Annotated in this window: 52 protein-coding genes (1 of these 52 cut by a window edge); 18 read left to right on the plus strand and 34 right to left on the minus strand. The window is 34.0% G+C overall.

What is annotated here, in order from left to right; all coding sequences use genetic code 11:
* The 3 genes from AVL50_RS04470 to AVL50_RS04480 form a co-directional block, all read right to left on the minus strand.
* Positions 1–152, minus strand: the 5' end (the start) of a protein-coding gene (locus AVL50_RS04470) for a DsbA family protein (RefSeq protein WP_082795658.1). 472 nt of this gene lie to the left of the window's left edge; 152 of the gene's 624 nt are visible here — the first part of the coding sequence; its start codon is at positions 150–152; the stop codon falls past the left edge of the window.
* 249 nt (positions 153–401) lie between these two features.
* Positions 402–1,298, minus strand: coding sequence for an LD-carboxypeptidase (locus AVL50_RS04475; RefSeq protein ID WP_062615281.1), 897 nt, complete (start codon positions 1,296–1,298; stop codon positions 402–404).
* A gap of 240 nt (positions 1,299–1,538) precedes the next feature.
* Positions 1,539–2,147 (minus strand): DUF3244 domain-containing protein, encoded by a 609-nt coding sequence (locus AVL50_RS04480; RefSeq protein WP_062615282.1) that lies wholly within the window; start codon positions 2,145–2,147, stop codon positions 1,539–1,541.
* A 350-nt stretch (positions 2,148–2,497) separates the two neighbouring features.
* On the opposite strand from AVL50_RS04480, the gene AVL50_RS04485 reads away from it, so the two are divergent.
* Both AVL50_RS04485 and AVL50_RS04490 read left to right on the plus strand, forming a co-directional pair.
* A complete protein-coding gene (locus tag AVL50_RS04485) occupies positions 2,498–3,547 on the plus strand; it encodes a toxin-antitoxin system YwqK family antitoxin (protein WP_157491141.1) in 1,050 nt (349 codons plus the stop codon).
* 100 nt (positions 3,548–3,647) lie between these two features.
* Positions 3,648–4,697: a hypothetical protein gene (locus tag AVL50_RS04490; protein WP_062615284.1), complete on the plus strand. Its 1,050-nt coding sequence runs from the start codon at positions 3,648–3,650 to the stop codon at positions 4,695–4,697.
* 55 nt (positions 4,698–4,752) lie between these two features.
* On the opposite strand, the gene argH is transcribed toward AVL50_RS04490, so the two are convergent.
* From argH to AVL50_RS04545, 11 genes are all read right to left on the minus strand, one after another.
* Complete coding sequence (argH, locus tag AVL50_RS04495) at positions 4,753–6,039, minus strand: argininosuccinate lyase (protein WP_062615285.1); 1,287 nt, start codon at positions 6,037–6,039, stop codon at positions 4,753–4,755.
* An 81-nt stretch (positions 6,040–6,120) separates the two neighbouring features.
* Positions 6,121–7,194 carry a M20 family metallo-hydrolase gene (locus AVL50_RS04500; RefSeq protein ID WP_062615286.1) on the minus strand — a complete coding sequence of 358 codons (1,074 nt, stop codon included), beginning with the start codon at positions 7,192–7,194 and terminating at the stop codon, positions 6,121–6,123.
* 121 nt (positions 7,195–7,315) lie between these two features.
* Entirely contained in the window at positions 7,316–8,095 is a 780-nt protein-coding gene (gene argB / locus AVL50_RS04505) for an acetylglutamate kinase (RefSeq protein WP_062615287.1), read from the minus strand.
* A gap of 103 nt (positions 8,096–8,198) precedes the next feature.
* Positions 8,199–9,149 carry an N-acetylornithine carbamoyltransferase gene (locus AVL50_RS04510; RefSeq protein ID WP_062615288.1) on the minus strand — a complete coding sequence of 317 codons (951 nt, stop codon included), beginning with the start codon at positions 9,147–9,149 and terminating at the stop codon, positions 8,199–8,201.
* Between the two features lie 223 nt (positions 9,150–9,372).
* Complete coding sequence (locus AVL50_RS04515; RefSeq protein WP_062615289.1) at positions 9,373–10,512, minus strand: aspartate aminotransferase family protein; 1,140 nt, start codon at positions 10,510–10,512, stop codon at positions 9,373–9,375.
* Positions 10,513–10,542: 30 nt separating this feature from the next.
* Complete coding sequence (gene argC / locus AVL50_RS04520) at positions 10,543–11,532, minus strand: N-acetyl-gamma-glutamyl-phosphate reductase (protein ID WP_062615290.1); 990 nt, start codon at positions 11,530–11,532, stop codon at positions 10,543–10,545.
* A gap of 146 nt (positions 11,533–11,678) precedes the next feature.
* Entirely contained in the window at positions 11,679–12,890 is a 1,212-nt protein-coding gene (gene argG / locus AVL50_RS04525; RefSeq protein ID WP_062615291.1) for an argininosuccinate synthase, read from the minus strand.
* 41 nt (positions 12,891–12,931) lie between these two features.
* Positions 12,932–13,531, minus strand: a complete 600-nt coding sequence (locus tag AVL50_RS04530) for a GNAT family N-acetyltransferase (protein ID WP_371258986.1) — start codon at positions 13,529–13,531, stop codon at positions 12,932–12,934.
* 606 nt (positions 13,532–14,137) lie between these two features.
* Positions 14,138–15,850 (minus strand): hypothetical protein, encoded by a 1,713-nt coding sequence (locus tag AVL50_RS04535; protein WP_062615292.1) that lies wholly within the window; start codon positions 15,848–15,850, stop codon positions 14,138–14,140.
* Between the two features lie 14 nt (positions 15,851–15,864).
* Positions 15,865–16,539 (minus strand): hypothetical protein, encoded by a 675-nt coding sequence (locus AVL50_RS04540; protein WP_062615293.1) that lies wholly within the window; start codon positions 16,537–16,539, stop codon positions 15,865–15,867.
* 48 nt (positions 16,540–16,587) lie between these two features.
* A complete protein-coding gene (locus tag AVL50_RS04545; RefSeq protein ID WP_062615294.1) occupies positions 16,588–19,374 on the minus strand; it encodes a hypothetical protein in 2,787 nt (928 codons plus the stop codon).
* A gap of 394 nt (positions 19,375–19,768) precedes the next feature.
* On the opposite strand from AVL50_RS04545, the gene pulA reads away from it, so the two are divergent.
* Positions 19,769–21,793, plus strand: coding sequence for a type I pullulanase (gene pulA / locus AVL50_RS04550; RefSeq protein WP_062615295.1), 2,025 nt, complete (start codon positions 19,769–19,771; stop codon positions 21,791–21,793).
* Positions 21,794–21,849: 56 nt separating this feature from the next.
* On the opposite strand, the gene AVL50_RS04555 is transcribed toward pulA, so the two are convergent.
* The 7 genes from AVL50_RS04555 to AVL50_RS04585 form a co-directional block, all read right to left on the minus strand.
* Positions 21,850–22,317 carry a hypothetical protein gene (locus AVL50_RS04555; RefSeq protein ID WP_062615296.1) on the minus strand — a complete coding sequence of 156 codons (468 nt, stop codon included), beginning with the start codon at positions 22,315–22,317 and terminating at the stop codon, positions 21,850–21,852.
* A gap of 167 nt (positions 22,318–22,484) precedes the next feature.
* The gene (locus tag AVL50_RS04560) at positions 22,485–22,946 is read right to left on the minus strand and encodes a biopolymer transporter ExbD (RefSeq protein WP_062615297.1); all 462 of its coding nucleotides are present in this window, start codon (positions 22,944–22,946) and stop codon (positions 22,485–22,487) included.
* Between the two features lie 55 nt (positions 22,947–23,001).
* A complete protein-coding gene (locus AVL50_RS04565) occupies positions 23,002–23,550 on the minus strand; it encodes a biopolymer transporter ExbD (protein ID WP_062615298.1) in 549 nt (182 codons plus the stop codon).
* A 2-nt stretch (positions 23,551–23,552) separates the two neighbouring features.
* Positions 23,553–23,900: a hypothetical protein gene (locus tag AVL50_RS04570; protein ID WP_062615299.1), complete on the minus strand. Its 348-nt coding sequence runs from the start codon at positions 23,898–23,900 to the stop codon at positions 23,553–23,555.
* A gap of 59 nt (positions 23,901–23,959) precedes the next feature.
* A complete protein-coding gene (locus AVL50_RS04575; protein WP_062615300.1) occupies positions 23,960–24,790 on the minus strand; it encodes a MotA/TolQ/ExbB proton channel family protein in 831 nt (276 codons plus the stop codon).
* Positions 24,791–25,048: 258 nt separating this feature from the next.
* A complete protein-coding gene (locus AVL50_RS04580; RefSeq protein ID WP_062615301.1) occupies positions 25,049–26,128 on the minus strand; it encodes an asparaginase in 1,080 nt (359 codons plus the stop codon).
* A 5-nt stretch (positions 26,129–26,133) separates the two neighbouring features.
* Entirely contained in the window at positions 26,134–26,913 is a 780-nt protein-coding gene (locus AVL50_RS04585) for a TatD family hydrolase (protein ID WP_062615302.1), read from the minus strand.
* 148 nt (positions 26,914–27,061) lie between these two features.
* Between AVL50_RS04585 and AVL50_RS04590 the strand changes: the two genes are divergently transcribed.
* The gene (locus AVL50_RS04590; protein WP_062615303.1) at positions 27,062–27,892 is read left to right on the plus strand and encodes a DUF3108 domain-containing protein; all 831 of its coding nucleotides are present in this window, start codon (positions 27,062–27,064) and stop codon (positions 27,890–27,892) included.
* A gap of 64 nt (positions 27,893–27,956) precedes the next feature.
* Here the strand turns inward: AVL50_RS04590 and AVL50_RS04595 are convergent, their stop codons facing one another.
* From AVL50_RS04595 to AVL50_RS04610, 4 genes are read right to left on the minus strand one after another with little or no spacing between them, the layout of a single operon-like run.
* A complete protein-coding gene (locus AVL50_RS04595) occupies positions 27,957–28,466 on the minus strand; it encodes a shikimate kinase (RefSeq protein ID WP_062615304.1) in 510 nt (169 codons plus the stop codon).
* 6 nt (positions 28,467–28,472) lie between these two features.
* Positions 28,473–29,528 carry an ABC transporter permease gene (locus AVL50_RS04600; RefSeq protein ID WP_062615305.1) on the minus strand — a complete coding sequence of 352 codons (1,056 nt, stop codon included), beginning with the start codon at positions 29,526–29,528 and terminating at the stop codon, positions 28,473–28,475.
* A gap of 9 nt (positions 29,529–29,537) precedes the next feature.
* A complete protein-coding gene (locus AVL50_RS04605) occupies positions 29,538–30,692 on the minus strand; it encodes a BT_3928 family protein (RefSeq protein ID WP_062615306.1) in 1,155 nt (384 codons plus the stop codon).
* A gap of 54 nt (positions 30,693–30,746) precedes the next feature.
* Complete coding sequence (locus AVL50_RS04610; RefSeq protein ID WP_062615307.1) at positions 30,747–31,301, minus strand: DUF1599 domain-containing protein; 555 nt, start codon at positions 31,299–31,301, stop codon at positions 30,747–30,749.
* Positions 31,302–31,381: 80 nt separating this feature from the next.
* Here AVL50_RS04610 and folP point away from each other — a divergent pair, with 80 nt between their 5' ends.
* The 3 genes from folP (at position 31,382) to AVL50_RS04625 (ending at position 34,415) form a co-directional block, all read left to right on the plus strand.
* Complete coding sequence (gene folP / locus AVL50_RS04615; protein ID WP_062615308.1) at positions 31,382–32,230, plus strand: dihydropteroate synthase; 849 nt, start codon at positions 31,382–31,384, stop codon at positions 32,228–32,230.
* Between the two features lie 217 nt (positions 32,231–32,447).
* Positions 32,448–33,269 carry a diadenylate cyclase CdaA gene (gene cdaA, locus AVL50_RS04620; RefSeq protein WP_062615309.1) on the plus strand — a complete coding sequence of 274 codons (822 nt, stop codon included), beginning with the start codon at positions 32,448–32,450 and terminating at the stop codon, positions 33,267–33,269.
* A gap of 264 nt (positions 33,270–33,533) precedes the next feature.
* Positions 33,534–34,415 carry a leucine-rich repeat domain-containing protein gene (locus AVL50_RS04625; RefSeq protein WP_062615310.1) on the plus strand — a complete coding sequence of 294 codons (882 nt, stop codon included), beginning with the start codon at positions 33,534–33,536 and terminating at the stop codon, positions 34,413–34,415.
* 50 nt (positions 34,416–34,465) lie between these two features.
* On the opposite strand, the gene rodA is transcribed toward AVL50_RS04625, so the two are convergent.
* Positions 34,466–35,746, minus strand: coding sequence for a rod shape-determining protein RodA (rodA, locus tag AVL50_RS04630; protein WP_062615311.1), 1,281 nt, complete (start codon positions 35,744–35,746; stop codon positions 34,466–34,468).
* Positions 35,747–35,883: 137 nt separating this feature from the next.
* Positions 35,884–36,726 (minus strand): acetyl-CoA carboxylase, carboxyltransferase subunit beta, encoded by an 843-nt coding sequence (accD, locus tag AVL50_RS04635; protein ID WP_062615312.1) that lies wholly within the window; start codon positions 36,724–36,726, stop codon positions 35,884–35,886.
* Positions 36,727–37,114: 388 nt separating this feature from the next.
* Between accD and fbaA the strand changes: the two genes are divergently transcribed.
* Both fbaA and AVL50_RS04645 read left to right on the plus strand, forming a co-directional pair.
* Complete coding sequence (gene fbaA, locus AVL50_RS04640; RefSeq protein ID WP_062615313.1) at positions 37,115–38,200, plus strand: class II fructose-bisphosphate aldolase; 1,086 nt, start codon at positions 37,115–37,117, stop codon at positions 38,198–38,200.
* A gap of 331 nt (positions 38,201–38,531) precedes the next feature.
* Positions 38,532–39,704 carry a PQQ-binding-like beta-propeller repeat protein gene (locus AVL50_RS04645; RefSeq protein ID WP_062615314.1) on the plus strand — a complete coding sequence of 391 codons (1,173 nt, stop codon included), beginning with the start codon at positions 38,532–38,534 and terminating at the stop codon, positions 39,702–39,704.
* A gap of 163 nt (positions 39,705–39,867) precedes the next feature.
* Here AVL50_RS04645 and aroC read toward each other — a convergent pair whose 3' ends face one another.
* Entirely contained in the window at positions 39,868–40,956 is a 1,089-nt protein-coding gene (aroC, locus tag AVL50_RS04650) for a chorismate synthase (RefSeq protein ID WP_062615315.1), read from the minus strand.
* Between the two features lie 167 nt (positions 40,957–41,123).
* Here aroC and AVL50_RS04655 point away from each other — a divergent pair, with 167 nt between their 5' ends.
* The 3 genes from AVL50_RS04655 (at position 41,124) to AVL50_RS04665 (ending at position 43,366) form a co-directional block, all read left to right on the plus strand.
* Positions 41,124–41,474 carry an STAS domain-containing protein gene (locus AVL50_RS04655; protein ID WP_062615316.1) on the plus strand — a complete coding sequence of 117 codons (351 nt, stop codon included), beginning with the start codon at positions 41,124–41,126 and terminating at the stop codon, positions 41,472–41,474.
* 50 nt (positions 41,475–41,524) lie between these two features.
* A complete protein-coding gene (locus AVL50_RS04660) occupies positions 41,525–42,793 on the plus strand; it encodes an adenylosuccinate synthase (RefSeq protein ID WP_062615317.1) in 1,269 nt (422 codons plus the stop codon).
* A 363-nt stretch (positions 42,794–43,156) separates the two neighbouring features.
* Positions 43,157–43,366: a hypothetical protein gene (locus AVL50_RS04665; protein ID WP_044213177.1), complete on the plus strand. Its 210-nt coding sequence runs from the start codon at positions 43,157–43,159 to the stop codon at positions 43,364–43,366.
* A gap of 39 nt (positions 43,367–43,405) precedes the next feature.
* Here AVL50_RS04665 and AVL50_RS04670 read toward each other — a convergent pair whose 3' ends face one another.
* Entirely contained in the window at positions 43,406–44,854 is a 1,449-nt protein-coding gene (locus AVL50_RS04670; RefSeq protein ID WP_062615318.1) for a PP2C family protein-serine/threonine phosphatase, read from the minus strand.
* A 262-nt stretch (positions 44,855–45,116) separates the two neighbouring features.
* Between AVL50_RS04670 and AVL50_RS04675 the strand changes: the two genes are divergently transcribed.
* From AVL50_RS04675 to AVL50_RS04685, 3 genes are read left to right on the plus strand one after another with little or no spacing between them, the layout of a single operon-like run.
* Positions 45,117–45,605 carry a hypothetical protein gene (locus tag AVL50_RS04675; RefSeq protein WP_157491142.1) on the plus strand — a complete coding sequence of 163 codons (489 nt, stop codon included), beginning with the start codon at positions 45,117–45,119 and terminating at the stop codon, positions 45,603–45,605.
* Positions 45,606–45,607: 2 nt separating this feature from the next.
* The gene (locus tag AVL50_RS04680) at positions 45,608–46,156 is read left to right on the plus strand and encodes a YceI family protein (RefSeq protein WP_062615320.1); all 549 of its coding nucleotides are present in this window, start codon (positions 45,608–45,610) and stop codon (positions 46,154–46,156) included.
* Entirely contained in the window at positions 46,153–47,037 is an 885-nt protein-coding gene (locus tag AVL50_RS04685) for a DUF5777 family beta-barrel protein (RefSeq protein WP_062615321.1), read from the plus strand. The genes AVL50_RS04680 and AVL50_RS04685 overlap by 4 nt, the downstream gene beginning before the upstream one ends.
* Positions 47,038–47,221: 184 nt before the next feature.
* On the opposite strand, the gene xerD is transcribed toward AVL50_RS04685, so the two are convergent.
* The 4 genes from xerD to AVL50_RS04705 form a co-directional block, all read right to left on the minus strand.
* On the minus strand, positions 47,222–48,127 hold the full coding sequence (gene xerD, locus AVL50_RS04690; protein ID WP_062615322.1) for a site-specific tyrosine recombinase XerD: 906 nt from the start codon (positions 48,125–48,127) through the stop codon (positions 47,222–47,224).
* Between the two features lie 5 nt (positions 48,128–48,132).
* Positions 48,133–48,426, minus strand: coding sequence for a hypothetical protein (locus tag AVL50_RS04695; RefSeq protein WP_062615323.1), 294 nt, complete (start codon positions 48,424–48,426; stop codon positions 48,133–48,135).
* Positions 48,427–48,572: 146 nt separating this feature from the next.
* Positions 48,573–49,688 carry a hypothetical protein gene (locus AVL50_RS04700; protein WP_062615324.1) on the minus strand — a complete coding sequence of 372 codons (1,116 nt, stop codon included), beginning with the start codon at positions 49,686–49,688 and terminating at the stop codon, positions 48,573–48,575.
* A 464-nt stretch (positions 49,689–50,152) separates the two neighbouring features.
* Positions 50,153–50,983: a helix-turn-helix domain-containing protein gene (locus AVL50_RS04705; RefSeq protein WP_062615325.1), complete on the minus strand. Its 831-nt coding sequence runs from the start codon at positions 50,981–50,983 to the stop codon at positions 50,153–50,155.
* 216 nt (positions 50,984–51,199) lie between these two features.
* Between AVL50_RS04705 and AVL50_RS04710 the strand changes: the two genes are divergently transcribed.
* The 3 genes from AVL50_RS04710 (at position 51,200) to AVL50_RS04720 (ending at position 56,684) form a co-directional block, all read left to right on the plus strand.
* The gene (locus tag AVL50_RS04710) at positions 51,200–52,939 is read left to right on the plus strand and encodes a hypothetical protein (RefSeq protein ID WP_062615326.1); all 1,740 of its coding nucleotides are present in this window, start codon (positions 51,200–51,202) and stop codon (positions 52,937–52,939) included.
* A 159-nt stretch (positions 52,940–53,098) separates the two neighbouring features.
* Complete coding sequence (locus AVL50_RS04715) at positions 53,099–54,805, plus strand: hypothetical protein (RefSeq protein ID WP_062615327.1); 1,707 nt, start codon at positions 53,099–53,101, stop codon at positions 54,803–54,805.
* A 166-nt stretch (positions 54,806–54,971) separates the two neighbouring features.
* The gene (locus AVL50_RS04720) at positions 54,972–56,684 is read left to right on the plus strand and encodes an Ig-like domain-containing protein (RefSeq protein ID WP_062615328.1); all 1,713 of its coding nucleotides are present in this window, start codon (positions 54,972–54,974) and stop codon (positions 56,682–56,684) included.
* Between the two features lie 83 nt (positions 56,685–56,767).
* Here the strand turns inward: AVL50_RS04720 and AVL50_RS04725 are convergent, their stop codons facing one another.
* The gene (locus tag AVL50_RS04725) at positions 56,768–57,379 is read right to left on the minus strand and encodes a hypothetical protein (RefSeq protein ID WP_062615329.1); all 612 of its coding nucleotides are present in this window, start codon (positions 57,377–57,379) and stop codon (positions 56,768–56,770) included.
* Positions 57,380–57,671: the final 292 nt, after the last annotated feature.

Raw genomic sequence — 57,671 nt, forward strand, 5'->3', positions numbered from 1 at the left:
CCTCCTTTTGGAGCTTGTTCACCGATCCACATTCCTCCTACAAGAAATTCAAATTGAATTTCATCTTTATATGCATCGTAAACTTTCTGAATATTCTTGCTATTACCATAGCACCACCCACATTGTGGATCCATTATGTATATAATTTTCATCCTATTTTTATTGTTTGAACAAATATTGATTATTTTTTAGTATAAAAAAATAGTTCACCTTATTCAAAAAGTGAACTACTAAAAAATATGGGCTAATTACCTTTATATTTTTTTGATGTTTAATTTCTTCTGGTAATGATTCTAGTTTATCAAACACAAGATAACATTATATACTTTATTATTTCACTCTCAATTATCGTATTAGTTTAAAAACTTCATTTAATCCAAATGAATACCATTAATTGAAAACTATTTTTGAGCTACAATTTCAATAAGTGCTCTATCACCTATACACTTTATCCTGTATTGTTGTCCAAACATCATTGGCGTATTAGGAGTGTCATGTCCTGCTGCAACATCAGTAATAACAGGTACATCCACTTTTTCCTTAACCATTCTATTAATACTTAATGGAAAAAAGGGTTCTTCTTCGTCTGGTATATTAGAAAACTGTCCTAAGATAATTGCTTTAACTCCCTTCAAAGCACCACTTCTTTTAAGATGAGTTAAATAACGGTCTATCTGATAGGGCTTTTCTCCAATCTCTTCCAGAAATAGAATTTTATTTTCAGTATTCAATTCAGTATAAGTAGCAATCTGATCTGCCAAAAGACATAAATTTCCTCCCACAATTTCTCCCTCAATAATCTGATCACTGAATTTCTCATTGACTTCTCCCTTAATACAAGGAAATTCATCATAAAAAAGAATACCTTTTAATTGACTTATACTAACCTCTAGTTCCTTATTAGAAAACTGTCCAACCATGGGAGCATGCAATGATGGAAAACCAAGATTGTTGATACAGGTATGAAGTGCTGTAACATCCGAAAAACCAATGATGAGTTTAGGATGATCAATAAATTTTGCCCAATCAATTCTATCAATAATTCGAGTAAGTCCATATCCTCCTCTTGCCATAAATATTGCCTTGACTTCAGGATCATCCAATGCCATCTGTAGCTTTCCAATTCTTCTACTATCAGCTCCGGCAAGACTACCCCATTCAGCAGCCCATTCTTGATCATTAGGCACTATCAATCCCCACTCTCTTAATATCTCTATACCTTGAAGTGTTGCTTCCACATCCACTTTTCCAGAACTTGCCACCACAGCCACTTTATCTCCTCGCTTTAAAGTCATCATATATTACTACCTGTTAATAGTTTAAGCCAAAGTGAATGTTAGAAACCCAATTGAGAATAATGGAGACCTCAAACGTACCCTTTGCACTTTCTTTGATTCTACTAAAAATAACAATTACTGACTATATTCATTATTATTCAAGGTCAAACTTCTCTTTCCGTCTTATTTTATCTTTTAAAAAAACAAAGGCTGACTCCAAAAATGGAATCAGCCTTTAACGTAACAAACAAGGGTATTACACTAAAACATTGTAATTGTCTCAGTATAAGTCACATCATTTTCAACAACATTCAAAATAAATTGACTGACACCCAAAGTTCTTAAATCTATATTTGTAATGGCATTTTCTCCTGACAGAAAAGATGTTTCATACAACAACTCGTCATCTCCGTTTGGAGATTTAAATACTAAGTTTACATTTTCTGATAAAACGTTTGTTGTTTCTACTTTCATCATTTGTCCATTCATTCTTACAACAATTCCTCTGTTTCTTGTTTGAATTGAATAATCTCTTAATGAAATTCTTTTAGATTTAGAAAGTTTAAACTCTCTTCTTACAACTTTATCTTCAAAAGACATTTTGAAAGTATATGTTCCTTTTTCTAAAATTGCTAAATCAATATTTTCAATTTTATCTGCATTTACAACGAAATTCTCTTCCATGTATTCGTTACCTTCATCATCAATAATTTCGATTTTAACATCTTTATTATCTTGAATTTGAGAAGAAAAATTAATGGATACAATCGACTTTTTTACAGAGATTGAATACGAAAGGTCATTAGCAATAGCTGTAAAAGAAAGAACATTTAGTATTAGCGTTGTGATTAATATTGTTAATTTTTTCATGTCTAGCAAAAAGTTTAAATAATATTTAGTTCAAAAGTTTGTACCGTAAAGATAGCAATAGTAGTCAATGTAAAACATGCTAAATAACATATTTTGCAAAATATTCTACTGAAAAATCAATTAAACGTAAAACAAACAATTATTAATTGTACTTTAAAAAGGAGAAAAAGTATTATTTAATGATGTATTTTGAACACTTTTTAAAGATCATTTTGGAGCTACAAATCAATATTTTACGATTTATCAAAAGTAAAATCGAGAAAAAAGCATTTACTGTTGCTTTGGAAAAAACATTATATATATTACAACAGTACTAGATCAAATCATAAACCATCCAACTTTTCAATCTAATGAAATTTGTATGTCTAATTCTTCTCTTATTCACATCCTCTTTGTCAGTGACTGCCCAAAAAAGAGTTTATTATAATAACGATTTACAGGAAGTACCCTCTTCCTCACCCGAGAAAAAATATTATAGTGAATATGAGTTTATGGAGGTGAACCAAGATGGATATTATCAACATAGTTTGTATGACCTTAACGGTCAATTGGCAAAACAATTTCTCACTGAAGGGTCATCAATATTAAGCAAGCAATTTGGGGTATTTACATCTTACTATACAAACGGGCAAATAGAGTCTAAAGGGAATTTTATTGTCGGAAAAAAAGCTGGAACTTGGAAGCTCTTTTATAATAATGGTAGCTTAAAAGAGGTCGGGCAATATGAAAATGATATTAAAGTTGGCACTTGGAAAAGATTTTACAAAAATGGACAACTACAATACACTTATACAGATAGTTACACTTCTGAAAGTCAATATGTAAAGAGAGTTTATGAAAATGCATGGAACACTTCTGGACAGCAGACACTTTCTGATCAAACTGGAACCATCAAATATTACAATGAAAAGAGGAAATGTACTGAAGAAGGAGAATTGAAAGGAGGAAAAAAAGAAGGAAACTGGATTGGGATATATGAAAATGGCCAAAAATATTATGAGGAAAAGTATGAGGCTGATTCTTTAATCAATGGAATAAGCTGGGATAAGAATAATCAAAAATATGAATATAACACTTTAATGATTGAAGCTTATCCAGAAATTGGTTATAGAAAGTTTGATAAGAAGTTTTACAATAAATTTCAAGCCAAGTATCTTACAAAAAATATTTTCAATAATAGCTATACTTATGCAGAAAAGCTTTTCCTTGTTTTTGATATTAATCTAGATGGATCTATTACTAACATTCACTTTTTAAACCCTCAACTTCCAAGTGTGAATAACGCCGCCAAGAATACTTTATTAGAATTAAAAAAATGGGTTCCTGCAGTTGAAAGAGGACAAAAAGTTCCATCTACATTTGTTCTCCCAATTGAATTATTTTCGAGCGACGAATATTAACCCGCAGTTGCATTTCTGTATAACATAGTCTTGGATTGGTCTAAATATTACTTTACTTTTAGCGTTTACAAAAGTATTTTTTTTATAAGCAAACCACCTAATGCGTCATTTTTTTATTTTTCAAATTCTCTTACATCTCTCATTTACATCCTACAGTCAAGACCGTATTTTTCTTAATGCTGATTTGGAAGTTGTTGAGCAAGAAGATAAAAAAGCACTCTATTATACTAAAAGCAATCCTATTGGGATGAGTGAAAGAGGATATTATTTACAACAAGTCTATCATCTAAATAATACAATTGCTAAACAGTTTGAAACAGAGGGCGAAGTTGTCAACAGTGCTAAAATAGGTTCTTACATCTCTTATTTTGAAGATGGAACAATTCATTCCAAGGGATCTTTCAAGAAAAATTTCAAAACTGGTTTTTGGAAAGAATATTATCAAAATGGTCACTTAAAAGACAATGGAAAATATATAGAAGGACTAAAAGAAGGTGTTTGGATTAAAAACTTTAATAATGGGAAAATCAACTATAAATACATAGTGAAATATGATGAAAATGGCTTCAACTATATAAGAACCGATTTCATAAATGCCTGGGATTCTACTGGTATTCAAACTATGATTGACCGAAATGGATCTATATCGTATTGGAATGAAATAGAACAATGTTTTGAGAGCGGAAGTTTTATTAATGGCAAAAAAGAAGGAACATGGAAAGGTTTTTACGCTGATTCATCTGCTTATTACATTGAGACATATGAAAATGGAGACTTGATCAGCGGAAAAAGCTGGAACAAATTCAATGATGAATATTCATATACTACCTTAAAAACGTTTGCTCATCCTCAAAAAGAGTATAAAAAATTCTACCGTGAATTCAATAGACAATTTGAAACCAGGCTTTTAGGGAATAACTTCTTTAAAATTCCAGAATATTTTTACTTCGGGACAGTTTTTCTAAAATTTGAGGTCAAGGTTGATGGTTCTTTAACGGGGTTTGAGTTCTTAGTTCATCAAAGAGATGAAGTCAATGGAGCTGCTCAAAAAACACTGATGAGTTTTGGTAGATGGGTTCCTGAAAGAAAAAGAGGGCAATTAGTACATTCTAGTTATTTCATCCCTATAAATTTCTCTACCACTTTCTAAAGAAAAGCCTCTTTAATTTCGAGAATTAAAGAGGCTTTTTCTAAAAGAAGTTTACTTAAAAATATGTTTCTTCCATTCTCTTCTTAATAATATCATTACCCAAGTTGCCAATACTACCTTCATGGCTATGATTGACTGTTCTTTCTGGATTGTACTCTCCTTTTTCGATTCCCTCACCAACGATCACATACGCTTCTCTGAAAGGAATACCTTGAAGCACTAGTTTGTTTACTTCCTCTACAGAGAATAAGTAATCATAAATAGGTGCTTCTAAAAGGTCTTTAGTTGGCTCCATTTTTTCAAACATCAACTTCGTCATCTCCAAGCAGTCATTCAACATCTCAATTGCTGGAAGTAAGATCTCCTTGATTTGCTGTAAATCTCTATGATAACCTACTGGAAGGTTACTTAAGATTGACATGATTTGTGTAGGTAATGATGTAATTTGGTTACACTTCGCTCTTGTCAATTCCAAAACGTCAGGGTTTTTCTTATGAGGCATAATACTCGAACCTGTTGTGAACTCGTTAGGGAATTTGATGAAACCAAAGTTACCACCTGCATACATACAACCGTCCATTGATAGCTTTGCCACTGTTGCTGCTACAGAAGCCATCGCATTCGCTACATGGTATTCTGTTTTTCCTCTACCCATTTGAGCATAAACTACATTGACAGCCATCGATTGGAATTCCATCAACTCTGTCGTTTTTGTTCTGTTCAATGGGAAAGAAGAACCATACCCTGCCGCTGAACCTAGTGGGTTTCTATCTGTGATATCATAAGCTGCTTTCAGCATCACCATATCATCTACTAATGACTCAGCATAAGCGCCTAACCAAAGACCAAAAGAAGAAGGCATTGCCACTTGCATGTGCGTATAACCTGGCATTAAGTAATCCTTGAACTCTTCTGATTTCTCAATCAAAGTATCAAATAATGCTTTCGTATTGTTGGCTACTTCCTTCAATGCATCTCTTAGATACAATTTAAGGTCTAATAAAACTTGGTCATTTCTCGATCTACCTGAGTGTAATCTTTTACCAACATCACCATATCGTTGTGTCAGTAACATTTCCACTTGAGAGTGAACATCTTCTACGCCATCCTCAATCACAAAATTACCTTTCTCAATTTCTTCGTAGATTTCCTGAAGTCCTTTTAATAAGATGTCTCTATCTTCTTCTGTCAGTAATCCTACCTCTGCCAACATTGTAGCATGAGCCATCGATCCTTTTACATCATAAGGAGCCAGTAAAATATCCAATTCTCTATCTTTACCTACTGTAAATTTATCCACTTTTTCATTTACAGTATAGGTAGACTTCTGCCAAAGTTTCATCTCTATCTATTTTTATTTTTTTATTTCTAATCAATTAAAGGGAACATACCAATGATTGCGGGTAGACACATAGGTCTACCCCTACGGGGTCATGATAAATGCACCTTCTAGGATGCGAATATAATCATTAATTCCGTCTGCTATTTCGTCCAACAAAATATACTCATTAGCAGTATGTGACCTTGCTGAATCACCAGGTCCTAATTTTAAACTAGGAATCGGCATCAAAGCTTGATCTGATAACGTAGGAGAACCATACGTTTCTTTCTGATATTGCATTCCTGCTTTTACTACAGGATGATTTAATGGTGCTCCAGAAGGATTTAATCTTGTTGAACGAGGAGTCACTTTACAACTCACATGCTCTCGGATATGCTCCAACGTTTCCACATTAGAATAAGCATCTGTGGTACGTACATCCACCACAAATTTACACTCTGATGGAACCACGTTATGCTGTGTCCCTGCCTCAATGCAAGTCACCGACATTTTGATTGGGCCTAGTGTTTTAGATTCTTTAGGGAAATGATAGTTTCTAAACCACTCAATATCCTTCATCGCATTGTAGATGGCATTTACTCCTTCATTTCTTGCTGCGTGCCCTGACTCTCCTTCAGCCACACAATCCAACACCATCAATCCTTTTTCGGCAACAGCCAATTGCATTTGTGTAGGCTCACCTACAATTGCAAAATCAATTTTCGGCAATTGATCCCATACATCTGCAATACCTTCTCTTCCCGAAATTTCTTCTTCAGCAGAAGCACAAATCACTAGGTTGTAAGGAAGGTTTTCTTTTTCATAAAAATAAAGAAATGTGGCAATCAAACTCACTAAAGGACCTCCTGCATCATTACTTCCCAAACCATACAACACTCCATCTTCTACGGTAGGAGCAAAAGGATCTCTTGTCCAATCCTTATTTGGTTTTACAGTATCTATATGAGAATTTAAAAGAATAGTCTCTTTTGAGGGATCAAAATGAACATTTTTAGCCCATAGATTATTTTTATATTGATGAATCTCAATGTTGTTTTCAATAAAAAAACGAGCCACTATTTCCGCTACGTCATCTTCCTCTCTACTTAAAGATTCTGTGGCTATCATTTGCTTTAAAAGCTCAATGGCTTTCTCGACTAATTCCTGATGTTTCATCTTTATTTATTTTTCAGCTAAAAACGTAAATATGGAATTCAGATTTCTTGTTTTATACAAAATCTGATTGCTTATAATGTAAATTATGAAAACAATCAGATTAAAAGTAATCTACATTAAATTACTCTCCAATAATCTTCGTCCCTTTTGGAGTATTGGCTAATAAACCTTCAACTTTTCCTAGCCATACTTCTTTTACAGAAGCTTCAATTGCATCAAAAGCATTTTTAAGTTTTGGCAACATACCATCTGCTACTACCCCTTCCGCTTTGAACTGCTCAAATTTTTGAGGATCCAACTCTTCTACTAATGAATTATCATCATTGATATCCAACAATACACCCGCCTTCTCAAAGCAATATCTTAAAGACACTTCATGACCTGCCTGACCTAAAGCCACTGCCACTGCTTGTGCCATAGTATCGGCATTAGTATTTAATAATTGTCCTTTCTTATCATGTGTCAAAGGTGCAATTACTGGCGTGATACCCTCTTTTGCTAAATTGGCAATTGGCCCTGCATTTGCTTTTCGAACATCACCCACAAAACCAAAGTCAATTTCCCATCCCGTTCTTTTGTCCGCTTCAATGATATTAGCATCAGCACCTGTCAATCCAATGGCATTAGTACCTTTTGCTTGAAGTTGAGCTACAATTCTCTTGTTGACTAAACCTCCATATACCATTGTCACCACTTCTAAAGTATCAGCATCTGTAATACGTCTTCCATCCACCATTTTAGGTTCAATGCCTAAACGCTGTGCCATAGCTGTCGCTAATTTACCTCCACCATGCACTAATACTTTTGCTCCTTCTAGCTGAGAAAATTGTTCTAAAAAAGAGGATAATGCCACCTCATCGTTGATCACATTTCCTCCTACTTTGATTACTGATATTTTCATTTTTGTATTTTCAAAACAGGGACATAGCATTGCTACGTCCCTTGTTATTTATATATGTGGGATGTGAGACATTTATTTTACCTTGTCTCAAAAGTAATACTAGTTATTCTGTTTCAAGAATAGCTTTTAAAACTGCTGCTGCCGCAAAAGTTCTGTTGTTTGCTTCTTCTATGATCAAAGAGTTGTCACTATCCAATACACCATCTGAAGCCACTACATTTCTTCTGATTGGAAGACAGTGCATAAACTTACCATTGTTGGTCAATGCCATTTTTTCTTCCGTCACTTGCCAAGAATTGTCTTTACAAACTACCTTACCATACTCAGTTGTAGAAGACCAGTTTTTAGCATAAACAAAATCAGCATCTTTTAATGCTTCATCTTGATCTGTTGTAAAAGTAGCTTCACCTACAAATTCAGGATCTAATTCATATCCTTCAGGAGCAGTGATGACCAATTCAACATCATCAGCAGCATTCATCCACTCTGCAAAAGAGTTTGGAACTGCTTGAGGTAATGCTCTTGGGTGAGGTGCCCAAGTCAATACTACTTTCTTCTTTGGCTTATCTGAATTCTCACGAATTGTCACCAAATCAGCTAAAGATTGAAGTGGGTGTCTTGTTGCAGATTCTAAACTTACAATTGGCACATGAGCGTACTTTACAAAGTCTTTCATGATACCATCTGCATTATCCTCTTCTTTATCTTGAAGGTTTGGAAACGAACGAACACCAATAATATCACAATACTGACTGATAACCGCTGCAGCATCTTTCAAATGCTCTGCTTTATCACCATCCATGATCACACCGTCTTCTGTTTCGATTTTCCAACCGTCTTTATCTATATTCATTACCATCACGTCCATTCCTAAGTGGCGTGCGGCACGTTGAGTACTAAGTCTTGTTCTTAAACTAGGATTGAAAAAAAGTAATCCTAACATTTTATTTTTTCCTACATCACCATAAGCTTCAGGATTGGCTTTAATTGACAATGCACTTTTTACGATTTCATTTAAGTCCTGAACATCGTTTACTGATAAAAACTTTTCCATTTCTAATTCTATGTCTTTGATTGTTTATGTACTAAGCCAAAAATAGATATTGACTAATTCTTAATTCTTTTTTGTGAGTACGACGCAGAAAAACGTACCAATAGTGATTCTATTTAAAGTTTTTTAAAGGAAGTAATCGAAAACAATAAACAGAATTAGTATTATATAATTTTGTCTTAGTACTTAAGTAAGGACATTGTAATACAACATCCTTACACTTTATTTATGCTATTTCTTTTGTTACATCATTAAAAGCATCAACAAATAACTGTGCTTGCTCTTTTGTCAATGTCAATGGAGGTAACAATCTGATTGTATTTTTATTGGATGACGCACCAGTGAAAATCTTATGCTTCATCAAAATTTCCTTTCTTAAAGGTGCTACAGCATCATTCAGCTCAATACCCAACATCAAACCTTTTCCTCTGATTTCTTTAACGGCTGGGTTCTGCTTCAATTGCTCTACAATCCACTCTCCTACTTCAACTGATTTCTCAATCAAATTCTCTCCTTCCAACACATCTAATACAGCAATACCTGCCGCACATGCTAAGTGGTTTCCTCCGAAAGTTGTTCCCAACATTCCGAATGAAGCTTCAAATTTTGGAGCAATGAAAACGCCGCCGATTGGGAAACCATTCCCCATACCCTTTGCCATTGTCACAACATCTGGAACTACATCATACCATTGGTGAGCAAAGAAACGACCGCTTCTACCGTAACCCGACTGAATTTCATCTGCAATAAATACAGCATCCTGATCATCACACAATGTTCTGATCGCTTGCATAAATTCCTCAGTTGGCTCATAGATACCACCAATTCCTTGAATACCTTCGACGATTACTGCACAGATTTCATTTTCTGCAAATGCTTTTTTCAAAGCGTCTACATCATTAAAAGGTAAAATCAAAGTATCGTGCACTGCATTTACAGGAGCTACAATATTCTTATTGTCAGTTGTAGCTACGGCTAATGAAGTTCTCCCATGAAAACCTTTTGAGAAGGAGATGATCTTTGTTTTCTTATTGTAGAAAGATGCTAATTTGAAAGCATTTTCATTCGCCTCAGCTCCAGAGTTACATAAGAAAAGGTTCCAATCGTGATAACATGAAGCTTCACCTAGTTTAGACGCCAATTCTTTTTGTAATGGATTCTGAATACTGTTCGAGTAAAAAACTAAATTTTCTAATTGAGTGCTTAGTTTTTCTTTATAGTAAGGGTGAGTATGACCGATAGAAATTACCGCATGACCACCATATAAATCTAAATATTTCTGTCCCTCTTTATCATAGATCCAAACATCTTCACCTTTAACAGGCTCAATGTCAAAAAGAGGATATACATCAAATAAATTTGCCATTTTTCGAAACGTTGAATGTGAAAAGTGAGATTAAAATGCCATTGGCTTAAGGTTCAAACCAAGCTTCTCGTCTAACCCGAAGATTAAGTTCATGTTTTGAACTGCTTGTCCTACTGCACCTTTTAATAAGTTATCAATTGCTGAAGTGACTAATAATGTATCGTCATGCTTTTCAACACTGATAAATCCGCGGTTAGTATTGACTACTTGCTTCAAATCCAACGGACCGTCAATGACATGTGTAAATGCCGCATCAGCATAATAATCTTTGAATAACTTCACTGCCTCTTCTTGAGAAAGGTCAGATTTCAAATAGCATGACGCTAAAATTCCTCTTGTGAAATTACCTCTATAAGGGATGAAATTGATTTTGTGATTAAATCCATCTTGTAACTGATTTAATGACTGACCAATTTCTAATAAGTGTTGGTGATTAAATGCTTTGTAATGCGAAATATTACTCGTTCTCCAAGTAAAAGCAGTACTTGCCATTAACTTCACACCTGCACCCGTAGAACCTGTAATTGCACTGATATGCACCTCATCATTCAGTTTTTGAGCTGAAGCCAATGGTAATAATGCAATTTGAATAGCAGTAGCAAAACAACCAGGGTTTGCAATATTCTTTGCAGATTGGATCGCTTCTTTATTTAATTCAGGTAAACCATAGATAAACTCACGGTCACCTAATTGCATTGATCTATTTTCAACGATTCCTTCACCTAATCTAAAATCTTGACTTAAGTCGATAATGATAGTTTCAGGAGCAAATGTATTTTCTTCTAAAAACTTAACAGACTCACCGTGCCCTAAACATAAGAAGATCACTTCCGAATCTTTTACCTCACCTGTAAACTCTAATTCTGTCTCTCCAAATAAATCTTTGTGTTGAGCATACAAAGGTTTTCCTACTTGACTACGGCTATGTACATAATCAATTTCTACTTCCGGATGATTAATTAATACTCTTAGTAATTCGCCGCCAGTCATTCCGGCTCCACCTATAATTCCAACTTTCATCTTCTTATGTTTTTAATATTTGTGAGTTTGTATTGTTGTCTAATTTCTGTTGCCCTGATAAACTAAATTGATTTAAAAAAGGATGCAGAATTATTTCCGCACCCTTAGTTTTTTTACCAATTCAAGTTATCAGGTTTAAAAAAACTTTATTCAGAAACACTTTCTTCAGCAGCTTCTTTCACTTTACCAAAGATCATGTTTTGATTTGCTAAAATAGTTGCAAAACCACGAGCGTCTTCACCTGTCCATGCATTGTTCATTTCACCGTAAGCTCCGAATGTGCTGTTCATCAAGTCATATTTCGACTCAATGCCTTCTAATTCGAATCTGTAAGGGTACAATGTCACGAATACTTCACCTGATACGTGATCTTGTGTATCTTGAAGGAACTTCTCGATGTTACGCATTACCGGATCAATCCATTGTCCTTCGTGCGTCAACATACCATAGTAGTTACCTAATTGTTCTTTCCAATATAATTGCCACTTTGTAAGTGTGTGCTTCTCTAATAAGTGGTGAGCTTTAATAGTTACCACTGGAGCAGCTGCTTCAAAACCAACACGTCCTTTAATACCGATGATTGTATCACCTACGTGAATATCTCTACCGATACCAAATGGAGAAGCGATTTTATTTAATTCTTGAATAGCTTGTACTGGCTTGTCAAAAATATGACCGTCAATACCAACTAATTCACCTTTCTCAAAAGTCAATGCTACTTTCTTAGGAATAGTTTCCGTCACTTGCGTAGGGAAAGCCTCCTCAGGTAAAGTATTTCTTGAACCTAAAGTCTCTTTACCACCTACTGAAGTACCCCATAAACCTTGGTTGATAGAGTAAAGTGATTTTTCCCAGTTTCCTTCTACACCTTTTGAGATCAAGTAATCGATTTCGTCTTGTCTTGATAATTGATTATCTCTGATTGGTGTAATGATTTCAGCTTCAGGACAGATAATTTTGAAAGCCATATCAAAACGGATTTGGTCATTACCAGCACCAGTAGATCCATGAGCAATACTATCTGCACCAATTTTCTTAGCATACTCAGCAATTGCCAACGCTTGGAATACACGCTCTGCACTTACTGACAATGGATAAGTATTATATCTTAAAGCATTACCAAATACTAAGTACTTTACACATTGATCATAAAACGTTTCCGTTTGATCTAAAGTAATGTGAGACTTAACACCTAAAGTATATGCTTTCTCTTCAATTTCTTTTAACTCTTCGTCAGAGAAACCTCCCGTCTGAACGATAGCGGTATGCACTTCTAACCCTCTTTCTTCTGAAAGATACTTTACACAATATGTTGTATCTAAACCACCACTAAAGGCTAAAACCACTTTTTGACTCATTGTATATATTTCTTTTTTGTTTGTTAAATCTTTTTTGATGTCTACTCTACAGTTGATTTATATCTTGGATCGTTCGGATCGAAGATCATACCTGTACATAAACAATGTTTTCTTTCAGTTCTCTGCAAGATATCATAGTTTACACAACTTTGACAACCTTTCCAGAACTGCTCATCATCTGTCAACTCAGAAAATGTAACCGGACGGTACCCCAACTCGCTGTTGATTCTCATCACAGGTAAACTTGTCGTCAATCCGAAAAGCTTTGCATCAGGATATTTCTTTCTTGATAATTGGAAAGCCTTTTTCTTAATCGCTTTTGCCAAGCCTGTCCCTCTAAACTTTGGATTTACAATCAAACCCGAGTTCGCCACATACTTGTTGTGTCCCCATGATTCAATGTAACAAAAGCCCGCAAAGGTGCCATCATCAGCAATGGCAATTACACCTTTCCCTTCCTCGAATTTCTTTTCGATATAGTCCACACTTCTTTTAGCAATACCAGTACCTCTAGCTTTTGCTGATTCCTCAATCTGATGACAGATATCTTTTGCATAGCTTTTATGCTCACTGATACTTGCCTCAATAATTGAAAAACTTGATATATGTTGCATCTCTTGAATTAGATTCTTAACTGTCATTTCCTTAAAAACTTTATAGAGCAAGCTGTAAGTTAGTTTTTAGACTTCCTCTCGTAAAACTTTGTTTGAAACACTATAATCGCGAGCCGGCTAATCAAAATAGTCATTGTATTTTAGCCGTCAATCAATAGGACTATCGTCGAAAAAAGCGTCCCTTGATGGGGAACTTTTTCATAATTTTTAAACCTGTTATATGTCCTATTTTCTTTGTCATTATTCCTTATTTGATAATCAAAATTAGGAAATTAAATATGATATATTCAAGTAAACCAGTGAATTATTAATACTTTTTTAAAATATAATTTTCATGGATGAAATATTTTCAAGACACCATGTTAAATTTTGAACACAGCTATTTAGTGTGTTAAATTTTGAACATTATGTGAAAAATATTTTTATTGAATTAATAATTTCAGAACATAAAAAAGCTCCTAAAAATTTAATATTCTTAAGAGCTTTTTACGATTTAGAACATGTTTTGAATATATATTTTAGAAGTGAAAGTGTTCCATTTTAGGTTGCGTGGAAATTAATAAACTCACGTTCTGAAAAGGTGAATTTTCACTAAAAGAGATATTCCGAACATGCTCTTAATTGAGGTGATTATTAAAAGTCTTTCAGCACTGTTTCACAAAACTCATCAAGGTTGATATCCGTATCCAACATTTCTGTAGAATCTATATATAATGAGTCTTCGTAAAACTCGGTTCCCCAATAAAAACCGAAGTAATAAGTAGAATCAATTTTAGGTAATGATAAAGTAACTCGGCCTTTGTTTACATATCCTGCGTACTCATAAATTTCAGAGGCATTTTTTCTGTAAAGCCCGACAGATGGTGCTATTTCCCTATTACCACAACGCCCCACATACTCAATGGTGACATCTATTTGAGGATTAATTCCTACACTTTGGATAATATCATAAATAGGAACACTTATATCTCCATCACAACCATTAAAAGCTTCAGAGCGATAAACTTCTACAAACTCTCCAACATTGGCATCTTCAATCTCAAATGAGTATTGGGTATCATCATCAGGTAAGTTGGGCAATGGAATTGAGGTTTTCCCAGGTTTTTGAATATAAATTAGTAATTGCATTGATACATTCGGTGCATTTCTAAGTGTCAAATCTGTAGATTTATTATTGATCTTCCAACCTTTAGTTGCAAAACTACTTACTGGTTGTTTAGAGTTCTCTTGAACAAAAGATAATTTCATATTATAGTTTACATTTGCCGGCAAATTATCTACACCTTCTAGTCTGACAATTGACCTTGTTGAAGAACACTTACCTGCAGACTTAAAATCTAAATTATAGGAAGATAAATGGGTTGTAGTATATTCTACTTTAAAACCTCCTGTATTTGAAAGTGCTACTGGACCATCACCATGATACACCCACTGTCCATCATCATTACTATAAGACCAGATTGGGATAATGTCTCCAACTTTCAAGTTTTCTCTCGTTTCTGGATTAAAAGTCCCTTTATTAATATTCATTACAATATTAATGGGCTTCGAAAACTTCTTTACCTCTTCGCCACTTAAAAACATATCAATTGAAGTAAACCCAGCTGTAATAAAAGTTGCATCTGTAATTTCTAATCCATTCTCATCAATAATAGAATTCGGTGAAAACCCACCAGGGAAAGCTTCTAGACTTTCTGTTTCATTATTATCAAAATTGATCACCTGAACTTCCAATTCTCCACCAGTAATTAATTCTCCCGCTGTATTAAAAAATTGAATGCCTGCTGGTATAGCTATTTCTGTGGATACTTCTAGATTATTTTGAGTATCAGCATTGGCAGTACTTACCACAATTTCTTCACCTGTTGAACCATCTGAATTAATAGTGAAGAACTCTCTTTTTATATCAACACCTGTTGGTGGGTTTGAAAGGTTCACGATATTGGCATTAATTTCAAGAAACTTTTCTTCACCTGTAACCTCAACAGGGATAGTCGTTGTCAAATAATCTTCACCTGAAACCTTCACTGTAAATCTGATTGGTTCTGTGATATCAGAATATTTTTTATTCACAGCAAGATTAATAATACCGTTTTGAGCCACAAATTCACGACGGCCTGAATTATTCAATATTTTATCCGCATCTGGACCTAATAGCTCCACTGTTAAAGCTTCAGGGTCAGATAAATTAGAAGGGTTTTCCAAATCATAAACTTGAATGGAAACCTCATAAGATGATAATTCTGGAGAAATTGGTATAAAAACGTTTTCTAAAGGATCCTGACAAGCATAAAATATTACTATTGCCGATATTAAAGAGGTTATTATATAATAGAACTTTTTCATAGCAGTAAATTTGTTTAATTAATTCGGTAAGAGAGTCTAAACTTTAAAATTGGCAACCAAGAGTAACCTTCCAGATTTTTCTGCAATTGCTCTTCTTGAGAATTCAAATCAGAAAACATGTTAGTACCTGTAAAAGTAACCTCAGGATTTCCCATATAATAGACTCCCATATCGAATGCCACACCAATTCTTCTTTTGGGAACCGCTCGTCCAAAACCTAAACCAAAATAAGGGGCAAAGTTGGCCCAATCTCCTTTAAAATAGATCTCACCAATTTCTTCTTGTGTAAAAACTAATTCACCTACCTGAACCTGATTAGCATACATCCCTTTCACCTCAACATTACTTTGAGGTAAATAGGCTATTCCTGCAAAAAGCTTAAAGCTACTTTTCTTGAAAGGAAGATATTCTGCTTTCAAATCAATATTAAAAGCACTCGTGGATAATTTTGTATCCATCAACTCTCCTTGGATCGTCATTGTTCTTTTCAGATCTTTAACCTCCAAGTAATTAAAACCTAATGCTATATTAAAATGTGAAAAATTTCTTGCTACATCAATACCTCCACCTGATGTTCCTAATGATAAACCAACTGCAAATTTATTTTCATAAGCTGCTTCATCACTTTGTGAATATCCTATTAATGTACTACCTAAAAGAAGGTAAAATAATATAAGTGATATTTTCATAATGTCTTTTATTAAAATTGAGCTCTTTAAGTCTGATACTTATAACCTTTATCGTATTACTTTTTTAGTAAACGACCCCTTATTGGAATTAAAGCGAAGAATGAGAATTTCTGACTTCTCCGTTGGAATAAATACTTCTCCTTTTTTCAAATGTGTATTTAGTATCACTTCTCCAACAGTATTATAACCTATCAAATGTGTATCAAAAGGAGTCATTATATTAATTCCATTGGATAGAGTTTTGATCTTTACTAAAGACGCCAATGTTTCTTCTAGGCTTAGCACATTGCTATTTTTAGGGGTAATAAATAATGAGAAACGCTCGCTATCATCTCTTGAAGCATCAAATTGATAACCATCCTTTTGAATAGATTGATTTACGCCTTCCTGATGATCAATAATTTCAATATCAAAATCTTTAAAGCCTTCTATTTTTTCAATTTTAAGCAGTCCCTTTCCTTCAAAATTTTCAATCATAAGAGGTATTGTATATTCGTCTTGAAGAGGCAAAGCTTGAATAGCAAGATGATTACGATCCTTATCTAATGTGGTAAAAGTGGCATTATTTGATCCATTATTAAATGCCAATGCATCCCAACCTGTATCAAAATTTTCAGAGGCCCAATCCATAGTAGCCAATAAAAGCTCTTTCTTTAATTGGGCTCCTTCTAAAGTCAACCAAAGTCTATTTTGAATATTTCCTTTTCTCAAATAGGCATCTTGAAAAGACTGTCTCATTGAATGGTTAAAATTTACTTCACCAGTGGTTGCCACATTTACGAAAAAGGCTTGCCCCATTGGGATGCTCCCATTCAAGTTTTCACCATTTCCACCGGTAGACCCTGTTAAGTTCCATGTGATATAATCACTTGAGCTATAATCCTGACCATCCGTTTCGTCATCATCCCAAAAATAAAGCGCTGAAATATTATCATTCTCATTTAGAAACCTTGTTCCTGAAATTGGAGAAGGATAAGGGTTACCAATCAGGTTGTATCCATCTGAATTTGTATTTGTCACCGACACTTTAAAATCTCCAGAGTTTGGAATTCCTCCTACATTAAACGCTTGTTTTGTCTGATACACAGCATAACCTTTTCCTACAAATAAATCGCCATTCGGCACTTGCCAGTTATCTCCTTTATTTGGACTTCCTAAGCTTTCATTATAAAGAAACGCTGTCCCTAACACTAAAGAAGATGCATTTTGAACTGGTGAAGAAAAGAAACTATAACCCGTTTTAGATAATAAATTAAAGTTTACAGTAAAACTACCTTCTCCAGTGTAAACTTCATGAAACAACGCACTTGACTGATGCATAGTAATATTTCCGTTATTCTCAATTGAGTCCAGTACTTCAATAAATCCACCAGCTTGAATGTCTAATTGAACATGATTATTGATTACTAAATTTTCGGTAACAAAATCACCATGTGTTGTCGTAGTGTAATCTTCAGCCAAAATTGCAGGAACATCCCAATAGGGTTTTCCTCGAGTCCAACGTTCATTACTCCAAGTTGTCACATCATCAGGGTAGAATCTAGCTACATAATATTCTCCACCAGCAAATCCACTCACAAAATAATCACCGAGATTAGGAGTTTGATTGATTGATGAGTACCCCCCTAAACCTACTGATTGAGATCCAGTTCTTTTACCAGTGGAGTCTATTAATGTGTAAACTCTACTTTCTTGAAAAAGATACAGGTCGTCATTTATATTAAAAAAAGTACTGGCTTTATATTGGTCAAAATTACTTTCGAAAAGGTTTAACCAGACTCCTGTTCCATCATTTGCATTGATCTTACTTACCGCTAGATTAGAGGTGAAGTTAGTGATTAAAGAATCATTTAAAATTGAATCTAATTGATAAGTGCTTGATAGGTAAATGTCTCCTACAGCATCAATAGTTATCCAATCTGCTGATTGTTGTGACACAATTACGGTATCTGGATATAACGATGGCTGAACTGCCCAAGCTAATTCTCCATTGCTATTGAATCTGATTAAATAACCCACTGTATCTGAGTCATTCATAAAACCATTAAAGCTTTCATTTGTTGATCCACAAACATATACACGTCTGTTTCTATCCAACTTCAAATCATTGATTGTAAATAAAGAATCACCACTTGACCTATTAAATTGGTAAGCCCAGTTATAATTAAAAACAGTATCTAACTGTAATAAAAAATTGTCTCCTGAAGCATTTGATGCCTGTAAAGAATCATTTTGGGAAGAAGACGGATTAAAATCAAATCCACTTTGAATTTCTCTATCAAAACCTCCGGAAAGTAATAATAGATTACCATCAATCATTAGTTTATCAGCATTTTCCACGCCGTCACCTCCTAATTGAAGATGTGATTTATAGTTGCCTATTTCATCTAAAACAACAAGCACTAAATCTTCATTATCATTAGAAGTCTTTATACTTACTGTATCTTGATTAGGATCTAAATCTAAAGAGTCCGTAAAACTTCCATAGACATAAATATAGCCTTTATGGTCAACATCTATGTCCGCAAGACTTAAGTTTCCTAATGTGTCTTCATAAAATTTAGACCAATTGTAATTACCATGAATATCATAACTAATGATACCATATCCGTTACTCGTTGTTGTATTACCTAGAGAATCATCTAAAGTATAATAATCAACAATAGTTTCATGCTTGGTTAAAAGTATTAAAGTACTGTCATTATGTACAGTTTGTGCAATAATATGAGTACTATCAGGCAGAGAATTAGACCATGCCAACGTTAATTCTTGACCTTTACTAACTAATGATAATTGAAGTAGTAAAAGTAACAGCAGCGTAGCTTTCTGATTCATATTGTATTGAAAATTGTAAAAGTTAGAAATAAAATGAGTCCTATCAGTTTGCGTTTTTTATATAGAACTGGGTCGACTATCACATATCACATTGATAAGCAGAGAAATAACTTGATAAAGTTAAGTTAATAAAACTTAAAACAACATACCCATTACTAGGTATTTTTATTCATAATTTAGAAGAATGGCAATTTCAAAGTGTAACTTATTGGGAAATAATCATCGGTTTTTGAGAATTAAAAACCTTTATTCATCTAGTTTTTATTATGATATTCGCTAAATTAAAATGTGAAGCAGAAATGCATTTCTTATTTGGAACAATTAGACAGTTGCACTGTAAAAAACGATAATTTAAACTGTTCATTTACATTATAATATCAAACATCAATTCTCAATGAAAAGATTAATTCTATTATTTTCATCCATCATTACTACGTGTATGTTGTTTTCGTCTTGTGATTCAACTCCTGCTGATGGCCATAGCGGGTTTGACGCAAAAGATTTTAATTCCTACCCTTATTATGACGGTGATTTAGGAATTCAATATTCAAAAAATGCGACCACTTTTAAGATGTGGTCACCTACAGCTTCCCAAGTAACCGTTCAACTTTATGAAAAAGGATTAGGAGGAAAAGCTTCTGAAAGTATCCCTATGCAAGCTACTGAAAAAGGCACGTGGACACTTAAGGTCAATAAAGATTTGCTTGGAAAGTATTATACTTATCAAGTTCAAATTGGTGATCAAAAACTAGCCGAAACTCCAGGTATTTACGCTACCGCAGTTGGGGTTAATGGAAAAAGAGGACAAATCATTGATTTCAATTCAACCAATCCTACAGGTTGGGAAAATGATCAACGTCCTGAACTTAAAGAATTGACCGATGCCATTTTATATGAAATTCATGTAAGGGATATAACAATTGCAGAAAACTCTGGAGCAAAGAATAAGGGTAAGTTTTTAGGACTGACAGAAACAGGAACTGTTAGTGATAAAGGTTTAAAAACAGGTATTGACCATATTGAAGAACTAGGTATTACACACGTACATCTACTTCCTTCTTTTGATTATCATAGTGTTGATGAAACAAAACTAGAAGAAGGAACTTACAATTGGGGATATGACCCTGAAAATTATAATGTCCCAGAAGGTTCATATTCTACTAATCCTTATGATGCTGCCGTTAGAATTAAAGAGTTCAAACAAATGGTACAAGCACTTCACCAAAAAGGAATTCGAGTGATCTTGGATGTAGTATATAATCACACTTTCTCTGGTGATGATTCTAATTTTTCGTTAGAAGTTCCTCAATATTATTACAGACAAAATGAGAAAGGTGGTTATTCTGATGCTTCTGCCTGTGGAAATGAAACGGCCTCTGAAAGAGTCATGGCTAGAAAGTACATCGTAGAATCTGTATTATATTGGGCAAAAGAATACCATTTAGATGGTTTCAGATTTGACCTAATGGGAATTCACGATATCGAGACCATGAATATTTTAGCTAAAAGGTTAAAAATGGAAGTTGATCCAAGTATCTTAATTTATGGAGAAGGATGGAACGCGGCAGCTTCACCACTTCCTGCTGAAGAGCAAGCTATAAAAGCCAATACTCCGAAAATGAAAGGAGTAGCCGCATTTAGTGATGACATTCGTGATGGCTTAAAAGGAAGCGTTTTTTATGATGATGAGATTGGTTTTATACAAGGAAATAAAGAATTGAATGAAACAATCAAATTTGGAATTGTAGCCTCTACAAAGCACCCACAAATTGATTACAGTAAAATCAATTACTCCAAAGCACCATGGGCTCCTACACCTTCACAAACTGTCACTTATGTATCTTGTCATGATAATCACACCTTATTCGATAAATTGAGTATCTCTCAACCGGATGCTAGTAAGGAAGAAATCAAAAAAATGCACAAGCTAACTAGTGCTGTTGTACTTACATCTCAAGGTATCCCTTTTATTCATTCAGGGGCAGAGATGTTAAGAACAAAAGGAGGAGAACATAATTCCTATAACAAACCAGACGCTATCAATAAAATCAATTGGGACTGGAAGTTTGAGAACAAAGACATATTTGATTACTACCAAGGTTTAATTGAGATCAGAAAAGCACACCCTGCTTTTAGAATGACATCAACAGAGATGATTACTCAGAATTTAAAATTTATAGATTTTAAAGATCCATTGATCGTTGGTTATACGATATCAAATAATGCGAATAATGATTCTGCTAAAACAATCGCTGTTATTTTTAATGCTAATAAAACAGCGAAAGATATCAGCAAATTCCTCCCTTCAGGAAAATGGAAAGTTTTAGTAGATGGAAATAAAGCTTCTTCAAAGGGTATTAAAACAATGAGTTCTGTGAAAATCGAAGGGATTTCAGCATTAGTTTTAATTCAGGAATAAAAATATTATTTAGAAAGAACACCTGTATTGATTTTCATATATCAATACAGGTGTTTTTATTTTACATCCTTATTATTACCCTTAGAGACTAACTCTTCATGCATTTTCAATTGATCTGATTCTACCGTATACATTACCCTTCCACTTAAATCAAAAAACTGAAGTGTGCATGTAAATTGATCCTCCTTCAATTTTTTATATTTTATCTGCAACCTTCTAAAAGGTCCTCTATAAAGATTGTACCTAGCGTAACTCACATCATTTTCATCAGAAAAGGATTGAAACTCTAATTTAAAGCTTTCAGTTTCCTTCTTATTATCAGAAGAAAAATAGATGCAATTATCCTTTACTGTAATACAATTTGCATTTCTAAGTACTTTCAATTCTATGGAGGGATCAAAATTTACCTTAGGTGATTTTATTGTAAAATCAGCATCTTTCATAGAATCTCCTTGTTTTTCTTGAGCTTGAACCGTGGTAAATGCAGTCAATAAAGTTATGATGAAGTAAAGAATATTTTTCATATTGGAATTAATTAGTTTGCTGTTGAAAACGGGCATAAAGCTATTATGTTTTGGAATAGCCCCATCTTTTAGGAGTAGTTAACCAAATTGTGTATGAATATCGTTAAAAATAAAAAGGTCAAGCCTTTATAAGACTTGACCTCTTAAACATTGATAGCTATGCGATCTTAGAAATTACGTAATTTCTTGTTAGCAGCATAGTTCACTTTCAATGCGTTAGCCTCTCTTAGTTTCTGACGAACGTCAGAGATGATACCCATTTTAGCTTCTCTATCAATTTTAAGTGACATAGTGATTTTCTCACTATCCTCACCTAATTTGTCTTTTTCCTGAATCACGTGCTGAACAATTTGTTCTGGATCGATCAATACATCGTTCACTTGAATACGTGCTTCTGTGCCATATTTTCTTGTATCACTTGGTTCACCAATGTAGATATAAGAAACTAATGATTTCTTTTCAAGCTTTGTTAACTCAGATGCTTGAGGCAATGAGTTCTTCACTAATAACTCAGACTCACGGAAAGTCGTTGCAATCATGAAGAAGAACAAAAGCATGAAAATAATATCTGGCAAGGCTGAAGTAGGAATATCCTGCTTCGTTTTTGTTTTCTTCTTAAACGTTGCCATAAGGTCAATGTATTTAAATAAACGCCACCACGAATGATGGCGTTTGTTAGACCAATTATTTTATCTCAGAAGGCTCAGCATCCGATACTTTGTAAGGGATTGCTTTTCTTGCTTTATCAATCTTTTCCTTCTGATCTGGATTATCCTTATCCAAATTTTGAAAATCTTCTAAAGGCATTTTCAAATACATGGCACGCATTTCAGCATAAGCGAGTTTCAACTCGTCAATTACGCCAATGTACATTTCGTAAGATGTACCACGGTCCGTTTTCAATGAAATAATTGCCTTAGCTGGAGACTCTGATTGGTTTTTGTCCTTACCGTTGTTAAGAACAAATTCTTTAACCATTGTACGAAGTTTTGGTAAATCTACCATTTCTTCTTGAGCTAACATGTCATCGTTTGAGTTAACAAGAATGTTAAACACGTTACGAGTTTTCACCTTAACATCTACGTCTTCAGCTTTTGGAGGTAACATTACTGTTACACCTTTGTCAGATGCAATTGTTGTTGCCACCAAGAAGAAGATCAGCAATAGGAAGGCGATATCCGCCATTGCTCCACCATTAATTTCTGGTGCGTCTTTTTTCTTCTTCTTTAACATAACTATCCAATAGATTTAACTACTCTTTGAACAACATCTAAAATTACCGCAATACCAGCGATAATGAATAAGTAATAAGTCATGTTGAGGATACCACCGATCTTTTGTGATAATGGCTCATCCACACCGAACTCGTTTAACTCTCTTGCTGTCACAGAGCTATCTGCTACCGAATAACCGATAAAGAATAATACTACCAAGCCTGCGATTGTAATCAATACTGTGATCGCTGATTTAGGATCAGTAATGATTGACATCAAGAAGCCGATTACTGTAGCTACTAATGCAATAATGATTAATAGTCCAGTGAAAGGTAGCAAGTATTCTGTAAATATAGCTTCACCGTTCATAACTATGTGTAATTTCTTTAATTCTACAATTACTATTTACAATTTGTAAATAGGTACTACTATTTAGCAGTCAATTCGTTCTTAACCAAGATATCGATTAAAGATACAGAAGCTTCTTCCATTTCTAATACGATACCGTCGATTGTAGATACACAATAGTTGTAGAATACTTGAAGGATTACACCAACGATTAGACCTGCTACTGTAGTAAGAAGGGCTACTTTAATACCACCTGCTACTAGTGAAGGAGAGATATCACCTGCTGCCTCGATCGCATCGAAGGCACCGATCATACCAATTACCGTACCCATGAAACCTAACATTGGTGCCATAGCGATAAATAATGAGATCCATGGTAAACCTTTTTCTAATTTACCCATTTCTACTGAACCGTAAGAAACAACTGATTTTTCAACCATGTCGATTCCTTCAGAAGCTCTCATTAAACCTTGTGTAAAGATAGAAGCAACTGGACCTCTTGTAGCTTTAGCAACTTCTAAAGCTGCATCTGCACCACCTGACTGTAAAGCTTCGTCGATTTTCGTTAAAAGCTTCTTAGTGTTTGTAGTTGAAAGTGATAACGTGATCACACGCTCAATAGCGATTGCTAAACCAAGGATTAATGTAAGCAATACAGCTCCCATAAATTCCCAACCACCTTCGATGAATTTTTGCTTCACTGCTTGAGTGAAAGACAATTCTTCTACTTGTGCCAATTCGTCAGAAGATACTTCTTGAACTGTACTTTCTTCGACTGCTGCAGATGTCTCTTCAACTGCTGCTACTTCTTCTGTAGCAACTTCTTCTGTTGTTTCATCTTGCGCATACGACTGTGCGATACCTAAAGTAAGTGCACAGAAAAACATCAATAACGCGAATACTTTTTTCATAACTCTCTAACGTTCAGATTGCGATTAAATAAACTAAAATCACAGAACTGATACTGTAATAATAAATTTGTTTTGACTATCATCCGTAATCGTTGAGCAATTTAGTACTAATCTTTCGATTTCGTACTTTTTTTGATAGTTTTTAACGACTACTGACTCGCAAAGAAATATATAATTATACTTATATACAAATTGATTATTCATTTATAAATGCCAAAATCACACTATTAAGCCCTATAAATGTTACATTTCGTTAATTTACTGAGTCAATTCACCCTTTAACGGTATGCCTACAAGCTCTTTGACCCTGTTCACGTCTTTATACTTTGTTAACAAACACATGAGTTTAGTTACGCTTGCTTCAGTGGTCATATCCTTACCGGAAAGGACACCTATCTCATTGAGTTTCGTGCTCGTAGCATAGTGCCCTTGCATCACCATCCCTCCTGTACACTGTGAAATATTGACCACTACAACCCCTCTTTTCACCGTCTCTTCTAGCAGTTCAATAAACCAATCTGAGGTAGGTACATTACCCGATCCATAGGTTTCCAACACCACTCCCTGTAATTTTCGATTTTTTAGCATTTGCATTATGAAATCTTTAGGCATTCCAGGGAAAATTTTCAGCACAATAACATTAGCATCAAACTTTTTCATAGCTCGGATAGGACCTGTAATTGGGTCCTTCCAAAACATCTCTTTTTTATATTCAATAAAAATTCCTGCCTCTGCTAAAGAAGGGTAATTATAAGACCTAAACGCCGTAAAATTAAAATTCTGTGCTTTCTTAGCTCTGTTGCCTCTTAAAAGTTTGCTATTGAAACAAATACAAACCTCTTGAATAAGCATTTCTCCGTTAGCATCACGAGCAGAGCACATTTCTAATGCAGACATCAAGTTTTCGCGTGCATCTGTTCTTTTTTCACCAATAGGAAGTTGAGAACCTGTCAAAATGATAGGTTTATGTACCCCGTCCAACATAAAGCTCAAAGCTGAGGCTGTAAAAGCCATCGTATCTGTACCATGAAGAATGACGAAGCCATCGAAGTCCTCATAAAAGTCTTCGATCAAGTTACCGAGTTGAATCCAATGATCCGGTGTGACATCTGACGAATCAATCAATGGATCCAATGAAAAGACGGTCAATTCAAAATCAAACCCTTTCAACTCAGGTACAGCATCTATTATTTTTTCAAAATCAAATGGTGTCAAACTTCCGTTTTCTGGATGGCGGTCCATTCCAATTGTTCCTCCTGTATAAATGATAAGTATGGATGTATCTGATGTTTTTGGGCCTGTGGAATTAATGTTTACAGTTTTATAATAATCTCTCATCTTGCTTATTTCTTTAGATATTCCTCTATTTTAAATAGGTCATATGAATTCTTATCTGTTATTTCTTCTATTTCTTGACCACTTTTACCGGTCAAATCTGCCACTTTATCACAAACGTGAGTGGTGTATAAAGGCTGGTTTCTTTTTCCTCTGTAAGGTTTTGGCGCTAGGTAAGGACTGTCTGTTTCTAAAACGACCTGAGATAAATCTACGTGAGGAATCACTTTATCTAATCCGCCATTTTTGAAAGTTACAACTCCTCCAATGCCAATTTTAAAGTTGATTGCTTCTAATCTTTTTACATCATCGACTGTTCCTGTAAAACAATGAAGTACTCCAAACAATTCTTCAGAAGCTACTTCCTCTAAAACATCTAATGTTTCTGCCATGGCATCTCTTGCATGAATCACTAATGGCAACTGATGTTTCTTGGCTAGTTCTGCTTGAATCTTGAAAGCTTCAATTTGTTGTTCCTTGTAAGTTTTGTCCCAATATAAGTCTAATCCCATTTCACCTACTGCCACAAACTTTCTTTTGGACAGCCAATCCTCTACTATGTAAAGTTCTTTTTCAAAGTTTTGATCCACATGACATGGATGCAGTCCCATCATCGAAAGGCATTTGCCTGGATATTTTTCTTCTAGTTCCAACATACCATCAATAGAAGTATGATCGATATTTGGCATTAAAATGTGCTTGAGTCCTGCGTTGAAAGCGTCACTTAAAATTTTGTCAATATCTGCACTAAATTTGTCTGAGTATATATGCGCGTGAGTATCTATCATAATTTTAATTATTTGGTATTCCGCACAAACATAACAGCTTAGGTTTTAACCTATAAAAAATCCAAATCGAATTTTTTTAATAGGTTGGTCTTATTTCCATAATTATGACTAATATTGAAATTAATTATTAAGTAATTCATATAATTCTATGAGACTGAATAAAAAAAACATAATAATAACTTGCTCTTGTATATTCTTTGGAATAGCCGCTTTTGGCTTTAAAACACAACAAGATCTTCCAAAAGACACGTCTATTACTTTCGAACAAGGTGAAACATTAACGTATGTTGCAGGCTATTCAGTTTTTGAAGCTGGAGAAGCTGTGGTCCATTTGGATAAAAAATTTCACGAAGTAAATGGTAAAAAATGTTATAAAGTAGACGTTCATGGAAAAAGTATCGGCATGTTTGGCATGGGCATGAAAATCCGTGACCTATGGCAAAGTTACTTTGATCCTGAAACAATATTGCCTGTTCAGTTCAACCGTGATATTCTTGAAGGTGGTTACACATTAGAAGAGAAAATTGATTTTGACCAAGTCAATGGGAAGGCGAAAGTGGAATGGAAGAAAAAAGACAAACCTGAGATTCATAATGAGGAATATGAAATGGCTCCTGGTTCTTTTGATGTCATTTCTGGTTACTACCTCCTAAGAACTTTAGATTACGAGCAGTATACTAAAGGGGATACCATCACAATGAATACCTTCTGGGAAAACAAAGGCTATAGTTTTGATATCGTTTATTTAGGAGTGGAAAAATGCCACACAAAATTCGGAAGAATTGAGTCATATGTGATGTCTCCTATAATGCCTGAAAATCAACTTTTCTCAGGAACTCACCCTATTAAGTTCTGGGTTTCAAAAGACGTTAATAGAATTCCTTTGAAAATACAAGCTGAGCTTATTGTTGGAGCTGTCAATGTTGATTTGGTGAGATACAAAGGCTTAAAACAGAAATTAAAGAAGTCCAAGGGATAATACTCTTGAGTTATATAAGATACAAAAAGAGCATGTTTGATAATTTCAAACATGCTCTTTTTGATTATTTTTTTAAAACTTGCTTTATTTCCAAGGCCAATTCAGAAGGGGTTTTAGTACCTGCTTCTATTGTAAATTCAGCTTTGGAATAATAAGGAAAGCGACTTTCTCTTTTTTCTTTGATTGCCGTATAAACCTCGTCCTTCTCGTCCTGAGCCAACAAAGGCCGTGTTCCCTGCTGTTCCCAAACTCTTTCTACTAATACATCTTCATGTACATCCACAAAGACCGTCACACCATTTTTTAGCATAAAGTCCATATTATCAAAAAAGCAAGGCGCTCCACCACCTGTTGCAAGAATGGCGTTGTCCGGCATAAAAGTATGTACTACCTCCTTCTCTACAACTCTAAAATAATCTTCCCCTTTTTCAGTAAATATATCTGGGATACTCTTCTTCTCTCTTTCTTCGATTTCTGTATCCATATCATAATACGGCAACGAAAGTAGAGTCGAAAGTTCTTTTGCCAAAGTAGATTTCCCACTACCGGGCATTCCTATTAAATAAATTCGCATGATTTGTTAGTGTAATCTTACCTTTGGATCAACAATAGCATATAAAATATCTACAAAAATATTTACTACAACGAATCCAAAAGCGATCAATATTGTAGAGCCCATCACAACAGGTAAATCCAAATACTCTACTGCTTGAATGGTTTTGAAGCCCAAACCTTTCCATTTAAAAATATACTCAATAAAAAAGGCTCCAGCCATCATAGTAGCCAACCATCCAGAAACTGCTGTGATTACAGGATTCAATGCATTTCTAAGCGTGTGCATAAATATCACTCTTAAAAAACCTGCTCCTTTTGCCATTGCTGTTCTAATGTAATCTTGAGACATTACATCTAGCATTGAGCTTCTTGTGAGCTGAATGATAATAGCCAAAGGCCTTGTTGCAAGCGTAAATGCTGGCAAGATCAGATTCTCTAAGTGTAAAACTCGACCTTTTAAAGGATCATTCATCCAAAGTGAACCTGTCATATTCAGATTCGTAAAATCAGATAAATAGTACCCAAAAGTAATTGCCATCACAATAGCCAGTACAAATGAAGGCATTGAAATGAACACTACTGATCCCCCAACAATAAAATGGTCTATTTTAGAACCAAAATTAACGGCTGCGGTTACTCCTAAAAGTACACCAAATGTAGTGGCAATGATTATAGCTGCTAAAGCTAACCAAAAGGTGCCTGGAATACTTTCTATTAATATTTCATCTACCCTTTTGTTGGTCTGAAAAGACTTCCTCAAGTAGGGGTATTTTAAAACAAGTGCTCTTCCTCCTAAAGGTATAAGCTTAAAATAATTATATTTTGCTTGTGCCTCAGGGGTATTTTTCTCAATGGATATAGGTAGTAAATCGCCAATATATCTTCCGTACTGCACCATCAAAGGGTCATCTAATCCCAATTCATGGCGAATCAACTCTCTTGTTTCTAAATCTGCATGCTGTCCAGACATTAAATCGACAGGATCTCCAGGTAATGCATGAAAAAGCATGAAAACCACTGTGATCACTCCCCATATTACTAAGAGGCCATATAAAAATCGATTAATAATAAACTGTAGCACTTTCTATAATTAATTTAAGAGTTGAGAGATTTCGTCAGCAGTTGGTATATCATTATAATGCCACTTCCCTAATATTGTTCCATTATCAATTAAAAGAATACCTGGATTAGATCTTACCATTGCCAATAAAACGGTAGCATCGGCATAATAGTAAGGAATGTTCCATTGGGAATCATGCATGAACTTCTCAAAGTTATTTGCATCACTAGTAACTACCATTGAACCTACTGTACTTTCCAAAGAAGTCAACATTTTCTTAATTGACGTAATTTCTTCTTTTTCAATTTCAGAAACATTTTGAACAATCACTAATAATCGCGTTGCATTTGTAGTCAAAGCTGTAAAGTCTTCTCCCTCAGCATTCGAAATATAATAATCAGGAATCAAAGATTTACATTCTTCCTCATTCGTTATTTCCATTCTAACAAATTTCCATGAAGGATCTGTTGGATAAGTAGTGAACATCTTTTCTTCACCGTCTTTTTCCATGTAATAAACACTTTCACAAGGAACATCCGGAGACATCATTTTCTGAATATTCGCTCCTACTTTATAAGGACGGAAATCTACAGGGGGTAAGTGATTTAATGCATAATAACATGTTCCCAAAGAAAACACAGAAGCAATAACTACTACAATAAATTTCCAAGCTGGGCTAGATTTTTTAACAGTATAGGAATTACCGTACATGCCATATTGAGTGAGCGACTTTTTAGGCTTTAATAGCATGGCTCCTAAAAGCAAGACCAGTAGAATTACGTCCTTAGTGAAACTGCCCCAAGGAGTAAACTTTACAGCATCTCCAAAACAACCACAGTCTGTGACTTTATTAAACCAAGCTGAATAAAAGGTCAACAATCCAAAAAACAACAATAAGGCTAAAGTAGCTCTCATTGAGAACTTCTCCTTATACCCCACTACCAAAGCAACTCCCAATACTAATTCAAAAGAAGAAAACAATACAGACATTGGCAAAGCCCAATCAGCAAGGAACAAGAAAAACATCTCCAAAGCACCTATGGTACCTGAAACATCATCTGCAAAAACGTGAAAATATTCTTCAAACTTGATTGCTGTTCCGGTAGGATCATCCACTTTCACCAAACCAGAAACAATAAAAACTAGGCCTACAATTATTGCTAAAAATCTATATAAATTCTTCATAGAATTATTTGTGTATTGTTATGTTGTTAGTTACTCTTTGTGCAGTACAAAAAATTATTTATTAACAAATTCCGATAATATTAGAGCAAAAATAGAATAATTAATCATATCCTGATAGTTTGCATCTACTCCTTCAGACACTAGCGTTTGTCCGTCATTTCCTTCGATCTGTTTTACTCTCAATAATTTCATAAGAATAATATCTGTGATACTAGAAACTCTCATCATTCTCCAAGCCTCACCATAGTCGTGGTTTTTATCAAACATTAAATGCATTGTATTGGATGCATGCTTATCATAATGACTCATTACTTCTTCAGGAGTCAACTCCATGCGATCATCATTATACAATTCAAGTTGCGTTAAAGCCATCAGGCAGTAATTTATTATAGCAATAAACTCGCCTAAAATGTCTTCATCAATTTTTTGCTCTCCTTTTTCCTGAATAGAACGAATTCTCATCGCTTTTATATATATCTGATCAGTTATAGAAGGCAATCTTAAGATCCTCCAAGCAGTACCATAATCTACTGTCTTCTTCTCAAATAAGGCTCTACACTTTTCAATTACCGCCTTAAACTCTTGTTCTGTTTTTTCCGCTTGCGTCATATCTAAACTATCTTTCTTAACTGACTTTTTTCAGCTAACTTTGCACAAAGTTAGAGTAAACCTATACAACCTCAAACTAAATGATAAAATCACAGCATCTTTCCATCAAAATAAGTCAAAATATTTTAGCATTCGACACCCCTAAAGTAATGGGAATTATTAATGCTACACCAGATTCTTTTTATAATAACAGCAGAAAAATATATGTAGATGACGCACTGATACAAGTAGAACAAATGCTTAAAGACGGTGCTGACATTTTAGATATTGGCGGTTACTCTTCTAGGCCAGGTGCCGAGCATATCAAAGTGCAAGAAGAACTAAATAGAGTATTACCAATTATTGAGAAAATAAAAGAAGAATTCCCTGAAACCATTATCTCCATTGACACTTTCAGAAGCGAAGTTGCAAGGGAAGCTGTCAGAAAAGGAGCAGCCATTATTAATGATATTTCAGGAGGTAGTCTAGATGATAAAATGTACGACACCGTCAATCAAATGGGCGTTCCTTACATCTTAATGCACATGAGAGGAAATCCTCAAACAATGTCAGAGCTGACTGAATATCCAAACGGGGTGACTCATGAAGTCATTAAGTATTTTTCTGAGAAAAAAGCAGAATTCATTAGCAATGGAGACAATGACTTAATTATTGATCCAGGATTCGGTTTTGCTAAAACTTTAGAACAAAACTATGAACTACTGCATAACCTTGAATTACTACAGTCACTTCAGTTGCCTATCCTTGTTGGGGTTTCAAGAAAATCGATGATTAATAAAGTCATCAATGTCACTCCTCAAGAAGCTTTAAATGGTACTACAGTCATCAATACAATCGCTTTAAGTAAAAAAGCGAATATTTTGAGAGTTCATGATGTTAAACCTGCTGTAGAATGTGTAAAACTTATGCAACAAACCGTTTCATTTTAAAAGAAAGACTCTATTTTTGTATTGAGAAGTAGTTTTACTTCTTAATACAAATTTTTCTTATTATAATAGAAGAGGGCAAAGTAGGAATTTCAGATTAAATTCACTTTTGGAACAGTTAAACTTGACGAAGATTATTCACTAAATAAAAAAATCAGTTCCCAAAGTGGTATGTTTATCTATAGTGCTCAAAGCAATTCACATCTCGAACAATAAATAAATGTTATTATTTACAGTAGGATTTTTAGATATTAATTTCGTTGATGTACTCGATATTCTTTTAGTATCGGTATTGCTTTTTCATCTATATAAACTAATCAAAGGAAGCGTTGCCTTAAAAATCTTTGTAGGGGGATTATCAATTTATCTTACTTACTTAGTTGTAAAAGCAACTGACATGGAATTACTCTCTGAGATTCTAAGTCAGTTTATTGATGTGGGGGTAATTGCCGCTATTATACTTTTCCAGCAAGAAATTAGAAAGTTCCTTTTGATCATTGGTAAATCAACAGACTTTAAAAACTTTCCAATTTTCCAGTTGTTTAGAGGAAAAGGTAAACATGAGGAAATAAACCTTGACATCTTGGCAATCATTGATGCCATGAAAGACATGTCGGGAACAAATACTGGTGCTTTGATTGTAATCTCTAAAGACAGTGATTTACAATTTTATGCAGACACAGGAGATTATGTAGATGCAAAGATTTCAAAAAGACTCCTTCTCTCTATTTTCTTCAAAAACTCCCCTATGCACGATGGTGCTTGCCTGATTTACAATAATAGAATTCAAGCAGCAAGATGCATTTTACCAGTCTCAGAAAACCCCAATATACCAGCAACCATGGGATTGAGACACAGAGCAGGAATTGGCATGACAGAAAACACAAATGCAATTGTTTTAATTGTATCTGAGGAAACCGGACAAATGTCATTTATAAAGAGTGGTAAGATTGACCACAATTTATCAGCAATGGAATTAAGGACCAAAATTCGTAGTTATATGAGTGACGGTCAGGAAGAGCAAGCTCAGAAGACAGCTTAACTCAATATATAAGTACTGAGACAAATTTATTGCATAGTAATATTTACTATTGTTTTGCGATCACTTCTTTTCAAAATTATTAAACAACACTACTATGAATTCACTTTTCAAGTATCGCAGACACGAAGTATAGAAAAAGAATTACTTATCTATTTATTTTTGACTTAACACTTAAAGTACTCATAATCATATTTTTAAAAAATCAAACTTTCTATTACAAATTAACGTTATGAAAGTGTAAACCTATTTTACTTTATATACAACATGAAGACATCTAAAAAATTTTTGCTCACTTTCGCTCTGTTAGGACTTTTTTCTTTCACCTTCAACAACGACCCTAATACTTTCCTTAATAAAGGCCTAAATAACATTGCAAAAGAAGATTACTTACAAGCTATTAGTAATTTTACAATGGCAATCAGTATACAAAACGATTTAGCAGAAGCTTATTACCATAGAGCTATCAGTAAAGACCTTTTTGGCAAAAAACAAGGTTTCTATAACTCTGATTTTTGTCTGGATTTTATAGACGCTATGAAATATGGCTACAATCCAGCCATTGAAAAACTTTATGAATTAGGGAGATCAGAATGCTTTCTTTTGAAGTCAGCAGCATTAATGCCCGACAAAGCCTTTTGTATTGATATTTCATCACAAAACATCAATAGCATTTCCAATCAGTTTAGTGAATTCGGGAATTTAGTTTCCCTTAATGCATCCAATAATGGACTGCAAGACTTAGGCACCATTTATAATTCATGCCCATACATTATAGCTTTAGATTTAGGAGACAATGACATTTCATATATCCCTTCTGATTTATCAAAGCTTCAATATTTATATGAATTAAACCTAAGCAATAACAGTATTGAAAATATTCCTGATGAATTAACACAATTAGAAGCGGTTACATTTCTGAATTTAAGAGGCAACAAATTGACCTCTATTCCAAAAGATATCGGAAATATGAAATCAATAAAGCTTTTGGACCTTTCTCTTAATAAAATCGAAAAGCTTCCGAAAAGCATTTCAGCGCTAGAAAATCTAGAGACATTGGTACTTTCTGGCAACCCCATTTCGAAAACCGAAATAAAAAGGTTAGAAACCGATTTGCCCAATACTAAAATAATGTTTGATGTTCAGTAAGCATTAAAAAATTAAAAGGACCACGCTTTTGAAAAACGTGATCCTTTTTTTTAAGCTCTGCTCAACATTTGAGATCGATGACTGTCTAATTTTATAAAGGTAAATAGCAATAATGTAAAGGCCCACAAGGAGGAACCTCCATAACTGAAGAAAGGCAATGGAATACCAATTACAGGAAAAATCCCTATGGTCATCCCCATATTAATCATGAAGTGAATGAAAAATATACTTGCCGCACTATAGCCATACACTCTAGCAAAACGAGACTTCTGCCGTTCTGATAATATGATAAGCCGTATAATTAAAGCGGTAAACAACCCAATTGTCACCATACTTCCAATCCATCCATGCTCCTCACCAATTGTACAGAAAATGAAATCGGTACTTTGCTCTGGCACGAAATTGAATTTCGTTTGCGTTCCTTCCAAAAAACCTTTTCCTAGAAGTCCACCTGAACCGATGGCAATTTTGGATTGAGTCACTTGATAGCCCACCCCTAAAGGATCAATATTTGGATTTACCAAAACTTCAATTCTTTTTCTTTGGTGAGGTCTCATGATATCATATAATATATAATCGATTCCTTCCGTAAATAGGAATGAGACGCCTCCAAACATACAAATCATGAAGATCAATGATTTATTCTTTTTGGTATAGATCACAAAAATAATTGCTAAAATCCCTAAGGTCAGCAATATCATTCCAGCAATAAATGAGTCTGTCACAAGGGCTGTCACAAAAAGGAACACAAACCAAAGTCCCAACAACATGATATACTGTGGCATTCCTTCTCTATAAAGCATCAAGAAGAAAGCACTAAATACCATAGCAGAACCTGTATCTTTTTGTAATAATACCAATACAGTAGGCATACCAATTATGGCGAAAGCTTGAAGTAAACCGCCAGTCCACTTATCAATTCTTACGGTTGGATTATCTATATATTTTGCCAAAGCTAATGCCAAGGCATATTTTGCAAATTCAGAAGGCTGGATTCGTATAAAACCTAATTTAAACCAGGAAGTATTACCACCCGCGGAGTGTCCAATTACTAATACACCAAGTAATGCGATCAGCGTTACCCCAAAAATGGGATAAGCAAAAGTGTTGAAAAACTTGAAATCAATCAACATGATGGAAATCGCAATGATAAATGCCCCTCCAATCCACATCAACTGTTTTCCAGAATTCAGACTTAATGAAAATATACTGGTTGGTGCATCAGGCTGATACACTGCAGCGTATATATTAAGCCAGCCAACCACTACCATGGTTGTGTATAAAAATATGGTTAACCAATCTATATTCCGCTTGCCGGTACTTTCTCGCATAGGTTTTAATTCAAAATTCGGCTAAATCATTAACCTTGTAAAAAAATGAGGATAATCAGTCCCTCTATCTTACAAAAAAAAGTCCTCAGAATTTATAAAACAATTCTGAGGACTTGAATATTTGATTTATTGACAAATTAGTTTTGAATCATCTTCAAGAATGTTGTCAATTTTCTTTTCAGCTCTCTTCTGTTCACGATCATATCAACAAAACCGTGCTCTTGTAAGAACTCAGCACTTTGGAATCCTTTCGGTAAATCTTTACCGATTGTCTCACGGATTACACGTGGACCTGCGAAACCAATCAATGCACCAGGTTCAGCGATATTAATATCACCCAACATAGCATATGATGCCGTTACACCTCCTGTAGTTGGATCAGTCAGTAAACTGATATAAGGTAAACCTGCCTCGTCTAATAATGCTAGTTTAGCAGAAGTTTTTGCCATTTGCATTAAAGAGAAACCTGCTTCCATCATACGAGCACCTCCAGATTTAGAGATCATCATAAAAGGAATCTTGTTTGCCAATGCATGGTCAATACCTCTTGCAATTTTTTCACCAACAACAGAACCCATTGAACCGCCAATAAAGCTGAAGTCCATACAACTCACTACTAAGTCAAGACCGTTTACTTTACCCACTACAGTTCTACAAGCATCTTTAAGTTCTGTTTTCTTCTGGCTCGCCGCAATTCTATCCTCATAAGTTTTGCTATCCTTAAATGATAAAGGGTTACCAGAAGTCATGTTTTCATCTAGTTCAGTGAATGTGTTGTCATCAAAAATGATTTCAAAATATTCTTTAGAACCAATTCTAACATGGAATTCATCGTCAGGACAAACGTAAGCATTCTCACGTAATTCCTGCATATGTATAATCTTTCCCTGGTTTGTTTTATACCAAAGACCATCAGGTGAATCTTTCTTTTCACTAGTAGGGGTTTGTATCCCCTGTTCTTTTCTTTTGAACCAAGCCATAAGAAACTATATATTCTGTATAGAGATAATATTCTTTATTATACTAATTGTATAAGAGTTGTAAAGATATTCATAAAGAACACAATGCAAAAACTTAAATGTATGTTCGCCTACTTTTTTTAGTTTTTTTTTCTAAATAAGAGAGAGAAATCATCCAAACACACCGTTTTACAACTATTTCAAACATATGTAAATATTGATAAATTTTCTAATTATGTGTCAATTTTACACGCTGTAAATCAAGTGAAATTGATCCAAATACTTGAATTAAGCATACTAAAATCACCAAAATCATTCTATAAAAAACGATTTTAGGTTTGTATCTTTGTGAGGCAAATTTGCATAAAGTGTTTTATGCATAGTATCACAAATTATTCAAAATAATATTATGTCTTTTAATATCAACGACATCAAACCAGGTGTAATCACTGGTGAAGACGTAGAAAAAGTATATCAGTACGCGCTAGAAAAAGGTTTTGCTCTTCCAGCTGTTAACTGTGTAGGTACTAACTCAGTGAACGCGGTAATGGAAACTGCAGCTAAATTAAAAGCTCCAGTAATTATTCAATTCTCAAACGGTGGTGCTTCTTTCTACGCTGGTAAAGGCATTAAAGGTGAAGGTCAAGCGGCTGCTATTGCTGGTGCAATCGCTGGTGCTAAGCACGTTCACGAATTGGCTGCAAAATATGGTGCTCGTGTTATCTTGAATACTGACCACTGTGCTAAAAAATTATTACCTTGGATCGACGGTTTATTAGACGCTTCTGAGCAGTTCATGAAAGAAACTGGTAAGCCTTTATTCTCTTCTCATATGATTGACCTTTCTGAAGAGTCTATCGAGGAGAACATGGAAATCTCTGGTAAGTACTTCGAGCGTATGGCTAAAATGGGTCAAACTCTTGAAATCGAATTAGGTATCACAGGTGGTGAAGAAGATGGTGTTGACAACTCTGATGTTGATCCTTCACGTCTTTACACTCAACCTTCAGAAGTTGATTACGCTTACGAAAAATTAGGTGCAATCGACCATAAATTCTTAGTAGCTGCGTCTTTCGGTAACGTACACGGTGTATACAAGCCAGGTAACGTGAAGTTGACTCCAACTATCTTAGATGATTCTCAAAAGTTCATCACTGAGAAGCATGGTACTGATACTGACAAGCCAGTGAAATTCGTATTCCACGGTGGTTCAGGATCATCATTAGAAGAAATTCGTGAAGGTATCTCTTACGGTGTTATCAAAATGAACATCGATACTGATACTCAGTGGGCAACTTGGGATGGTATCCGTGGTTACGATGCTAAATACCATGATTACTTACAAGGTCAAATCGGTAACCCAGAAGGTGCTGATGAGCCAAACAAAAAATACTATGATCCTCGTAAGTGGTTACGTGTATCTGAAGAGTCTATGATCACTCGTTTAGAAAAAACGTTTGAAGACTTGAATGACGTAAACATCTTCGAAGACTAAGAATAGTTAGTTTCTATTAAAAAGGTTGTTCCATTTTTTATGGGACAACCTTTTTTTATGGTATTCTTTGCAGATACACCTTTTATTAAGATCTTAGTTAAGTACTAGAACAAAAGAAAAGGGATAAAAATAGCGTGCACCACGACTAAAGTCATGGGCAAGTGATATTGACTCCAACACCACTAAAGTGTTGCTTACGTTGTGACCCTTCAAGACTTTAGTCTTGATTAGGTTTAATTATCACCTGCCCATAGTTTTAACTATGGTGTACGAAACACCCATCTTTTTCTATCTTAATACTTATTTCTCCAAATAATACTTTAAAAATAAAATGAGCAAACACACTTTATCTTCAACCGCAAACAAGGTTCTATTTCTATTCATCTGTGTATTTCCCCTATTTGCTTCAGCACAAAACCTGCATAAGTATAATCTCAAGTGGGGGTATGAAAAATTTTGGGCTACAATGGGACTATTGAATACACAGAAAGAACTTCCTAACGCCGGATCGGGTTTCATGATTAATTCTGCACCTGTTAAAGGTAAAAACGAAATCGTTTTCTCTGTCTATTATACTGGAATGTACAGTGTCAGTTTAAAAACGGGAGAGTTACTATGGGCTTCTTCAGATCATTCTTTGTTTACATGTGGTACTTCTAACCAAATTATTTATTTTTCAGCGAAAAAAAATGCAATTATTTCCAAAAACATATCCGATGGAAAAGTGAATTGGGAATATAAATTTGAAGTAAAAGAAGAAGGTGCGTATGTATCAGCAAATGAAAACATAGTTGTATTTGCTACTTTTGATGGCAAAATCTATTCATTAAACTCTAAAACTGGAAAGGTCAATTGGATCAAAGATGATAAACAACAAAAAATTGAAGGAGTTTATGGTTTTTCAGGATTGACTAAAAGTTCTATTACCCTATGTACATGGTCGCAAGAAAACGGTCAGAATTTTATTTTGACTAATTTAGATTATGACGGTAATGTCAAATGGTCTAAAACTTTTAAGGGATGGAAAAAACAAGAATTTGGGCAAATTGCATCTAAGCCATTAATTGAAAATGACATTATATATGTTAGCACGGGTACTAATATAATGTATGCCATAAACATTACTTCTGGAGAAATAGAATGGGAGTATAAAATAAAAGATAATCAACCTATTTACTGCACTCCTTATAAAGTGGGTAACAGGCTCTATTTCAATACAAGAAATGACCTATTTTGTTATGATGTAAATAAGAAGGAATTGATCTGGGAGGAAACTTCAGGAGTACAATATGATCATTACTCTTCTCCTATAATTATTGATGATGTTGTATTATATAGCAGCAGTAGAGGTCTAAAAACAAGAAATGCTCTTACTGGAGAAATTATTGAAGGGTACTTGCCACCCTATTTAACACTGATGACAGCTGCTATAAAACATAAAGACCTACTGATTTTACCTAGTCAAGAAGGCTTATTTATCTATAAAGAAAATACAAATCAATAAAGTGTTGATTAAAGTCTGATTTAAAGTTGATGATATAGCTTAGCAGGGCTAAGCTTCTACAGGACTGAATTAGGCATTAAAATTTTCACATAAAAAGACGGCAGTTATTTCACTCAAAAACAACTGCCGTCTTTACTTTATCTTTTCACTTCGCAAGGATAAATTATTTCAACTGCTCCAATCGATTTGAATTGGCTCTGATCATCATATCTGCAATAGTCAATGCGGCCATTGCTTCCACGATAGGCACTGCTCTTGGAACAACACAAGGGTCGTGACGTCCTTTACCTGAAACAGTTGCTTCATTTCCTTCCTTATCAATCGAATCCTGATCTACCATAATAGTAGCTACAGGTTTGAAGGCTGTTTTGAAATAAATATCTTCACCATTAGAAATACCGCCTTGGATACCTCCAGAAAGGTTTGTCTTTGTTCTTACTTTACCGTCTTCTTCCGTATAGAAAGCGTCGTTGTGTTGAGAACCTCTTAGCTTAGTACCGGCAAAACCGCTTCCGTATTCGAAACCTTTACAAGCATTGATGCTCAACATTGCCTTTCCTAATTCAGCATTTAAACGATCAAAAACTGGCTCGCCTAATCCTGCTGGAACACCACTGATAACACAAGAAACAATTCCTCCGATAGTATCTCTGTCTTTTCTCACCTGATCGATCAACTCAATCATTTGCTCCGCTTTTTCAGCATCAGGACATCTGACAATATTTTTTTCTATCTCTGAGAAATCTAAAGTAGAATAGTCTTCGCTTACTTTAATGTCTCCCACCTCAGAAACATAAGCATGGAAAGAAATGCCCATCGCCTCTAAAAACTGCTTTGCTACTGCACCTGCCGCTACTCTTGCCGCTGTTTCTCTTGCAGAACTTCTTCCTCCTCCTCTATAATCACGCACACCATATTTAGCATGGTATGTATAGTCTGCATGTGATGGTCTGAAGACATCTTTAATATGAGAATAATCTTTACTTCTTTGATCTTGATTCCAAATCAATAAAGCTATAGGTGTTCCTGTTGTTACATCTTCGAAAACACCCGATAAAACTTCTACGGAATCTGCTTCCTTTCTTTGAGTTGTAATTTTAGATTGACCCGGCTTTCTTCTGTCCAATTCTTCTTGAATTTTTTCCAAGCTGAAAGGTACGCCTGCAGGGCATCCGTCTATTGTAACTCCAATCGCTCTACCATGAGATTCACCGAAAGTGGTAATCCTAAATTGTTTTCCAAATGTATTCATTACCTTTTTTGTTAGTTATAAGCTGCAAATATCTATTTTTTTTCTTATTAATTTTAAAGAATTGCGCTTAAATGCTCGAAGTTAGAATAAAATTATAATTAGTTACAGTTTCCTAACTATCTACAAGTTATATTTGTGAGGTTTTTCACGAAAAACAAAAATTACACATGGAATACAGCTTCTTTATTTACGACGGAATCATTAATGTAAAACTTAAAGGTGATTTTTTAGGTTTACCAAAAGAAAAGATTTTGATCCGAGATGCAAAGGCTTTTACGAGATCAGGAAATACTGATTTTGTAATCGACGCTTCTGAAGTAAACCATATGAACAGTGGAGGCCTAAGCATGTTGGTACGTTTGTATACTGACATTTCTACTCACAATGGAAGGATGTTATTGATCACTCCACCCGAACAATTAGCCAAACTGCTTCGCATTACTAAACTGGATAAAGTGTTTCAAACCAGTGGCCGAAGAGGTGAGGCAATGCAAAAATTACGACTGAGTAGAGCGTAATCACTACTTTTAGAAAAATTAATACAGATCTATAATAAATTCTATTAAGAATGGATATTCTTTTAGGTATGCAATGGGGAGATGAAGGAAAAGGCAAAGTTGTCGACGTCCTTGCTCCAAAATATGATGTGGTTGCTCGTTTCCAAGGCGGACCTAACGCTGGGCACACATTAGAGTTTGATGGTAAAAAATTCGTACTACACCAAATCCCTTCAGGTGTATTTCAAGAAGGCACTTCAAATATTATTGGTAATGGTGTTGTTCTTGATATCCGTATTTTCCGTGAAGAGATTGAAAAGTTAGAAGCTGCTGGCTTCTCTGACATCAAAAGTAAAATCCTTCTTTCTAAGAAAACACACTTGATTATCCCTACGCATAGATTGCTTGACGCAGCTTATGAGAAAAGTAAAGGTGATCAAAAAATTGGATCTACATTAAAAGGTATCGGCCCAACTTACCAAGACAAGTCTGCTCGTGTTGGTTTAAGAACAGGTGATTTATTTGCTGAGGATTTTGAAGCAAAATACAACGCTTTAAAAAACAAGCATATCGAAATCTTGAAATTCTACGATTTCGATTACACGGAGCAACTTCCTGAAATGGAAAAAGAATTCTTCTCTGCAGTTGATTTCTTAAAAACAATGTCATTCGTAAACAGCGAATACTTTGTGAACAATGCGCTGAAAGATGGAAAGAAAGTTTTAGCGGAAGGTGCTCAAGGTACTTTATTGGATGTTGACTTCGGTTCATATCCTTTCGTTACTTCTTCAAACACTTTTGCGGCAGGTGCTTCAACTGGTTTAGGTGTAGCTCCTAATTCGCAAAAGAACATCTACGGTATCTTCAAAGCTTACTGTACACGTGTGGGTTCTGGTCCATTCCCTACAGAATTATTTGATGAAACTGGTGAAGCATTACAAAACTTGGGTCACGAGTTTGGTGCTACTACAGGCCGTAGACGTAGATGTGGATGGTTAGACCTTCCTATCTTGAAGTACGCTGTAATGATCAACGGTGCTACAGAATTATTTATGATGAAAGCAGACGTAATGAACACGTTTGAAGAAATCAGCATCTGTACAGAGTACTTGTTGAAAGACGGAACGAAAACGAAAGAGGTTCCTTACGATTTAGAAGACATCAAAGAACCTATCTATACTACATTAAAAGGATGGAATCAAGAAGTTGATCCTAAACTTTCTTTTGAGGAACTTCCTCAAGAATTGATGGAGTATATCAAGTTCATTGAAGATTATATTGAAGTGCCTATTACAATGGTTTCTCTTGGTCCAGACCGTGAGGAAACAATTATGAAATAGTATTTCTAATAGAATATAGAAGGAGAGGCCAATATTTATGATGAATATTGGTCTCTTTTTTTATCTCCTTTTAAATAATGTCTGAAACTGAAAATCAAAAAAAAGCGATAAGCATAAGAAACACTTTGCTGAACATGAGGCAGCTTAAAATATTTAAACCCTTCAAACAAAACAGTTCTCATTGAGTTCATTTTATACCTTCTTTTTCAAAGGAAACATTAAGGGTAAGTGAAGTTTGATTCTGATTATGATCATAGTAATAGTTTTGGCTGAATACTTGCGATTCAATTAAATGAACTAAATAAGGTTCAAAAACGTTATATATATTACCCTAATTTATTTTTTCACTTAAACGCTAAAAACATGGAGTTTGAAAAAATAAAGGAACAAGCCATTGAGTGTTTCAAAACATTCAAAGAATCAAAAGTAATTTTCTCATCACAGGATGGGAAGCTGATTGTTCCTCAAACCGAGCAAGAGGCAATTTCCTTAAATGAACAAGGTTATATTGCCATTTTCAAAGAAGACCTAAAAAAAGACCTTGGAACGGATGGTCTAGGCCTTTTCTACTAATGTTGAACGTGCCCTACACGAAAGTATAGGGCTTTATTTTTACAATTTTACGCCTACCACTAATACATCATCTGTTTGCTTGCCCTCCCCTTTCCAAATGGTGAAAATTTTGTGCAGTTCCTCTTTCTGGGTGCGAAGTGGTAAGTGATGATGATCTATCAAACTATTTTTATATCGTTTTCTTAAAAACTTTTTATCTTTTTTCCCTCCAAACTGATCTTGAAAACCATCTGATTGAAGATACAACAAATCACCTTTTTGGTAGCCAAAAGATTGCTTCATAAAACGTTTATTATCAATACTGTTCCCTCCAACACTAAACTTATCTCCTTTATATTCTATCAATTCCCCGTCCGAAATTCTGTGAAGGTTTTGTTTAGCTCCGGCAAAATCTACTTCGTATTCATTCTCATTGACCCTAATGATCGAAATATCCATTCCATCTTCAACATACCCCTTTTCTCTTTTGCTCGTTAAGCGTTGAATATTTTGATCCAAGAAAATAATCAAATGCCTAGGGTCTGACATTCTCAAATAATGTGCGGCTTCATTTAAAATATCATTGGCCATAATGGTGAGAAAAGAACCCGGAACACCATGACCTGTACAGTCGATGCAAGCCAAAACTTTAACTCCATCACCATAATCACACATCCAATAAAAATCACCGCCAACAATATCTCTTGGTTTCCAATACACAAAAGCATCCGAAAAATATTTCTTCAGTTCTTCTTCCTTAGACATTATACTCTGCTGAATTCGGCTGGCATATTGAATACTTCCACTGAGTTTGTTGTTCACTTCTTCCAAAGTCATCGACCTTTCATTCAGTAACTCCCTTTGGGTTGAGATTTCTTCATTCTGTTGATGCAATTCCTCATGATTGGCCAAAAGTGCTTTATGTTGTTCATTCATTTTTACCACAGCCCTGCGTTTCCAGTTTTCATAGGTAATAATCACTACAAAATAATACAGCATGATCCCCATCAACATCACCCCTGCATAAAAAGAGTAGACCTCCTCGGGCATTTGGCTTTCTGGCAAAAGATCTAATGAATCTGTAATAAAAATAAAGAGCACATCCAAGGTGGTGATAATAAACCATAGTATACCTGACAGTCGATTAGCATACCAAAATGCACTGACAATAACGCACAAAAACCAAGCAATAACAGGTGCTTCAATCCCTCCTGAATAAATAGCAATGATGCTTAACCCCAAAAGAACCAAGAATGAAAAGGCATTGCCAATAATATAAAATTGAACTTTTAATTTTAACAGAACAAAAAGAAGAAAATGTACCGCTATAAAGTAAAGACAAACTAATTCACCCACTTTAAAACGCATCACATATTTTGACAGGAAAAAGTAAGTCACACTTATAGCCAGCGTCGTTATCAAAGATATTTTCAGAAATCTAATTTTATCACGAGCGCTTTCATCTTGTAAAGTAGTAAATGTAGTTGTTTGAAGTAAGTTGTCATCCATATTCAAGTACACAATTAGTAGGGTAAATCTACCTGTAATTATAAGTGAGATCAAAAATAGAAAAATTAAAGCAGACCCTTCTTAAAATCAAAAGTGTTAACAACTGATGCTAAAATTTAAAGATAATTATTAAGGTTTTATAGATTTTCACGACTAACATTTAACAAGTTGTTCAATCATTGATATTATTGAATAGCTATAAAACAATATGAAAGCCCGAAGGGTTAATAAGAAAAAAACTCAATAAATACTTTTTAACACTATGAAAAACCTATTCCGAGTATTGCTCCTTTTGTCTATGGCCTTTACGGCTTGTGAAAGTGACAGCGTTGATCCTAATAATGGTACAACTCCACCTCAAAATCTTCCTTCTGTAGGTGATAACGAAGTTTCTTTTACAAAAGCAGCCAATACTGATCCTAACAGCGAAGCCAACCAAGATAGAATTACAGATAATGTATGGATCACTAGAGGAAACGATGGAGGTCAAATTTTTAATATAAAAGAAAATTCTACTTATAGTAAAAATAGCAGTCCGGTGGGAACTGAATGGGCTGTGGGTACAGTGGAAAATAAAGATAACTTAACCTTTGCTCCATTTAGAACTGCTGTTAAACCCAAAGAAGTAGTAGGGCAAAGTTTGGTTGTTCACCTCATTCAAGACAATATTTATCTGAATATAAGATTCACTTCCTGGTCAACAAGTAAGAGCGGTGGTTTTGCTTATGTCAGAGATGCAGTTCCAGAATAATTATGAATTCTGTCATTAAAATAGCGTTTTTATTCGCCTCCTTTTTCAGTATTAATCAAAGCTTTGGACAGTCTTATTTAATTGATAAAAATGGGACAACTACTTTTTTCTCAGATGCATTAATTGAGGATATTACAGCCACCAGTACATCCTCTATGGGAATTATGGATACTGCTACTCACAAGGTGGCGGTATCTATTCTTATGACTTCTTTTGAATTCAAACTTTCATTGATGCAAGAGCATTTTAATGAAAATTATGTAGAGTCTGAGAAATTCCCTAAAGCAACTTTTTCGGGGCAATTATCCACTCCTCCTGATTTAAATCAAAATGGACAACAGGAAATGCAGGTAAAAGGCAAACTGAGTATTCATGGTAAAACAAAGCCACTTGAAGCAAAAATTACCTTTAATATTTCAGATCATCAAATAGAAGCTCAAACTACTTTTAACGTTGCACTGGAAGATTTCGATATTGAAATTCCGCAAATTATGTTCAACAAAATTGCTGAAGTAGTCAAAGTCACTTCTACTTTTTCTTTTAAAAAATGAAAACAATCTATCTCTTCTCTATTTTTTTATTGATTTCTCTAACTTCTTATACTCAAGATGACCTTTTGGATGTATTGGAACAAGAAACCGACACGACACCCACTTATGTGTATGCCACTTTCAAAGGGTCAAGATTAATCAATGGGCATACGCTCGAAACACGTGGACAAAATGAATTGGAATTTTTGATTTCTCATCGCTTTGGACCTGTGAGTGATGGAAGTTATGAATTATTTGGTCTCGATCAAGCCAATATCAGACTGGGCTTAAGTTATGGTATCAACGATCGGCTGACAGTAGGTTTAGGCAGAAGCTCTTTTGAAAAAACGTATGATGGGTATTTGAAATACAGACTGCTCCGTCAGGCAAGCAGTGGTAAAAGCACACCTATCTCAATTACTCTTTTTGGTTCCGCCACTTATATTACGTTAAGAGATCCAATCTATGAAACAGCTTCCAACCGAATGACCTATACCACACAAGCTTTAATAGCCAGGAAGTTCAGTTCCTCTTTCTCTCTCCAACTTATGCCCACGTATATTCATTTTAACCTGACCACTACCACTCAACTTGATCAAGATCTTTTTGCATTAGGTATTGGCGGAAGGCTAAAATTAACTAGGCGACTTTCTATCAATGCTGAATATTATCCAAGACTCAATGCGACAAGTACAGTCTATTATGATGCGTTTGCGGTAGGTTTTGATATTGAAACGGGTGGTCATGTTTTTCAATTTCATGTGACCAACAGCAGACCAATGATTGAAAAAGGGTTTATTGCAGAAACCACAGAGGATTTCTTTTCTGGAGATATCAGATTGGGTTTCAATATTTCCAGAAGTTTTGTGTTAGGCAAAAAGAAGAAGAAGCAATGGGATTAAGGAATATTTTTGTCAATCCTCCATTGATATTTCTTTAAGCTTTTCCCTTCAAGACTAGAGGGAGTACTACCAAACTATAATGGTAGAAAGCTCAATGGCGCGAATGTTAAGCGTTAGTGTCATTCGTGTCATTCAGATCATCAGAAATCTCCTGATTTCTAAATACTAAATAGTTTACAATGTACTAATTCGCCCTAGGGTGAAACTCTGTTATGACCTGCTGTAGATATTCTTTATTTAAATGGGTGTAGATTTCGGTTGTAGTGATAGATTCATGTCCCAACATTTCTTGAACCGCTCTTAAATCTGCACCACCTTCCACCATATGAGAGGCAAAAGAATGCCTGAATGTGTGAGGACTGATATTTTTCCCCAATTGGATGGCCTCCGCTAACCTCTTGATAATGGTAAAAATCATTACTCTTGTCAGCTTTGCTCCTCTCCTATTCAAGAAAATAATATTCTCAGATCCTTTTTTAGGCGTTTTTGTAATACGATCTTTTTCAATGTAAAGTGTAATTTGGAAAGCCGCTTCCTCTCCAATAGGTACAAAGCGTTCCTTGTCTCCTTTTCCAACCACTTTGATAAAGCCTTCGGCCAAAAACAGATCCTCCAAACTTAAATTGATCAACTCAGAAACCCTAAGACCACAACCATACAACACCTCCAAAATAGCGTGATTTCGTCTTCCCTCATAAGTAGTATGGTCAATCGCTTCTATCAGTAAATCAATTTCCTCAACCTCCAACGTATCAGGAAGTTTTTGAGTCAAACGCGGAGTTTCAATCAATTCAACAGGGTTATTTTCCGTTTGATCGGACTCATTGAGGTAGGTATAAAAAGATTTCAAACCTGATAAAATCCTAGCTTGTGTTCTTGTTGAGAGGTGAACCTCTTGTTGTAAATACATCAAAAACGAAACAACATTCTCTCTTGTTACATTTTGAGGCTTAAGGTTGTTATCCACCAAATCCGCATATTCAACAAACTTAGAGACATCTCTCAGATAAGCTTCAATTGTATTTTTGGACATCCCTCTTTCCAACCTCAAATAAAGAGCATAATCCTTTACCGTTACTTTCCAGTTCATCAAAATTATAAATTAGACCACCTTTCACGCATTTTGTACTTTTCCCATTCCCTTCTCAGGGCCAACCTTGCCAATGCATCTGCAATATCTTCAATACTCCCCAAGGCAAAAGCTTCTTTGACCAACTCCTCCTTTACATCTATACGATACAGTCCATTCATTAATTTGCTGGAATCATTGCGTAATAAATGCTCAAAATACTGGGAAAGTTTATCCGCTGCATCTCCAAAAGTAGGCGGATTGTACTCCTCCTCTATCTCAAAACGGTCTCTTATTTTATTCCATGTTTCTAAATACATAGCGAAAGATAGTTAGAAAAAGGATCAATATCAGTAATTACTAACAATAAGCATTTACTGTTTGATTAAATTCAGGGGAAAAGACAATAACTATTTTTAATAGGAAGTTAATGTAATATTTTCTTCACAAAAGAATATTACAACTTTTAGTTATAAATAATTTTATTGAAATTTTTTATCAATTGTTGAATTATCCCAATTGTTATAGGCAGAAAAATACCTAAAAAGGTTGAACTATACATGAAATTATAAGGCCATGTATTTAACTCACTAATTTCTTTGTCAATATTTTTTAGCTTTAAATAATAGTTATCTAAAAATTCAATTTCATCTTTGGTTGAAGACTCATTTGTATCTAATGAAAACATAAAATCAGTCAAATATCTTAGCCTATTTCTTACTTTTATCAGTTCATTTACCTTATATTCTTTTAAAAGAACATGCAATTTTTTTACAGGTACAATAAATACTATACCTGATAAAATAAATGGGAAAACTTTCCAAAAATGCATAATCGAATATACATATAAGTTTTTATCATCACTTTTCAAATTTACCCATTCATAATGACCGATAAAAAAATATATCATCACTCCTATGATTATAAAATAAATTGCAAATACAAACAATATATTTCCAATAAATAATGTTCCTGCACACTTATCAGGGTATAAGTAATCTAACTTCAACGTTTTTGCAAAAGATACTTTCTTTATCAATTTTACAATTACTATAGTAGCATTTACAGTTATCCCTCCAATAAAACCAATTGAAAATATTTGAAAAAAAAATGTGCTGACTAAATAATAATCTTTATCAAATAGATATTTCACCCCAAATAAATAAGCAAAAAATACATTTATACAACCAAAAGAGAATGCAAAAAATAATGTCCTATTACCCAGAAAATCTTTTTTGTAGGTCTCATTTAAATCAGAATTATTTGCTTTTGTAAGATGGATAAGGTTTGCTAAAAATCGCCTTAGTCTTTTTGTTGCACTTATCACTAGGTAAGCTCCTACAGAATTCATTGCTGATAAAAAGAAAGACATATCTTTTATTATTAAATACTTAGTCGTCTCCTCTTCTAATACTGAAGCTATTAAGTGAAGTGAAAATAAAATTAGACCAAAAACCAAAGAGAATAATAGAGGATCCCAATTCAGGTATCTTAAAAATTTTTCATAAAATGTTAGAATGTCAAAAGACAAATCATTTTCATCGTGAGCATTATTACTATTGAAAATTTCAATATTCCCCATTTTTTAGCTTAAAGTAAGAGTTAATTAGTCTTATTTATTATGAGAATTCACAAAATTTATTCCAACAAATAAAACTCTTATTACTAATGAATAATAAAGAAAAAAATAGCAAACATGATATGATTATTACAACATATGTCATTATAAATATCTCTATCATTTAGGGCCTTTAATAGAATTTATCACAGTTCGTTTTATAAAGAATTTTCGAAATATGATAGACTTAAAAGAACAGTATTAAAAACTTATTTTTGTTTAAGAGAAAGAATGACTCATTTTTTAATTTATAATTCGTGAGTAAATGCGAAACCTACTCTCACATTCCAAAAAAACATAAAATGTCACCCCAAAATCATAATCATTCCCTCCTTTTTTATTGGGATGTCAATACAAACTCTCTATTAGCGTGAAAAATTGATTGGGAACTCTCTTGAAAAAGAGTAAAATGATATAGTTGTTCCCTTTTAAGCGACGATTGAATACACTTCTCTCAGGATTACAGGTAATATTACGTTCTCCGATAGCAGTGTTTTTATATTCTTCTGATTTTTTTTGACAGGTTGAAAAATAACTTCAGGGTATTCTATTAAAAGCTGAAAGTACTGCCAATCATTTTTAAAGTGGTAAAGCTTTGGCAGAGATAATCGAAGAGCATAAATGTGATACTTAAACCCTTTCTTTTGGAAAACAAATTTGTATTTTCTTCTCTCTCTTGAACTATCGGAACGCCAAAAAATTTCACGGCGTTCAGCATATAAAAAATATTTGGAACGGAAAGTAAAAGAGGTTTTACTGGGTTTTGTTTTCGACATGCTTCCCACAACTTTCTTTCGGGTTTTAGCAAATTGATGGGCTGTTATGGCTTGATATTTTTGGTGCTTTGTATTTCTTTTTATCTCTCTATAGATAGTTGAAATATGTACGTTCAATGCTTCTGCAATCTTAGTTTTAGAAATGCCTGCATCCAATAATATTTGAAGGTATTTTCGATGAACAATCGTCAGGTGAGGTTGCCTTTTCTCCAAAAGATCTAGTTCTAATTCAATTTCGCTGAGTTGGGCTATTAATAATAACCGGTTGGTTTCTAAAGCTTTCTTCATTTCTGAAGACTGTTGAAGTGACTCCAATGAGGAAGTGATACTTTTCAAATCATTGTCCTTCTTTCTATATAAATACAATAGATTTTCTCTTTTACGCTCTTGTTCAGATGTAACATAAATGTCCAACTCATATTGAATGAGTTGTAATAACGTTTTTTGAGTGGCTGGAGATATCGTTTTGCAGTGAGCGTTCATTAATTAATCTTTGGATAACATTATTTACGTTATATTAAAACTTAAAAGCTCTAATTCCAAATAAATAGCTTCGTTGTATTACAAATAAAAGAAAAATCATACTATTTCTTCTTCAAAAAAATTACCAAACCTTGCTCTATTTTCCTTAACTTTGCATTACATAAAAGAAGCAGACTGACTTTTATTTTTAAGTAATCTTATTAATTTTTTTCATCAATGTTTAAACAAAGCAAACTTCTCATTATAGGGCTACTCATCTCTATATTAGGCTCTTCTTGCGAACAAGAAGAAGTTCAAACCACCATAGAAAATCTACCTACTCTAACGTTGGACTCAACAGGTTTTCTTAGAGGCACATCTACTCTACAGTTATCTATAGAAAAGGAAGATGACATAGAGGTAACTGAGGTTATTTTCACTGCCAATGGACAATCACTTAATGTCGATACAAAACAAGAAAATGGACAATGGCTCTTTACTTTTGATTCAAAGCAGTTGGAAGAGGGGTATCAGGAAATCACTTTTGAAGCCTTACTTGCCAGTGAAAAAAAATTACCACAGAGTTCCGTAAAAGAATCTTTTGAGATTGAGGTGGATAATTACCTTCCAACATACCTAGTAAGAGCTGGGTTTGTCACTGACAAAAATTATCAAGGTCATCTCAGGGATAGATATGAAAGTCAGGAAACAATTATGTTCTTTGATAAAAATCAAGAACCTATATCTGAACCCATCTATTTGAATGATTTTGCAGGGGAATTAAAAATACTAATCCCTGAAGACAATCGTGATCAAGTTTTCTACAAAGGCATTTTATATTCATACATCAATGAATATAAAATTGAACTATATACAACAAATAAACTTGATTATTGTACATTAAATTATACTGAAGTTCTTTCACAATCCACTGAATTAAATACTGAATACAACCGTAAAAGAATTCAGGATAGAAAAACAGTAACAGTGGCCTATCCAAATAATTCAATAACTGTTAGTAGTTTCAGATCCCAAGAAATGGGCTATACTTTTGAAACTATTAATGGTATAAATTATTATACTTTAGTTCTAAATGAATATGATGATCAACACAACCAACAATATACTAGTATTGACTATTTTTATCTCAAACATTATGAAACCAACAAAAGTATATCAATTCTAACAGAAATAATGAACGATGGGGATACATTAATGATAACAGAAGAAGATATTCTCAATTCACCCGCGCAAACTATTATTACAACCTCAACTCCACCTGACGAAAGACTTTACTATTACCTTTATTTCACCATCAACGGTAAAAACTATTTTGATTATATTTATGAAGAATATGATGACGAGGGAAATTCCTTTGTAAGAATACCTTCTGCTTATTATAATGTTCCAGATATAGATATAAAATATTGTGTTTTTAATCGTAAATATGAACAAAATGGGTATAGTGAAATCAATACATTGATAGAAGACCCATCTAATAAGAACTTTAATATTCCCTACCCAATTAACTACCTCAACCATACTCTTAATGGTAGTGAAATATCAATTGCCACCACAAATGAAATTGATGAAAACTATTTTAAAAGAAGCGGAGTAACTTATACTATCTCAAATCCTGAAGAAAAAGTGAACTATATATATCGTCAAAGTGTACTATCTTACTTGGAGGAAGAATTGAAATTCGACTTTTCTAAAATACACAAATCATTTTTAGAAGCACACAATGGAAAATTCCAGAAGGTAGTAAATAGCACTGTGAACTATAGAGACTATACTTTAGGGAATACAAAAGGAGGAATTACTCAACCTTACTTCTTGATGAAGAATACTATTTACGAAAACTCTAATACAAGAATGAACGGTCCTTACACCATAACTGAAATGGACAGGCAATATCATGAGCGACAAATAGAGCATGACTTAAGAGAAAAAGGTGTTACAATACATTACAAATAGTACTTAATTAACGCATCAATCATCATTAATAAAAAAGCATTTTTCATTAAAAAAGTGGTCCTTTTCTTCAACAGAGGATCACTTTCAATTTCATAAACCTTAATATAAATGTCACTCTCTTTTCTACAGTAGTGGTCTATACTTATCATTTTTCAAACTATGGTCTTTCAAAACAAACTTTTGAGTATTGGGATGATTATCTCTTTACTATTCTCTTCTTGTGCACAAGAAGAAATTCAAACTACTTCTGAAAATCTACCTACCCTGAAATTGGAATCAACAGAGTTCCTTAGAGGAAACTCTACATTAAGCATCACCACAGAGAAGCGTGATTCTATGTCAATTCATAATATCATATTATCTGTCAATGGGAAAACACTTGATCACGTTTCAAAACTTGAAAATGACCAATGGAAAGTAACTTTTGATTCAAAGCAATTAGAAGATGGGTTTCAAGACATTACATTTGAAGCTTTATTATCCAGTGAGTTTGCATTACCTCAGACTTCTGTTAAACAATCTTTTGAGATTGAAGTGGATAATTACATAGAACCTTACTTTGTAAAAGAAGGGCTTATTGATAGTTTAAATTATGACAATGGTGGTATTAGTAAAAGTAATGCGGAAGAAACCGTTATATTTCTTGACCAAGATCAAAACCTGATTGGAGAACCTTTGTACTTGAACAACTTCTCTGGCAATGTCAAAATTCTTATCCCTGAGAACAATAGAGATAGAACTTTCTATTCTGGAAAAGCATCATCTCATAGATTAACTTTTTATAATTATCCGAACAATATTCATTTTGAAGAAGCTGCTGTCATTCGATATTCAAAAGTTCAATCTAATAGTACTATTATTAAAGATTATTACACATCAATAAATTTTGATAAAGAATACGACACCAAAAGTGTAACAATTGGATTTCCTACAGATTTAGACAGATACCTTGTAAAAAACTATGACCATATTAATAACTCTGTAGTTATGAACGAGGATAATGATATGAAGTATATTTCATTTAAAATAAATATAAATGAAAGTAGTACATACCCCAATGCTTTTAGAGCATATCATTTCAGCTTAGAGAAAAGTATTCATATTCTAACAGAACTTATGAATGACGGAGATACAATTATTTTTAACAAAGAAGATATTCTTAATCAACCTGACGAAGATGAAATTAATTATCCTAAACCTAACGAAAGCCAATCCATACGCTACTTTCAAATATTAGAACTTGAAGAAAAACAGTTTATTAGATATTCTAATACTTATGAATACGTTGGAGATAAAGTATTAGAAAAATTTACATCAACCTACTTCAATGCTCCTTCCATAAAAATAAAATATTTGGTTGAAAAGCGTAACATTGAAGAAGATGGCATTTCAGAAAAAGAAACTATTATAGATAAGATTACGGATTCATATGATGAACCATACCCGCTTAATTATATAAAATATACTCATAACCAAGGTTCTGTATCCGTATTACCCAATGATGTTTTGGAAGGTAAATATTATAAACAAGCTACTATTGATTATTCTTTTACTCAAAAAAATAACCAATATCGTTCTTATCAAGCTGTGTCAAATAACCAACAAAATGAGTTTGTGTTTGATTTCTCAAAAATTGATAATTCATTCTTAACTGCTCATGGAGGTAAGTTTAAAGTACTTTTTGAGAAACCTATACAATTCAAAGAGTTTTCATATTTATCATTAACTGATGCTACATTTCAAAATAGATTTTATATGAGAAAAAAAGTATATGAAAATTCTAATACTCGAATGACAATAGATCATTCTAATGCAGAAAGGAGTCTATCAAACAGGTATGATGACTTTGACAAACCAATTCAATAAAAAAATAAAAAAAGCGATTTTCTTCCTCTAGAGATCGCTTTTCTTCACAGAAAAAATAAGTTCAATTTGTTATTCCATCTTCTGTTCCTCAATTTTGTAATACATCGATAGAAACATCAGGCTTCTTTTTTTCTTATGCGATTTAAATCTTATAATTTTTTCAACGATGATCAAACATAACAAACTATTGATTATTGGGATTATTATCTCATTATTTCTCTCTTCTTGTACACAAGAAGAAGTTCAAACTACCATAGAAAATCTTCCAACACTAAGGTTAGAATCAAAAGATTTTCTTAGAGGCACATCTACTCTACAGTTATCTATAGAAAAGGAAGATGACATAGAGGTCACTGAGGTGATATTTACCGCTAATGGACAATCACTTAATGTCGATACAAAACAAGAAAATGGACAATGGCTCTTTACTTTTGATTCAAAGCAGTTGGAAGAGGGATATCATAATTTCACTTTTGAGGCCTTACTTTCTAGTGAAAAAGAATTGCCACAGAGTTCTGTAAAAGAATCTTTTGAGATTGAGGTAGATAATTATTTACCTACTTATCTGGTTGGTAGTGGTGTAATTGAAAGCTTTAACTATCAAGATTATTTTTATTCTGTAAAGAATACTGAAATCACATTGATGTTTTTAGATAAAAATCAAAACCCTATCTCTGATGCTTTTTATCTCAATGATTTTTCTGGAGAAATAAAGGTTTTGATACCTGAAGATAACAGAGATCAATACTTCTATCAATGCAGGGCTTTATCACGTACTGATACAAAAACATTTAACACTAATGAAGAAAGCGTCGCCTACGTTAGCTATATTGAAATCTCTTCTTCTAATACAGAAATAAATGATTTTTACAGCCAACAAAAACCCAAGCCTCAAAGGAAAGAAATTACAATTGGTTTCCCTTCCAACATCGAATCTTCTCTTGTTATCAATCATAGATCTGCAATTTTCTTTTATAAAAGAAATGAAGAGAATGATATGATCTATTTGACTTTTGATTTAGATACAAGAGAAACTTATGAAAGTCGTGATCACTACTTCTTTTTGGCAACCCATAAAGAATTGGATAAAAGTATTTTTATTATGACTGAAATAATGAATGATGGGGATACAATTTCTTTTAACAAAGATGACATTAACACGCAACCTAAAGATGTAATAGTGAAATCCAATTTTCTTGAATTTAACCATACGCATTACTTCTTCTTTCAACACGCAATAGTAGATGGAAAAAGTTACTACTTCGATATTCCAATATACACTGAAAAAAAAGTTGATAACAAATTCATTTATAGATATACTACTTCATACTTTAATGCCACACCATCCCAAATTGAATATTCTGTACAACAACATAATTACAATATTGGCAAGGGGGAAATATCAAGAAGAACCTCAATTATTGCTGATGTTGCTAATAGTTTTAATGACACCTACCCCATTGAGTATCTTCTTTATGAAAACAATAATTCTATTAATTCAATATTTCCGACTGACGCTGTTGAATATGAATACTCTCAAATAAATTTAAAGTATGAATCGGAATCAATTGCAGAAAGGTATGTTCTATCTTTCAGGAAAGATACTATTGACTTTGATTTCTCTAAAACGGATAGTTTAATTGTAAATGCTCATAATGGCAAGTTTAAAGAGATCTATGAAGCACCTGTAAATTCAACAACTTTTACTATTGGCAACTTAGGAAACACATTAAAAGATAGTTCTTTTTATATCTCAAAAACAGTATATAAAAATTCAATTTCTACCCCCATTAGAGCTTACTCTGATGACGAAATCCGTCGTAAACAAGAACTTGAACAAATACATTATTTAAAAGGCTTGAAGCTTTATCAAGACTAGTGCATTGTAAATTAGTGATAAAACAAAAAAGCGATCTCCTTCACAAAAAAGAGATCGCTTTTTTAATATCTAAAAGTCAGGAATTAATCCCACTCGTCAGCTTCGATTGCTTCAATCACTTCTACCAATCCATCAAAAGTATTTACACCCACTGAAACTTCTGAACCGCCTTTTAGAGCGATACCTTCAGGGTTTACAGTTTCTAATACATCATTGATAGAGTTTTCGTCAAAACCACCTGCGATTAAGATTTTATATTCCTCTGTGAATGTTTTTAATTGCTTTAATGTTTCCTCAGATAACGTTTCTTCAAACTCCAATTGGAACATTTCCACTTGTTGTTCCAGCATTGACATTTGCTGTTCGATTTCTGAAAGGTTATTTTCTACTTTAATTCTGAAAATTAAAGGCTTTCCTAATTTCGATAAATCATTGACTAAAGCAGGATTGTCTGTCACTAAAACATCAATAGCTTCGTATTCCTCCAGGTTCACATCAGCAGATTCGTATAATTCACCAGCGAATTTGATACCCGCTAACCAACTTGCAATTTCTTTAAACTTATCAGGAGACACATAACGTTTGTGTGATGCCTCAATGGGAAAGCCAATCAATTCTACTCCCATTCCTGCACAGTATCTTCCATCTCCTAAATTATCTACATCAGAAACAAAAACGCGTGTATTCAGTGCCATATCTTCAATCGTTATTATTGGAAGTGTATTCCTGTTAGTGAATCCACTTGAATGTTATAATAAATTTATTTTTGCAAAGGTTGTAAAATTGATCGAAACCAAAAAGCCCCTTTCATAGTTTATTTCAAAAGGAACAATTTGTTCTCTTTTTTTAGGAGATCAATGGAGCCAAAATAGGTGGCGTTTATGAATAAAACATGTAATTACTCTCTGCCGTATTATTTTTCCATTGATTCATAGGAGAATTTGAAATTCTGAAAAATAAAATCTGTACCTTTGCGCTTAAGAAAGA

The organism is Flammeovirga sp. SJP92 (assembly GCF_001583495.1).
Lineage (GTDB): Bacteria > Bacteroidota > Bacteroidia > Cytophagales > Flammeovirgaceae > Flammeovirga.

Excerpts from the sequence above, each read along its gene's own strand:
- AVL50_RS04475 (WP_062615281.1), bottom strand. The coding sequence starts at position 1,298 with ATGATGACTTTAAAGCGAGGAGATAAAGTGGCTGTGGTGGCAAGTTCT.
- AVL50_RS04480 (WP_062615282.1), bottom strand. The coding sequence starts at position 2,147 with ATGAAAAAATTAACAATATTAATCACAACGCTAATACTAAATGTTCTT.
- AVL50_RS04485 (WP_157491141.1), top strand. The coding sequence starts at position 2,498 with ATGAAATTTGTATGTCTAATTCTTCTCTTATTCACATCCTCTTTGTCA.
- AVL50_RS04490 (WP_062615284.1), top strand. The coding sequence starts at position 3,648 with ATGCGTCATTTTTTTATTTTTCAAATTCTCTTACATCTCTCATTTACA.
- argH (WP_062615285.1), bottom strand. The coding sequence starts at position 6,039 with ATGAAACTTTGGCAGAAGTCTACCTATACTGTAAATGAAAAAGTGGAT.
- AVL50_RS04500 (WP_062615286.1), bottom strand. The coding sequence starts at position 7,194 with ATGAAACATCAGGAATTAGTCGAGAAAGCCATTGAGCTTTTAAAGCAA.
- argB (WP_062615287.1), bottom strand. The coding sequence starts at position 8,095 with ATGAAAATATCAGTAATCAAAGTAGGAGGAAATGTGATCAACGATGAG.
- AVL50_RS04510 (WP_062615288.1), bottom strand. The coding sequence starts at position 9,149 with ATGGAAAAGTTTTTATCAGTAAACGATGTTCAGGACTTAAATGAAATC.
- AVL50_RS04515 (WP_062615289.1), bottom strand. The coding sequence starts at position 10,512 with ATGGCAAATTTATTTGATGTATATCCTCTTTTTGACATTGAGCCTGTT.
- argC (WP_062615290.1), bottom strand. The coding sequence starts at position 11,532 with ATGAAAGTTGGAATTATAGGTGGAGCCGGAATGACTGGCGGCGAATTA.
- argG (WP_062615291.1), bottom strand. The coding sequence starts at position 12,890 with ATGAGTCAAAAAGTGGTTTTAGCCTTTAGTGGTGGTTTAGATACAACA.
- AVL50_RS04530 (WP_371258986.1), bottom strand. The coding sequence starts at position 13,531 with ATGACAGTTAAGAATCTAATTCAAGAGATGCAACATATATCAAGTTTT.
- AVL50_RS04535 (WP_062615292.1), bottom strand. The coding sequence starts at position 15,850 with ATGAAAAAGTTCTATTATATAATAACCTCTTTAATATCGGCAATAGTA.
- AVL50_RS04540 (WP_062615293.1), bottom strand. The coding sequence starts at position 16,539 with ATGAAAATATCACTTATATTATTTTACCTTCTTTTAGGTAGTACATTA.
- AVL50_RS04545 (WP_062615294.1), bottom strand. The coding sequence starts at position 19,374 with ATGAATCAGAAAGCTACGCTGCTGTTACTTTTACTACTTCAATTATCA.
- pulA (WP_062615295.1), top strand. The coding sequence starts at position 19,769 with ATGAAAAGATTAATTCTATTATTTTCATCCATCATTACTACGTGTATG.
- AVL50_RS04555 (WP_062615296.1), bottom strand. The coding sequence starts at position 22,317 with ATGAAAAATATTCTTTACTTCATCATAACTTTATTGACTGCATTTACC.
- AVL50_RS04560 (WP_062615297.1), bottom strand. The coding sequence starts at position 22,946 with ATGGCAACGTTTAAGAAGAAAACAAAAACGAAGCAGGATATTCCTACT.
- AVL50_RS04565 (WP_062615298.1), bottom strand. The coding sequence starts at position 23,550 with ATGTTAAAGAAGAAGAAAAAAGACGCACCAGAAATTAATGGTGGAGCA.
- AVL50_RS04570 (WP_062615299.1), bottom strand. The coding sequence starts at position 23,900 with ATGAACGGTGAAGCTATATTTACAGAATACTTGCTACCTTTCACTGGA.
- AVL50_RS04575 (WP_062615300.1), bottom strand. The coding sequence starts at position 24,790 with ATGAAAAAAGTATTCGCGTTATTGATGTTTTTCTGTGCACTTACTTTA.
- AVL50_RS04580 (WP_062615301.1), bottom strand. The coding sequence starts at position 26,128 with ATGAGAGATTATTATAAAACTGTAAACATTAATTCCACAGGCCCAAAA.
- AVL50_RS04585 (WP_062615302.1), bottom strand. The coding sequence starts at position 26,913 with ATGATAGATACTCACGCGCATATATACTCAGACAAATTTAGTGCAGAT.
- AVL50_RS04590 (WP_062615303.1), top strand. The coding sequence starts at position 27,062 with ATGAGACTGAATAAAAAAAACATAATAATAACTTGCTCTTGTATATTC.
- AVL50_RS04595 (WP_062615304.1), bottom strand. The coding sequence starts at position 28,466 with ATGCGAATTTATTTAATAGGAATGCCCGGTAGTGGGAAATCTACTTTG.
- AVL50_RS04605 (WP_062615306.1), bottom strand. The coding sequence starts at position 30,692 with ATGAAGAATTTATATAGATTTTTAGCAATAATTGTAGGCCTAGTTTTT.
- AVL50_RS04610 (WP_062615307.1), bottom strand. The coding sequence starts at position 31,301 with ATGACGCAAGCGGAAAAAACAGAACAAGAGTTTAAGGCGGTAATTGAA.
- folP (WP_062615308.1), top strand. The coding sequence starts at position 31,382 with ATGATAAAATCACAGCATCTTTCCATCAAAATAAGTCAAAATATTTTA.
- cdaA (WP_062615309.1), top strand. The coding sequence starts at position 32,448 with ATGTTATTATTTACAGTAGGATTTTTAGATATTAATTTCGTTGATGTA.
- AVL50_RS04625 (WP_062615310.1), top strand. The coding sequence starts at position 33,534 with ATGAAGACATCTAAAAAATTTTTGCTCACTTTCGCTCTGTTAGGACTT.
- rodA (WP_062615311.1), bottom strand. The coding sequence starts at position 35,746 with ATGCGAGAAAGTACCGGCAAGCGGAATATAGATTGGTTAACCATATTT.
- accD (WP_062615312.1), bottom strand. The coding sequence starts at position 36,726 with ATGGCTTGGTTCAAAAGAAAAGAACAGGGGATACAAACCCCTACTAGT.
- fbaA (WP_062615313.1), top strand. The coding sequence starts at position 37,115 with ATGTCTTTTAATATCAACGACATCAAACCAGGTGTAATCACTGGTGAA.
- AVL50_RS04645 (WP_062615314.1), top strand. The coding sequence starts at position 38,532 with ATGAGCAAACACACTTTATCTTCAACCGCAAACAAGGTTCTATTTCTA.
- aroC (WP_062615315.1), bottom strand. The coding sequence starts at position 40,956 with ATGAATACATTTGGAAAACAATTTAGGATTACCACTTTCGGTGAATCT.
- AVL50_RS04655 (WP_062615316.1), top strand. The coding sequence starts at position 41,124 with ATGGAATACAGCTTCTTTATTTACGACGGAATCATTAATGTAAAACTT.
- AVL50_RS04660 (WP_062615317.1), top strand. The coding sequence starts at position 41,525 with ATGGATATTCTTTTAGGTATGCAATGGGGAGATGAAGGAAAAGGCAAA.
- AVL50_RS04665 (WP_044213177.1), top strand. The coding sequence starts at position 43,157 with ATGGAGTTTGAAAAAATAAAGGAACAAGCCATTGAGTGTTTCAAAACA.
- AVL50_RS04670 (WP_062615318.1), bottom strand. The coding sequence starts at position 44,854 with ATGGATGACAACTTACTTCAAACAACTACATTTACTACTTTACAAGAT.
- AVL50_RS04675 (WP_157491142.1), top strand. The coding sequence starts at position 45,117 with ATGAAAAACCTATTCCGAGTATTGCTCCTTTTGTCTATGGCCTTTACG.
- AVL50_RS04680 (WP_062615320.1), top strand. The coding sequence starts at position 45,608 with ATGAATTCTGTCATTAAAATAGCGTTTTTATTCGCCTCCTTTTTCAGT.
- AVL50_RS04685 (WP_062615321.1), top strand. The coding sequence starts at position 46,153 with ATGAAAACAATCTATCTCTTCTCTATTTTTTTATTGATTTCTCTAACT.
- xerD (WP_062615322.1), bottom strand. The coding sequence starts at position 48,127 with ATGAACTGGAAAGTAACGGTAAAGGATTATGCTCTTTATTTGAGGTTG.
- AVL50_RS04695 (WP_062615323.1), bottom strand. The coding sequence starts at position 48,426 with ATGTATTTAGAAACATGGAATAAAATAAGAGACCGTTTTGAGATAGAG.
- AVL50_RS04700 (WP_062615324.1), bottom strand. The coding sequence starts at position 49,688 with ATGGGGAATATTGAAATTTTCAATAGTAATAATGCTCACGATGAAAAT.
- AVL50_RS04705 (WP_062615325.1), bottom strand. The coding sequence starts at position 50,983 with ATGAACGCTCACTGCAAAACGATATCTCCAGCCACTCAAAAAACGTTA.
- AVL50_RS04710 (WP_062615326.1), top strand. The coding sequence starts at position 51,200 with ATGTTTAAACAAAGCAAACTTCTCATTATAGGGCTACTCATCTCTATA.
- AVL50_RS04715 (WP_062615327.1), top strand. The coding sequence starts at position 53,099 with ATGGTCTTTCAAAACAAACTTTTGAGTATTGGGATGATTATCTCTTTA.
- AVL50_RS04720 (WP_062615328.1), top strand. The coding sequence starts at position 54,972 with ATGATCAAACATAACAAACTATTGATTATTGGGATTATTATCTCATTA.
- AVL50_RS04725 (WP_062615329.1), bottom strand. The coding sequence starts at position 57,379 with ATGGCACTGAATACACGCGTTTTTGTTTCTGATGTAGATAATTTAGGA.